We start from the raw sequence: 49,322 nt of genomic DNA on the forward strand, positions 1-49,322 counted from the left end.
GTGTGGCACCCCCCTCCCTGCCCCTCCCCACAAGGGGGGAGGGAACGGAGAGAGCAAACGCTGTCCGCTGAACTGGACTTGAATCCATCGTGCTCTAGTTGCCCGAACGACACATCGGGCCGGCTGCCTGCACAGGCAGACCCGCCCCGCCGTTGACATCCGCCGACCTATCGCGCGATGTTACATTATAACGTCGCGACGTCAGGGAATTGATGTGCCGCGACGTAGGGGTAGCTTTTTTCCAGATGAAGTGGTTCCGGTCGAATATCAGGCACGGTACCCGGCTCGCGTTGTTCGCGATGCTGGTGCAGTTCGCGCTGACGTTCGGGCATAGCCACTGGTTCGCGCAGGCTGCGCCGCTTGCCCAGGCTTCGCTCCAGCAGACCGATAGCGCCAACGGCATTGCTGCGAGCGACCGCGCCGCGGTCCAGAAGCAATCGCCCGCCGCTCCCGACCGCGAGCATCCCGGCGAGGACAATTGCGCGATCTGCGCCGTCGTCGCGATGGCGGGCACTGTCATTTCGGCAACGCCGCCCGTGCTGCTGCTGCCGCAGGCGATCGAGCTGCTCCACCGCACCACTGATGCCGAATTTCTCCATCTGAAATCGGCCGGCACGGCGTTCCAGCCGCGCGCCCCTCCCGCGTCCTGACTCTCAACATCGCTTGATCACGCCCGGGCTCGCCGCGCATCGGCAATGCCCGGGAGACGTTGAAGTCGAATTCCGTCGCGCCGCGACGGCAGGCCGCCTCCGATCAGCACACAATCACGCGGACGGCGCCTGACTGGAATCAGGACCATGTCATTCAAATTGCGACGCGCGCAGCGTCTTGGCGGAGCAAGCCTGCTCCTGCTCGGCGCCGCCGCCACGCCCGCTTTCGCCCAAACGCCTGCGCAAGACAAATCGTCGACCGAGATCCCCGCCGTCACCGTGACGGCGCCGAGCCCCATCGTGCGCAGAGCGGTGGTGCCGACGCGCAATCCGGGCCGCGGCACGCGGACCGCGCGGGTGCGCAGCCGCCAACAAGCTGCGGAAGCAGAGCCGGCAGCCTCCGTGCCCGCCGCGCCTCAGCAGGGCGTGCTGCCTGTTGTGACCAACCAGTTCGCGACGGTCACGGTGGTGCCGAACGAGGAGATCCGCCGCGAGGGCGGCGGCCAGCTCGGCGATCTCCTGTTCTCCAAGCCGGGCATCACCGGCTCGAGCTTCGCACCCGGCGCATCCAGCCGGCCGATCATCCGGGGTCTCGACGTCAACCGCGTCGGCATCGTCGAGAATGGCACCAATTCGAACGGCGCGTCAGATCTCGGCGAGGATCATTTCGTCCCGATCGATCCGCTCGCGACCAACCAGATCGAAGTGGTGCGCGGGCCCGCCGCCCTGCGCTACGGCTCGACCTCGATCGGCGGCGTCGTCAGTGCCACCAACAACCGGATTCCGGATGCGGTGCCGTCCTGCGCGCCGTCATTCCAGGCTTACGGCCTGCCGACCAAGGCGCCGCTAGCGACCGCCGCGACCTCGCCTTGCGTCACCGCTGAGACCCGCACCGCGTTCTCTTCGGTCGACCGCGGCGTCGAAAGCGGCGTACTGCTCGACACCGGCGGCGGCAATTTTGCGTTCCACGCCGACGCCTATGGCCGCACGACCTCGGACTATTCCATCCCGAGCTATCCCTATCTCAACGATCAGTCGCGTCCCGTGAACGGCCGCCAGCCGAACTCGGCGACGCGCTCGGACGGCGCCTCGATCGGCGGCTCCTACTTCTTCCAGGGCGGCTATATCGGCGCGTCGATCACGCAGAACGACTCGCTCTACCATATCCCCGGCATCGACGGCGCCGACCACCGCACGCGGATCGACGGCCACCAGACCAAGATCAACGTCAAGGGCGAGTATCATCCCGACGCCGCCGCGATCGACGCCGTCCGCTTCTGGGCCGGCGCGACCGATTACCGCCACAACGAGATCGGCCTTGCCGATCCCGCCGACCTCAACAGCGACGGCATCAGGCAGACCTTCACCAACAAGGAGCAGGAAATCCGCACCGAGGTGCAGCTGATGCCGTTCAACGCGCGCTTCGCCGAAGTGACGACGGCGCTGGGCTTCCAGGTCGGACATCAGGAATTGAGCGCGCCGAGCCCAGACAATCCCGGCACGCTGTTCAACGGCCTGTGGGATCCGAACAACAGCACGCGCGTTGCCGGTTACGCCTTCAACGAGTTCAAGTTCACGGAGGCGACGCGGGCGCAGATCGCCGGCCGCATCGAGCATGTCGAACTCCACGGCACGACGCCGGACTTCCCGGCCGATTATCTGCCCGACGGCACGCCGCAGGCGGCGATCGCGCGCAATCCGTCCTTCACGCCCAAGAGCGGCAGCATCGGCCTGCTGCAGGATCTGCCGGGCGGCATGGTCGGCAGCATCACCGCGCAATATGTCGAGCGCGCGCCAAAGGCGGCCGAGCTGTTCTCGCGCGGCGGCCATGACGCGACTGCGACCTTCGACATCGGCAATCCCAACCTCACCATCGAGACCGCAAAATCGGTCGAGCTCGGCGTGCGCAAGGCGACGGGGCCGTTCCGCTTCGAAGCGACGGTCTACTACACGCATTTCGACAATTTCATCTATCGCCGCCTCACCGGGGTGTCCTGCGATGACGACTTTGCCTCGTGCGGTACGCCGGGCGCCGAGCTGAACCAGGCGGTGTATTCGCAGCGCAATGCCAATTTCCGCGGCGGTGAATTCCAGTCGCAGCTCGACGTCGGCGCGTTCCAGGGCGGCATCTGGGGCATCGAGAACCAGCTCGATTTCGTCCGCGCCACCTTCAGTGACGGCACCAACGTGCCGAGGATTCCCCCCATGCGAATGGGTGGCGGCCTGTTCTGGCGCGACGACAACTGGCTGATGCGCGTCAACCTCTTGCACGCCTTCGCGCAGAACAACGTTGCCGTGATCGCGGAGACGCCGACGGCGGGCTACAATCTGTTGAAGGCCGAGGTCAGCTACAAGACCAAGCTCGACCGCAACTGGTTCGGCGCGCGCGAGATGATGGCCGGCATCGTCGGCAACAATCTCCTCAACGAGAACATCCGCAACTCGGTGTCCTACACCAAGGACGAGGTGTTGATGCCCGGCATCGGCGTGCGCGCGTTCGCGAACTTCAAGTTCTGACGGTGATTAAGCCGGGGCCCGCGAGCCCCGGCTTGACGGTCATTAAGGCGCGGCCGCGCGCGTCATTGACAGCATCGTAGCCCGGATGAAGCGCAGCGAAATCCGGGCTACGGAATCTGCGCGAGCCGCTTCTCGAAGCGCCACTGATCCACGGGGAAAGGCCCCTTCGAAGTTTCCGACATCATCACGAAGGCGCCGGCGTTGCGCCAGCCGCTCTTCTCGTAGAACCGGGCGGCGCGCATGTTGCCGACCGCGCAGGCGAGCCACGCCAGCCCCACACCACGCGCGGCGAGTCGTGCTTCCGCATCGGCGATCAGCGCCGCAGCCACGCCCGTCCCGTGGGCGGCTGGCGACACGAAGAGCTGGTACAGTTCGTCGCCCTTGAGGGCGCACAAGCCGAGCGGCGCACCGGAGGGGCCGACGACGCAGATGTCGGTAAGCATGACCGCGAGACGATCGCGAAAGCTCGCCAGTGTACGGAGGCGGACCAGCTCGGGCGGCGCAAGATGCGCATGCGACCCGTGCCAGGCATCGTGCCACAGAAGCGCGAGGTGATCGATCTCATTGGGATCGGCGGGACGCACCTGCATTGTCGACTCCCGTAGCCCGGATGGAGCGCAGCGCAATCCGGGACAGTGCACCTGCGGCAACAGGTTTCCCGGATTGCGCTGCGCTCCATCCGGGCTACGAACCAGCCTACCCTGCCCGCGCCTTGCTCCAATCCGGGCCGACCGGGCCCGACACGCCTTCGAAGGCGCCGTCGACGAGCTCGAACACCAGGATGCGGGCGGCGTCGACCGGCCCGGGCATGGTGACGCGGCCTTTCGGGACCGGCTTGAAGCCGACGCGGCTGTAATAGGGCTCGTCGCCGACGAGCAGCACGAGGCGGTGACCTTTCGCCTTCGCGTCCTTTAGCGCGCGCTCCATCAGCAGACGGCCGACACCGCGGCCGCGGAACGGCGGCTCGACCGTCAGCGGCCCGAGCAGCAGCGCCGGCGTCTCGCCGACCAGCACCGGCAATTGCCTGACCGAGCCGACCAGCAGCGTGCCGATGCGCGCGGTGAAGGACAATTCGAGCACATGGTCGACGTGCTCGCGGATCCGGTAGGCGCTGAGGACGAAGCGGCCGGGACCGAAGGTACGTTCGTGCAGCCGCTCGATCGACTGGGCATCGCCAGCGGCCTCGGGGAGAATGGTCAGTGAAAGATCGGTCATGTCAATTCGCGGGATAGCACCTGAACGCAGCGCGGTCCATCGGGCAACAAGGCGCTCAGCTCCTTTTCAAGGTCGATGGGAGACGTGTTCTGAAACCCTCGGCTTGCATTCGTTCAACTCCCAAATCCTGACGCACCAGCACAGGCCGCCCTCAGCGCCACGTCGCAATCGGGGGCTTGCCGTCCAGCACTTCGGCGATCCGCAGCCGCGTCCCTCGCGTGGTGCCCTCGGGCAGCGCCGTGAGCGCGAAGAACCCGCACTCGACGATCTCGCGGTTGGGCTCGGGCTGGCGGTCCTGCCTGAACTGCCTGACGACGTAGACCGCGACGTGGTCGCGGCGGGAGACGTGGCTGTTGAGGAAGATGCCGTGCAGTACGGCCTCGCCGGTGAGGTCGATGTCGCCCTCCTCCTTGAGCTCGCGCCGCATCGCCTGCTCCATGCTCTCGCCGTGGTCGACGCCGCCGCCGGGCAGGTACCAGCCGCTGACGTAGCTGTGCCTGACCAGAAACACCCGATTCTCGGCATCCAGCACCACGGCGCGGACACCGAGCGTCATGCCGCGGACGATGAGGAAATAGGCGTGGAAGACTCGCCGAAGCAGCGGCTCGAATTTTCGTCGAATACGGTCCAGACGATCTCCCATCAGGCTTCCTTGAGGCCGCTGTCCCGGCCCCGCTTGCACAGTCCTCGCGACCTTGCCATTACAACGTAGCAATAGCGAGGCAATCGCACGCCATGACTCCCAACACGCTGGCCCCCTTCACGCTCGCCCATCTGTCCGATCCGCATTTAGCGCCCTTGCCGAAACCGCGGCTGATCGAGCTCGCCGGCAAGCGCGTGCTCGGCTACGTCAACTGGACGCGCAACCGCCACAAGTACCAGCGCCGCGAGGTGCTCGATGCGCTGGTCGCCGACATGAAGGCGCAGGCGCCCGACCACATCGCGGTGACGGGCGATCTCGTCAACCTCGCGCTGGAAGCCGAGTTCGCCCCTGCCCGCGCCTGGCTCGAGGGCGTCGGCCCGCCCGACCGCGTCACCACGATTCCCGGCAATCACGACGCCTATGTCCGCGCCACCTCGCATCGCTTCGGCGAAACGTTTGCGCCCTATCTTGCCGGCGACGACGGCGGCATCGGCTTTCCGAGCGTGCGCCGGCGTGGGCCGCTCGCGCTGATCAGCCTGTCCACGGCGGTGCCGACCCTGCCGCTGATGGCGACGGGCACGCTCGGGCGCGATCAGCTCGACTCTCTTGCAGCAATGCTCGAACGGCTCGCGGCCGAGGACGTCTTCCGCGTGCTGCTGGTGCACCATCCCCTGAAGTCCGATGCACGGCAGAAGCGGATGACAGATTCGGCCGCGCTGCTGGCGCTGCTCAAGCGCCACGGCGTCGAACTGATCCTGCACGGGCACGACCACATTCATTCGACGATGTGGTTCGAGGGTCCCAACGGCAACATTCCCGCGCTCGGCGTGCCCTCGGCCTCCGCGCTCGCGCACGGGCGCTATCCGGCCGCGGCCTACAACCTTTTCACGATCGAGAAGGACAATGCCGGCTGGCGCTGCGAGCAGACGGTGCGGAGCCTTGGGGCTGGGTTTCAGATTGGGCAGATCAAGCATGTAAGGTTGATTTAGACCCGATGTCATTCCGGGGCATGCGAAGCATGAACCCGGAATCTATCGGTCCGCACTACGTGACGATGAATGGATTCCGGTTCGCGCTTCGCGCGCCCCGGAATGACGACGGAGAGAAATTCACCAGCTCCGCAAGGCCGCCAGCACGGCGAGGCCGAACAAGGCGGCGGCGCCGAGCACGAAGCCGAACACGAACGGCCACAGGCGCGAGCGGCGCGGCGGCAGCGCGACCGCGGGCTTCGGTTCGGGCGGGACCACCATCGCATGCTCGCGCTCGACCATGCGGCGCGCGACATAGTCGGTGACGGCCTCGACGATCACAGCGGTGTCGTGCGATTCGGCGAGCACGATACGGCCGAAGCGGGTGTCCTGGACGAAGCGGTACATCCGCTTGTCGCGCCCCATCACGATGTGGGCGACGACGTCGATCCAGAGTCTGGGCGTATCGCCCTGGCTGATGCCGCGGTCGAACAGATCGATCCTGTCAGGCACCTGCGCGAACAGGGGATCGAGCGCGTCGTTGAGGATCTCAAGCCGCGCCACCTCGGCGTCCCTGAGATCGACGACGACGCCGGTCCGGTCGGCGGCCTCGATGCGCGCGCGCAGCAGCGCATCGCGCAGCCGCACCGGGCGTGGCTGGCCGGGATGGGTCCCGCTGGTCTCGGGCTCTGACATTGTCGGCCTCGTCCTCGACTTTCCTCCATTAACCTATCAGCAACCACGAGGCCCGCAAAGGGCCCATAATTCCAGAGACTTACGGCACCCACAGGCGATTGACCTGTGCCAAAAACAGACGATCCCACCCAGGCAGAGCCTGGATGAGACCATCCGTCCTTGGACGTCTTCTTAATTCAGGTCGGCAGCCAGGCCCTTTAGGCCGAGACGCGCGACGGTTCTTCCACGATGGAGAAGCGGACGCCGGCCTTGTGGCGGTTCTCTTCCGAGACCGTGCGCCAGGCGTCCTCGGCCTCCTTGCGGGTCTTGAACGGACCCTGCACCTGGGCAGAGCCTTCCACGAGCTTGTGGAAGTTCATCGAACCGAACTCGCCGCCGATCACCCAGAAATTGCTGCCTTTGGTCATTGTCAGTCTCCTGTCCAATAGCGTGCTGCGTTAGCCGAACTGGTTCATCGTGTTGTGGGCGCCGCCCGCCTTCAGGGCTGCCTCGCCGGCGAAGTATTCCTTGTGGTCGTCGCCGATGTCGGAGCCGGCCATGTTCTGGTGCTTGGCGCAGGCGATGCCCTGACGGATCTCGGCGCGCTGGACGTTCTTGACGTAGCCGAGCATGCCCTGGTCGCCGAAATACTCCTTCGCCAGATTGTCGGTCGAGAGCGCCGCCGTGTGGTAGGTCGGCAACGTGATCAGGTGATGGAAGATGCCGGCACGCTTGGCCGAATCCGCCTGGAAGGTGCGGATGCGCTCGTCGGCTTCCTGCGCCAGCGGCGTATCGTCGTATTCCGGCTTCATCAGCTCGGCACGGTTGTACTTGCTGACGTCCTTGCCGGCTTCCTTCATCGCGTCGTAGACCTGCCAACGGAAGTTCAGCGTCCAGTTGAAGGACGGCGAGTTGTTGTAGGCCAGCTTCGCATTCGGAATGACCTTGCGGATGCGATCGACCATCTTGGCGATCTGCTCGATATGCGGCTTCTCGGTCTCGATCCAGAGCAGGTCGGCGCCGTTCTGCAGCGAGGTGATGCTGTCCAGCACGCAGCGGTCTTCGCCGGTGCCGGGGCGGAACTGATACAGATTGGAGGGCAGCCGCTTCGGACGCATCATCTTGCCGTTGCGGTTGATGATGACGTCGCCGTTGCGGGCGTTCTCCGCGGTGATTTCCTCGCAATCGAGGAAGCTGTTGTACTGGTCGCCGATGTCACCGGGCTTGTGGCTGACGGCGATCTGCTGCGTCAGGCCGGCGCCGAGCGAGTCGGTGCGGGTCACGATGACGCCGTCCTCGACGCCGAGCTCGAGGAAGGCGTGGCGGCAGGCGCGGATCTTCGCGATGAACACTTCGTGCGGCACGGTGACCTTGCCGTCCTGGTGGCCGCACTGCTTCTCGTCGGAGACCTGGTTCTCGATCTGCAGCGCGCAGGCGCCCGCTTCGATCATCTTCTTGGCGAGCAGGTAGGTCGCCTCGGCGTTGCCGAAGCCGGCGTCGATGTCGGCGATGACGGGGACGACATGGGTCTGGAAGTTGTCGATCTTCTCGATCAGCTCCTTCTCCTTCGCCTTGTCGCCTTCCTTGCGGGCGGCATCCAGGCTGCGGAAGATGTCATTGAGCTCGCGCGAGTCGGCCTGGCGCAGGAAGGTGTAGAGCTCTTCGATCAGCGCCGGCACCGAAGTCTTCTCATGCATCGACTGGTCGGGCAGCGGGCCGAACTCGGAGCGCAGCGCCGCGATCATCCAACCCGAGAGATACAGATAGGTGCGATCGGTCTTGCCGCCGAAGTGCTTCTTGACCGAGATCAGCTTCTGCTGGGCGATGAAACCGTGCCAGCAGCCCAGCGACTGGGTGTACTTGGTGGGGTCGTTGTCATAGGCGGCCATGTCGGCCCGCATCAAGGCCGCGGTGTAGCGGGCGACGTCGAGGCCGGTCCTGAAGCGATTCTGCAGGCGCATGCGTGCGACGGCCTCGGCCGTCACCCCGTTCCAGGTCGGCTGGGTCTTGAGGAGCGCTTGGGCCGCCTCGACCTCGTTCTGATACGAACCCGGGCCCTGAAGGGTGCTGATGCCGCGCGGCTGGTAGTTCATGTGCCTGATCCTTTCGCTGACGAAGGCGATAGCTGCCATCGACATTCTTGACAGTGCATTGCGAGATGCGTGTCAGGAGCTAAACGCGAAAACAGAAACTTCGTATAGATGGCTTGTTTTTTATTGGTGATGTCATGTAACATCAGAACATGTAATAGATGTTATTTTGTAAATCTTGTAAAAATTATAGGTCAGCTAGACTGTCCTTAATGTGCATGGAGTCCTGAGAAATGCCCGCCAATTCCGGCAAGAAACTCTTCGTCGGCCCGCGGTTCCGCAGGATCCGGCAGCAACTGGGGCTGTCGCAGACCCAAATCGCCGAGGGGCTCGGGATCTCGCCGAGCTATGTCAACCTGATCGAGCGCAACCAGCGCCCGGTGACGGCGCAGATCCTGCTGCGGCTGGCCGAGACCTATGACCTCGATTTGCGCGACCTCGCCACCGCCGACGAGGATCGCTTCTTCGCCGAGCTCAACGAGATCTTCTCCGATCCGCTGTTCCGCCAGATCGACGTGCCCAAGCAGGAGCTGCGCGACCTCGCCGAGCTCTGCCCCGGCGTTACCCATGCGCTGCAGCGGCTCTACGCCGCCTATACCGAGGCGCGTCAGGGCGAAACGCTGGCGGCGGCGCAGATGGCCGACCGCGACGTCGGCACGCGCTATGAGGCCAATCCGGTCGAGCGCGTGCGCGAGCTGATCGAGGCCAACCGCAACTATTTTCCGGAGCTCGAGCAGGCCGCGGAGGCCCTTCGCGATGAGCTGAACGTGCCGGCCGAGGGGCTCTATGCAGCGCTCGCGGCGCGGCTGCGTGAAAAGCATTCGATCCAGACCCGCGTCATGCCGGTCGACGTGATGCGCGAGACGCTGCGGCGTTTCGATCGCCATCGCCGCCAGTTGCTGATCTCCGAGCTGGTCGATCCGCCCGGCCGCGCCTTCCAGCTCGCCTTCCAGCTCGGCCTCGGTGAATGCGCGCAGCATCTCGAGAGCATCATCGGCCGCGCCGGACCGCTCGACGACGCGCCGCGCCGACTGTTCCGCATCACGCTCGCCAACTATTTTGCAGCGGCCGTGATGATGCCCTACCCCGCGTTCCTCGCCGCGGCCGAGGCCCTGAATTACGACATCCACGTGCTGGCGCAACGCTTCAATTCCGGCTTCGAGCAGGTCTGCCACCGTCTCACCACTTTGCAGCGGCCGAATGCGCGCGGAATTCCGTTCTTCCTGCTCCGCGTCGACAATGCCGGCAACGTCTCGAAGCGCTTCTCCTCCGGCACCTTCCCGTTCTCGAAGTTCGGCGGCACCTGTCCGCTGTGGAACGTGCACTCGACCTTCGACACGCCGGATCGCCTGCTCAAGCAGGTGATCGAGCTGTCCGACGGCACGCGCTATTTCTCGATCGCGCAGATGGTACGCCGCCCCGTCGCGCCGCACCCGCTGCCGCAACCCCGCTTCGCCATCGGGCTCGGCTGCGAGATCCGTCACGCCGCGCGCCTGACCTACGCCGCCGGCGTCGACCTGGAGAAGACCGAAGGCACGCCGATCGGCGTCAACTGCCGCCTCTGCGAGCGCGAAAACTGCGCCCAGCGCGCCGAGCCGCCGATCACGCGCACGCTGATTTTGGACGAGACGACGCGGCGGGTGTCGAGCTTCGCGTTCTCGAATGCGCGGGAGTTGTAAGGGGCACTCTCTCCTCCGTCATGGCCGGGCTTGACCCGGCCATCCACGCGCTTCAGCGTGCGAGGAAAGACGTGGATGCCCGGGACAAGCCCGGGCATGACGACCGAATATGCGGCCGCTGCTCGCCACTATCGCAAACAAGGCCCTACGCCAGCGTATGCACGATCACCGGCCCCGCAGCCGCGCTCGCATGCCCCGCAAGCAACGGCCCGAGATCCTTCTCGATCCAGGCGATCGCGCGCCGGTTCGCCTCCTCCGCCTGCTCGAACTTGTCGAAGATCGAGATCGCGGTCACCGTGTCGTCGCCGGCATAGACGACGTAATAGGCGCGGAAACCGTCGACGTCGCTGATGATCGGAACGGCGCCGTCCTTGATGCGGCGCGCCAGCTCTTCCGCGCTCCCGCTTTTCGCCTTGGCCTGACGGATGGCGGCATACATGGCATCCTCCTACCGGCTGTCTCGATTTACGGGCCTGGTGCCCGGACTGGATGTTACGCCGAAGTGCGGCACCAATCCACGCTTGGTTAACCCCACCCTAATCCCCCGCAGCGATCTGCAACCAACGGTTAAGCACGCCTCAACATCGGTGCCTTAGTCTTGCCCCACTCACTTTTCGCAAACAACGGTGGCCTATTCTGCCGGGCGAAGTGACATCAGGGGGTTCATCATGCGCATTGCGTTGCTGTTGACCGCAACCATTGTCGGCGCGCTCTTCGCCAATCCATCCCAAGCCGGATCGCTCGACGCCAATGCAGCGCAGTCGCTGCCGCCGGGCTTCCAGAGCTACCGCGGCTACATGTTCGACCTGTCGGAGAACTCCGACCGCAAGGATGTCGACAAGCTCACCGACAATCTGAAGAGCCAGATCGACGCGGTCGAGGCGGCCGGCCTGTCGCCGCGCGTGCTGCGCTTCTTCCGCACCGTGCCGATCATCGCCAGCGAGCTCGCCTGCCTTGACGAAGGCGCCGCCACCGCCTGCTACGGCCGCGTCGCTCCCAACGTCGAACGCCGCGTGCCGCGGACGCTGACGGTCTGGGACCACGACAAGCAGCGCTGGACCAATCCGAACGCCGTCGACCTCGCGGTCGATTCGGGCCTCGGCGTGATCATGCTGCGGCCGGACATGATGCGCTACGAAAAGGAGGCGGTGCTGCTGCACGAGTTCCTGCACGCCTATCACGCGCGGCTGTTGCCGGACGGCTACGCCAACAAGGGCGTGATCGCCTACTTCGCCCTTGCCAAGTCCAAGGACTTGCTCCCCAAGGAATCCTATGCGTTGAAGAACCCCATGGAGTTCTTTGCCGTGACCGCCAGCATCTTCCTGGCCGGAAAGAGCGAATTCCACGATCCGAAGTCGCGCGAGACGCTCAAGGAGAAGATGCCGGACTATTACAAATACCTGGTCGGCGTGTTCGGCTTCGACCCGGAGCCGGCGGCGGCAAACGGCCCGGTCGCCTCGCTGAAGTGAGGCGAACGTAGAGCTGCATTAGCCACATCAGCCAAAGAGCCGCGCGAAATGCGCGGCTTTTTTGTTTTGCAGGCCGGAAGCTGCGGATGACGCCCAGGCGGGAATTGCCAAGGCGGGGCCCGATCTGCATAGTCCCGCCCGCATCGAGACCCATTTTTCGAAGAGGATAGAACAACATGGCGGACGCCGACCTGGATGTCGTGATCCGGCAACTGGCCAGACAGCTGCATACGGGCCTGATGACCCGCGCCAAGGAGCGGCGGGATCGCTTCAACGGCCTGGCGGCCAAGGCCAAGGGCAAGGAGACCGGCGACCGCTTCAAGATGATGGCCAAGGCCACCATGGAGCAGGCCACTGCCGCCGCCAAGCGCCTGCAGATGTCCGCTGACAACGTCGCCGACAGCTACGCGCGCTCAATGCGGCTTGCCGCCAGCACCCCGGTTGCGGCGAAGGTCGAGAAGAAGGCGAAGGAAGAGAAGCCGGCAAAGAAGGCCGCGAAGGCAAAGAAGGCCAAAGCCAAGAAGGCGAAGTAGGCGGATGAGGAGTATCCCTCCGCACAATCAGCGCCGTAGGTTGGGCAAAGCGAAGCGTGCCCACGCGTCTGTTGCCGTATTGTAGAGATCGTGGGCACGGCCCAAGGGCGCCTTTGCCCACCCTGCGATTCCAGGATTCGGTGGATAGAGCCCCCTCACCGCCTCGGCACTGACACCTGCGTCGGCTCGGCGCTGGCGAGCTCAGCGAGCCTGGCGCGCGCGGCTTCGCGGGTGCGGCCGTCCTTGCCGGCCGGCAGCGCCAGCGCCGCCTCGAAATCGGCGCGCGCATCATCGGCCTGGCCACGGGCGAGGAACGCCAGGCCACGGTCGAGGCGGGCCTGGGCGTCCGAGGGGTCGAGGCGAACCGCCGTGTTGTAGCTCAGAATCGCGCGGTCGAGATCGCCCGTGGCGGCGAGCGCGAGACCGCGCTGGTGATAGGGCGCAGCGCGCTTGGGATCATGCGCGATCGCCTCGTCATAGTCGGCGATGGCGAGTTCGAGATCGCCGCTCTGACGGCGCGCGAGCGCGCGGTCGCGATAGAGCGAGGCGCGATTGGGATTGAGGTGAATGGCCTCGTTGAAATCGGCGACCGCCCGCCTGAAGTCGCCATGGCGCAGCGCGATCCGTCCGCGCCCCTCATAGGCAAAGGCGATCAGCGAGCCGCGCAGCGGCGAGAAGCCGATCACGGCCGAGCAGATGTCGGGATCGTCCTCGTCGCCGCAATTGACGACCATGTGCGTGGACAGGCCGACGAGCACGCACAGGACGATCAGCAATGGTACGGCAGCTCTGGTCATCTTCGACGGTGGCCGGCAGCGAGCCGGTCACGCATCCCCTTTCGAAGGAAGTGTCTCGTCGGGGTCTTAACACCGGCTCCGACGATCCTGTGTGCGCCAGGTCACAAAGCCGACCGCAAATTGCCGCAGGTACCATATCAGCCCCAGGGACCACGCGAGGACGAGCGCCCCCATGGGCCGCGCGGCGGATAGTTCTCATTGGCGCCAACCGACGGCGCCGGCCGCGTGCCGAGCTCGGCCGCGAGCTGCTGAAGCGCCGCGATGCGGTTCTGCGTCGAGGGATGGGTGGCGAACAGATTGTCCACGCCATGGCCCGACAGCGGATTGATGATGAACATGTGCGCGGTCGCGGGGTTTCGCTCGGCCTCATAGTTCGGCACCTGATGCGCGGCGCCCTCGATCTTCACCAGCGCGGAAGCCAGCCACATCGGCTGCCCCGCGATGCGCGCACCGAGATTGTCCGCGGCATATTCGCGGGTGCGGCTGATCGCCATCTGCACCAGCATGGCGCCGAGCGGGGCGAGGATCATCATCAGGATCGAGCCGACGATGCCGAGACCATTGTTGTTCTCGCGGTTGCCGCCGAAGAACATGCCGAACTGCGCCAGCATGGAGATCGCGCCGGCGATGGTCGCAGTGATCGTCATCAGCAGCGTGTCGTGATTCTTGATATGGGCGAGCTCGTGCGCGATCACGCCGGCGAGCTCCTCGCGGCTGAGCTGGCGCATCAGGCCGGTGGTGACGGCGACGGCGGCGTTTTGCGGATTGCGGCCGGTCGCGAACGCGTTGGGCTGCGCCTCATCCATCAGGAACACGCGCGGCATCGGCAAGCCTGCCCGGCCCGCAAGTTCCGCGACCAGCCCGACCAGCTCCGGTGCGGTCGAACGATCGACCTCATGGGCGCCGTACATCGAGAGCACCATGCGGTCGGAGTTCCAGTAGGTGAAAAGATTCGTTGCCGCGGCAATGACGAGCGCGATCATGGCGCCGGAGGCGCCGCCGATCAGATAGCCGACGCCCATGAACAGGGCGGTGAGGCCTGCGAGCAGCATTGCGGTACGAAAATAGTTCATGGCCGTCTCCCAAGGCGGCCGCGGGCGAACCTCTGGCCGGCACCCCGGAGGTATGAATGCTGCCCGCTACCGCAAGGTTCGTGCGTCGCCCGGCCGCACATTCCATCGTGGCGTCAGCCTTTCCCGCGCCGCTAAAGCTTGAGCGGGATTTGCGGAAAAACACCCGCAGACGTTTAGCAACCTGGAAAGCGCAATCGCGGCTTAATTCGTGGTAACCGGGCACGCCGCACGGTCGCGGCGCATTGACCGGTTCCGTTGGCACCCCGTCAGCAAGGTGACCGTCATGATGGACCGCTCGAGCGCCGCTTCCGTCGATCCCGCATCTGCTCCCTCCCCTCACGACGCCAAGATTGACGCCAAGATCGACGCGAGGACTGACGCGAAGGGTTTGCAGGAGGCGCTGTACGAGCAGATGTTCGCCAATGACGAGCCCGGCCCCGCACCCGATGCGCAGACACAGCCGGAATCGCAGCGGCGCTGGCCACATCTGAGGCGCGGCGCGAAGATCGCGATCGGACTTGCCCTCATCGCCATTTTCGGCTGGCTGCCGCTGCGCGCGGTCTGGGAGTATTCGAGCGTCGAGGCCGTGTTGAATTCCCGCCTCGTCACCCTGCGCACGCCGATCGGCGGCCGTGTGGCAGCCGCGCAGCGCTTGACCGATCAGGCCAGGCTCGACGCCGGGACCGTGGTCCTGCGCGTGGTCAACCCGCGCGGCGATCGCACCCGGCTCGACGATCTCCGGCGGCAGAAATCGCGCCTGGAGAACGAGCGGCCGAGCCTTGCCGCCAAGCTTGCCTCGGCCCAGGTAGCGCAAAAGGACCTGGCGCGGCAGGCGACGCAATTCCGCGACGGGCGCGTGCTCCAGCTCGAGGCCCGGATCGCCGAGATCCAGACCTCGATCGAGGCCGCCGCAGCGCGGCGGGAGGAAGCCAGTGCCGCGGTCGACCGCGCATCCTCGCTGGCAAAATCCGGCAATGTCTCGACCGTCGAGCTGGCACGGCTGACGCGCGAGCTCTCCGTGTCGCAGCAGATCGAGCTCGGTGCGCGCAAGCGGCTGGACGCGGCCAAGGTCGAGCTTACCGCGGCACGGAACGGCTCCTTCCTCGGCGACAGCTACAACGACCGGCCGAGCTCGGTGCAGCGCGAGGAAGAGATGCGCCAGCGTGCCGGCGACCTCGAGGCCGACCTCGCACGCACCGACACCGAGATCGCCTGGCTCGCCAGCGAGATCATCACCGAAGAGGTTCGCTTCGCCGATCTGTCCGAAGCCAACATCACGACACCCGTCACAGGGCGCGTCTGGGAGATGATGACCTCGCCGGGCGAGGACGTGCAAGCCGGCCAACCGCTGCTCAAGGTGCTCGATTGCAGCGGCGCCGTCATCACCGCGAACGTCACCGAGAACGTCTACAACCGTTTGCAGCTCGGCGACCACGCGACCTTCGAGCCGAACGACGGCGGCGCAGCGATTTCCGGCACCGTGGTCAACCTGACCGGCGCCGCCGGCGCGCCCGCCAATCTCGCCATCAATCCCGACGCGCTGAGCAAGGAGCCCTATCGCGTGACGGTTGCGCTCGGTGATGGCGCTGCCCACGCCTGCACGGTGGGACGCACCGGCCGCGTGGTGTTTGCAAGGCAAGAGACCGCGCCGTGACGACGGCGCTGACGCCCGGCCTGATTGCGCTCGGCGCCTTCATGGCGATCGTGCCGCTGCTCAGGCGCGACAGCACGATGGCACGCTCGTTCCTGGCCATCGTGTCACTCGTTTTCCTGCTCCGCTATCTCCATTGGCGCGTCACAGCGACTCTCCCGCCGCCTCATCTGACCGCGGATGCCGTGATCGGCTATCCCTTCATGCTGCTGGAAGCGGCCTCGCTCGTCGCGGTCAGTTTGTCTCTGCTGTTCCTGAGCCGAACAATCGATCGTTCCAGATCAGCCAGGATCGATAGCCGCGCCTTCGATCCGGGCGCGCCGCTGATCGACGTGTTCATCTGCACCTACAACGAGGAACGATCGATCCTCGAGCGCACGATCATCGGCGCGACCGGCATGACGTACGGCAACTACCGCGTCTGGGTGCTCGACGACGGCCGACGGCCCTGGCTGCGGCGACTCACGGGTGAACTCGGCTGCCATTATCTCACGCGGCCCGACAACCATCACGCCAAGGCCGGCAATATCAATCATGCGCTCCGACATGTCGGTGCGATGCCGAAGCCGCCGCAATTCGTGGCCATCCTCGATGCGGACTTCGTGCCGCGGCCCGACTTCCTGGCGCGGACCATCTCGCTCATGGACGATGCTTCGGTCGGGGTGGTGCAGACGCCGCAGCACTTCATCAATCCCGACCCGATCCAGAGCAACCTTGCTGCAACCGACGTTTGGCCGGACGAGCAACGCTTCTTCTTCGACATCCTGCTGCCGGCGAAGGACGCCTGGGGCGTCGCATTCTGCTGCGGCACCTCATCGCTCATTCGCTACGACGGACTGATGCTGATCGGCGGATTTCCGACCGATTCCGTCACTGAAGACTATCTCGTCACCCTTCGCCTGAAGGAACGCGGCCTCAACACGATCTATCTCAACGAGCGGCTGACGATCGGGCTCGCGCCGGAAGGGTTGAAGGAATACATCACCCAGCGCGCCCGCTGGTGCCTCGGCTTGATGCAAATCGTGCGCGGCCGCAGCGGACCGCTGTCGAGGGAGTCGAAGCTCTCCTTCATCGACCGACTCTCGCTGGTCGATGCTTTCATGAGCTGGTCCGCGGTCTACACGTCGAAGGTGGCGGGCCTCGTGGTGCCCTGGCTGTTCCTGCTCTTCGGCATCAAGGCGGTCCGGGCCGACCTGAACGAGCTGCTCCAGTTCTTTCTGCCGTTCTATGTCTGGCACAGCCTGAGCATGGCCTGGCTGTCGCACGGCCGCTCGCTGGCCATGATGACGGACGTGTCGCAACTCATCGCCGCGCCCGCAGTGCTGAAGGCGGTGGCAACCGGTCTGCTGAAGCCGAAAGGACACAAGTTCAAGGTCACGGCGAAAGGCGGGAACCGGGACAGGAGATTTGTCGAATGGCCGCTGCTGCGGCTCTATGGCTGCGCGCTTCTCATCACGCTCGCCGCCATCGCCTACGCCTTCATCCTGCACCTGCGCGGCGAGAACATCGCCTACGGCGGGCTGGCCCTGACCTGGAGCCTCTACAACGCGTTCATCCTCACCGTGGTCTGCTTCGTCTGCATCGAGCAACCGCGCAAGCGCAAGGCGGAGCGTTTTGATCGCAATGAGACGGTGCTGCTGCGCCAGCACGGCAAGTCGCATCTCGCGCGGCTCGCCGACATCTCGATCACCGGCGCCCGCCTGATCGATCCCGATCCGCCGCACCCCGGCAGCGCGATCGAATGCCGGATCTATGGCCGCCCGATCGCCGCGGTCGTGGTGCGGCGGACCGCGGATGGATTCGCGGTGCGTTTCGAGGAAGGCATGGATACACGCGTGCATGCGATCAGGGCGTTCTATGCCGGCGAGTATGTTCGCGCCTATCAGGGCGTCAGGGCGCTCCCGGTCGGGAAAGCGCTGCTGATGCGGCTGTTCGGCTAGGCCGGCATCCACTCGCATTCCATATGCTGGCATGGCACGGAAAGGATGGCCTGAGGCCATCAGTTCACCTAAACTTCGGGCGAATCCACGCCTGCCCCTTCCCCACCGGAACCCCTATGGTCCAGACCCGATTTCTGATCGCGGCCGTCGCGCTCCTCGCATGCTCCGCCACCGCCTCCGCCCAGTTCGTACCGCCGCCCGCCAAACCCGTGGCGCCCAGGACCACCGCAGCCTCGCCGCGTGCGGCGTCGTGCCACAACGGTGCGAGCTTCGATCGCTTTCTCGCCGACGTGAAGCAACAGGCTGTGGCCGGCGGCGTATCGCAGCGGACGATCGCGGAGGCCTCGCCCTACCTCGTCTACGACCAGGGCATCGTCAACCGCGACCGCGGTCAGCGCGTGTTCGGCCAGCTCTTCACCGAATTCGCCGGACGCATGGCGGCGCCCTATCGCATGCAGAACGGGCAGCAGCACATCAAGCAATACGCTGCCGCGTTTGCACGAGCCGAAAAGGAATATGGCGTGCCGCCGGCGGTGATCGCCGCGTTCTGGGGGCTGGAGAGCGACTTCGGCGCCAACATGGGAAATCTGCCGACGCTGAAATCGCTGGTGTCGCTCGCCTATGACTGCCGGCGCTCGGAGATGTTCGTGGGCGAGACCATCGCCGCGTTGAAGATCATCGACCGCGGCGATCTGCATCCCGACGAGATGATCGGCTCCTGGGCCGGCGAGCTCGGGCAGACCCAGTTCCTGCCCGTGCATTACGGCAGCTACGCTGTCGACTATGACGGCGACGGACGGCGCGACCTGTTGCGGTCGCCAGCCGACGTGATCGGCTCGACCGCGAACTACATCGCCAACGGCCTGAAGTGGCGGCGCGGCGAGCCGTGGCTGGAAGAGATCAAGGTGCCGCAAAACCTGCCGTGGGATAAGACCGATCTCACGGTACGAGAGCCGCGCTCGACATGGGCGCAGCTTGGCGTCACCTATCCCGATGGCCGGCCGCTGCCGAATGATAATCTCGCAGCCTCCGTGCTGCTGCCGATGGGACGCAATGGTCCGGCCTTCATGGCGTACCCGAATTTCGCGGCCTACACCGAGTGGAATAACTCGCTGATCTATTCGACCACCGCAGGCTATCTCGCCTCGCGCATTGCAGGTGCCGCGCCGATGCGCAAGCCGACGGCGCCGGTGGCGCAGCTGCCGTTCAACGAGCTCAAGGAATTGCAGCAACTGCTGGTGCGTGCAGGCTTCAATGTCGGCAAGGTCGACGGCGTGCTGGGCCAGCAGAGCCGCGCGGCCGTCAAGGCGATGCAGATCAAGCACGGCCTCCCGGCCGATTCCTGGCCGACCGCCGACCTGCTGGCGCGCATGCGCGGCGCCACGGCGCAGGCGCAGCCGGCGGGGATGGTGAGGTAGAATTTTCGCACTGCACAAGCCGCTTCCGCGATTGTATTTTTCCGTGAGCCTCCCATGTGAGTAGCTCAGGTTTTCTCCTGAGATTTCCCATTCACAAGCGAGCATCACATGTCCCTCTACGACGCGGCCGTCCCCGCCTATTTGCAAATGCTGAACAGCCTCACCGGCCTGCTCACCAAAGCCGAGGCGCATTGCGCGGCCAAGGAAGATCGACCCCAGTGTCCTGCTCGGCTCGCGCCTCTTCCCGGACATGCTGCCGCTGTCGAAGCAGGTCCAGCTCGTCAGCGATTTCGCCGCCAAGGGCTGCGCCCGGCTGACCCATAGCGAGGTGCCCTCGACGCCCGACACCGAAACCAGCTTTACGGAATTGAAGCAGCGGCTGGCCAAGACCATCGACTATGTGAAGTCGTTCAAGCCCGAGCAATTCGAAGGTGCCGAGACCAAGGACGTCACCTTCCCCGCCGGCCCCGACAAATCCATCACCATGAAGGGCCAGCAATTCCTGAGCGCGTTCTCGCTGCCGAACTTCTATTTCCACGCCACGACCGCCCACGGCATTTTGCGCCACAACGGCGTCGAGATCGGCAAGCGGGATTTTATGGGCGCGAACTGATTTGCGAAATTGCACGGCCGTGGCAGTCGTAATCCACTGTCACGGCCAAAATCGCACATGAATTATGCTACGCGGGCCCCGTCGCGTAGCTCGCCTGCACTTTCCGTATGGCTTCTCCCTTGCGCCTGATGTCGCGATGCACAAGTGTTCGGGACCTCACACCCCTGGAAGCATTCCCCATGAGCCGTTCGACCAAATTGTTTGAGACCTACAAGCTCGGCCCGATCACGCTGGCCAATCGTCTCGTCATGGCCCCGCTGACGCGCAACCGCGCGGTGCCCGGTACTTTCGTGCCCGGCGTACTCGCCGCCGACTATTACGGCCAGCGCGCCTCGGCCGGCCTCCTGATCACCGAAGCAAGCCAGGTCTCGCAGCAGGGTCAAGGCTACCAGGACACTCCCGGCATCTATTCGAAGGAGCAGGTGGCCGGCTGGCGCAAGGTCACCGACAAGGTCCATGCGCGCGGCGGCAAGATTTTCATCCAGCTCTGGCATGTCGGCCGCATCTCGCATGTCGACCTGCAGGCGGGTGGCGCAGCCCCGGTGGCACCGAGCGCGATCCGCGCCAAGGGCAAGACCTTCGTGAACGGCGGCTTCGCCGACGTCTCCGAGCCGCGCGCGCTCGAGTTCTCCGAAATCCCCGGGATTATCGACGATTTCAAGCGCGCCACGAAGAACGCGCTGGAGGCCGGCTTCGACGGCGTCGAGATTCACGGCGCCAACGGTTATTTGCTTGAGCAGTTCGCCAAGGACGGCGCCAACAAGCGCACCGATGCCTATGGTGGCTCGATCGAGAACCGCGCGCGGCTGATGCTGGAGGTGTCCAAGGCCGTTGTGGCCGAGGCCGGTGCCGACCGTACCGGCATCCGCATCTCGCCAGTGACGCCGGCCAACGATATCTCGGATTCCAACCCGCAAGCCCTGTACGACCATATCGTCGACGGCCTCAGCGCGCTGAAGCTGGTCTATCTCCATGTCGTCGAGGGCGCCACCGGCGGCCCGCGCGACATCGCGCCGTTCGATTATGCATCCTTGCGCAAGCGCTTTGCCGGCGCCTATGTCGCCAATAACGGCTACGATTTCGATCTCGCCACCAAGGTGCTGGACACCAATGCGGCCGACCTCATCGCCTTCGGCAAACCCTTCATCTCCAACCCCGACCTTGTCGAGCGGCTGAAGCAGGGCGCAGCGCTGAACGACTGGGACAAGAACACGTTCTACGGCGGCAGTGCGAAGGGTTACACGGATTACCCGACGCTGGCGGCCGAGCCGGCGGAGTAAGGGAGCATCCATCCACACAAGCCGCTGTTATGCCCCGCCTAGTGCGCAATTGCGCACGGGGGCGGGGCATCCAGTACGCCGTGACCTCTCGGTTCGATCACAACCGTCTCTGGAATACTGGATTGCCCGCCTTCGCGGGCAATGACATCGAATGTGTGGACGCGCTTGTGCCAGAAGCGCAAAGAAAAAGGCCGGGATCGCTCCCGGCCTTTCGATTTGGTGACGCTACGCGCCGCTTACTTCGCTTCCGCGCGCTTGGGCGGGGTGGCCGGCCACGACTTGATCAGGGTGTCGTAGTCGACGGTCTCGCCCTTCGGCTTCTCGTTGGCGAGCTTGCGCTGCGGAGCAATGGTGCCGTCCTTCTGGGCCTTGGCGAACCAGTATTCGGCCGTCTCCTTCTTGTGCAGCTTCGGACCGCAGGCGCCCTGCACGCCGGACTTCTCCAGGCGCTCCATGACGGAGTCCTGAGCGGCGGCCAGCGCGTCCATCGCCTGCTGCGGGGTCTTCGCACCGGACGACGCATCGCCGATGTTCTGCCACCACAGCTGCGCGAGCTTCGGGTAGTCGGGCACGTTGTTGCCGGTCGGGGTCCACTGCACGCGCGCGGGCGAGCGGTAGAACTCGATCAAGCCGCCGAGCTTCGGCGCACGCTCGGTGAACGACTTGTCCCAGATGTCGGATTCACGGATGAAGGTGAGACCGACATGGCTCTTCTTCAAGCTCACCGACTTCGAGATGATGAACTGGAGATAGAGCCAGGCCGCCTTGCGGCGATCCGCCGGGGTCGACTTCAGCAGCGTCACGGAGCCGGCGTCCTGGTAGCCGAGCTTCATGCCTTCCTTCCAGTACGAACCGTGCGGCGAGGGAGCCATACGCCATTTCGGCGTACCGTCCGCGTTCATCACGGCGATGCCCGGCTTCACCATGTCGGCGGTGAAAGCGGTATACCAGAACATCTGCTGGGCGATGTTACCCTGCGCCGGCACCGGGCCTGCTTCGGAGAACGTCATGCCCTGCGCCTGCGGCGGCGCGTACTTCTTCAGCCACTCGAGGTACTTGGTGATCGAGTAGACCGCGGCCGGACCGTTGGTGTCGCCACCACGCTCCACCGAGGAGCCGACGGGACGGCAGCCTTCCATGCGGATGCCCCATTCGTCGACCGGCAGGCCGTTCGGAATGCCCTTGTCACCGTTGCCGGCCATCGACAGCCAGGCGTCGGTGAAACGCCATCCGAGCGAGGGGTCCTTCTTGCCATAGTCCATATGGCCGTAGACCTTGACGCCGTTGATCTCCTTGATGTCGTTGGTGAAGAACTCGGCGATGTCCTCATAGGCGGACCAGTTCACGGGCACGCCGAGCTCGTAGCCATACTTGGCCTTGAACTTGGCCTTGTAGTCGGCGTTGGTGAACCAGTCGTAGCGGAACCAATAGAGGTTGGCGAACTGCTGGTCGGGCAGCTGATAGAGCTTGCCGTCCGGCCCCGTGGTGAACGACTTGCCGATGAAGTCGTTGACGTCGAGCATGGGATCGGTGACGTCCTTGCCCTCGCCGGTCATGTAGTCCGACAGCACGACGGTCTGGCCGTAGCGGAAATGCGTGCCGATCAGGTCGGAATCGTTGATCCAGCCGTCATAGACGTTCTTGCCGGACTGCATCTGGGTCTGCAGCTTCTCGACGACGTCACCTTCCTGGATGAGGTCGTGCTTGAGCTTGATGCCGGTGAGCTCGGAGAACGCCTTGGCCAGCGTCTGCGACTCATATTCGTGAGTCGTGATGGTCTCGGAGACGACGTTGATCTCCATGCCCTTGAAGGGCTCGGCGGCCTTGGCGAACCACTCCAGCTCTTTCTTCTGGTCTTCCTTCGACAGCGTCGAGGGCGTGAATTCCGCGATCCACTTCTGGATCACGGCGTCGTCGGCGGCGCGGACCGGCGCCGAGACGGCGAACGACACCGCAATGATGGCGGCGGCGCTGGACATGGTCAGAAAGCTATTCTTGGTCAATGGGCCTTTCCTTCTCCTAAACTGTCGCATGTTGTTCCTCCGTTGCAGCGACAAACTTTTATACAGACCCGGATTGCCCCCGGATCTGGCCGTCCCTTCGCGAGCTTCAGACCGTGCAAAAAATGAGCACGGCCGTGACCAGCGAAATTCCACTTGCGAGCCACAGGCGCGAGATTTCAACGCCCTCCTCGCCGATCGGCAGTGTTGCGATCGCATCGGTGCCGAAGAAGCCGATCCAGAGAAGGTGGATGACCGCCGCCGATATCAGCGAGATGAACAGGCGGTCGCCGCGCGTGGTCGGAATTCGGAGCACGCCGACGCGCTCGGCTTCGGGATAGACCGCCGCAAGCCACGTCATCACGGCGAGCGTGCAGGCCAGCGCGGCGAAGAAGATCGCCGTCGGCAGCGTCCAGGCCATCCATGCGATCGATTCCATTGATGCCTCCTTAGACGCGACCGAGCGCAAAACCGCTCGCGATGTAATTGCGGACGAACCAGATCACGAGCGCGCCCGGGATGATGGTGAGCACGCCGGCGGCTGCCAAGAGGCCCCAGTCCATGCCCGATGCCGACACCGTGCGCGTCATGATCGCAGCGATCGGCTTGGCCGACACTGAGGTCAGCGTGCGCGCAAGCAAAAGCTCGACCCAGGAGAACATGAAGCAGAAGAAGGCGGCGACGCCGATGCCGCTCGCGATCAACGGCACCAGGATCTTGATGAAGAAGCGCGGGAAGGAATAGCCGTCGAGGAAGGCAGTCTCATCAATCTCGCGCGGCACGCCGGAAACGAAACCTTCGAGGATCCACACCGCCAGCGGCACGTTGAAGATGCAGTGCGCGAGCGCGACGGCCCAGGGCGTATCGAACAGGCCGATCGCCGAATAGAGATTGAAGAACGGCAGCGCGTAGACCGCGGCCGGCGCCATGCGGTTCGACAGCAGCCAGAAGAACAGATGCTTGTCGCCGAGGAAGCGGTAGCGCGAGAAGGCGTAGGCCGCGGGCAGCGCCACCGAGATCGAGATGATGGTGTTGAGAACGACATATTCCAGCGAGTTGATGTAGCCGGAATACCAGCTCTCGTCGGTGAAGATGCGCTTGTAGTGCTGCAGCGTCGGGGTATGCGGCCACAGCGTCATCGTCGAGACGATCTCGCTGTTGGTCTTGAAGCTCATGTTGACGAGCCAGTAGATCGGCAGCAGCAGGAAGATCAGGAACAGCCCCATGATGAGGCGGCGGCCGGGAATCGAATGCATCAGGCCACTCCTTCCTTTGGCTTGAGCGCGGGCACGGGCTTGAGCGCGGCCGCAGGCTTCGGCTCCGCCGCCGGCTCACTTTCCGCCTGAACCTTCCGTTCGGCGCCGGCATTGGTCATGACGGTGTAGAAGATCCAGCAGACGATCAGGATGATCAGATTGTAGACCAGCGACAGCGCCGCGGCCTTGCCGAGGTCGAACTGGCCGAGCGCGATCTTGACGAGCTCGATCGACACGAAGGTCGTGGAGTTGCCGGGCCCGCCGCCGGTGACGACGAACGGCTCGGTGTAGATCATGAAACTGTCCATGAAGCGCAGCAGCACCGCGATCAGCAAGACGCGATTCATCTTCGGCAGCTGGATCGCCTTGAACACGGCCCAGCGCGAGGCACCGTCGATCTGGGCGGCCTGGTAATAGGCTTCGGGAATCGATTTCAGGCCGGCATAGCAGAGCAGCGCGACGAGGCTGGTCCAGTGCCAGACGTCCATCACGATGACGGTGACCCAGGCGTCGATGTCGTTGGAGACGTAATTGTAGTCGATGCCCGCGGCGTTGAGGACGTAGCCGAGCAGCCCGATGTCGGGACGCCCGAAGATCTGCCAGATCGTGCCGACCACGTTCCACGGAATCAGCAGCGGCAATGCGAGGATCACGAGGCAGGCCGCCACCGTCCAGCCCTCGCGCGGCATCGACAACGCGACGACGATGCCGAGCGGCACCTCGATCGCGAGGATCACCAGCGAGAAGAACAGGTTGCGTCCGAGGGAAGCGAGGAAGCGGCCCCCGAGATCGGTCGAAGGATCGAGCAATTCCTTGAACCAGCCGACGCCGTTCCAGAAGAACTGGTTGTTGCCGAAGGTGTCCTGCATCGAATAGTTCACCACCGTCATCAGCGGCAGCACCGCCGAGAAGGCGACGACCAGGAACACCGGCAGCACCAGGAACCAGGCTTTTTGGTTGACGGTCTTGTCCATCAGGCGGCCCCCTCCACCAGAAGGCTGTCGGCATAGACGTGGACGTGGGACGGATCGAATTTCAGTCCGGCCATGCCATCCGAGCTGGTGAATCCCGCGGGCGCGCGCGCCGCGAGCTTGGCATCGCCGAAGCGGGCGCGCGCAAAACGGATGCGGCCGAGGTCGTCGAGGCGCTCGATCTTCGCGGTGAGCAGGCCGGGCGCGGGGGCCACGACCTCCACGAATTCGGGACGGACGCCGATCTCGATCTTCGCGCCGACAGGCAGATTGTCGTAAGCACGGTTCAGCGCGATGACGTGACCGTCAATGCGCGCCTCGCGCCCCCTCACCTCGGCCGACAGGATGTTCATGCCGGGCGAGCCGATGAAATAGCCGACGAAGGTATGCGCCGGCTTGTCGAACAGCTCAGCAGGTGTACCGCTCTGCACCACGCGGCCGTCATGCATGACGACGACGGTGTCGGCGAAGGTCAGCGCCTCGGTCTGGTCGTGTGTCACGTAGATCATCGTGAGGTCGAGCTCGCGATGCAACGCCTTCAGCTTGGAGCGGAGCTGCCATTTCAGCTCGGGATCGATCACCGTCAGCGGCTCGTCGAACAGCACGGCGGCGACGTCGGAACGGACGAGGCCACGGCCGAGCGAGATCTTCTGCTTGGCGTCGGCAGTGAGCCGCGTCGCCTTGCGGTTCAGATAGGGTTCGAGATCGAGCAGACGGCCGATCTCGGCGACGCGCTTGTCGATTTCGGCCTTCGGCACGCCGCGGTTCTTCAGCGGAAACGCCAAATTCTGTCCGACTGTCATGGTGTCGTAGATCACCGGAAACTGGAACACCTGCGCGATATTGCGCTTCTGGGTTGACAGAGGTGTGATGTCCTTGCCGTCGAACAGGATTTGGCCCCGCGACGGCGTGATGATGCCGGAGATGACGTTGAGCAGCGTGGTCTTGCCGCAACCGGACGGACCAAGCAGCGCATATGCGCCGCCCTGCCGCCAGGTCATGGTCACCGGCTTCAGCGCAAAACTGTCCTGCGGCGCATCGTTGCCGCCGTAGGAATGGGCGAGATCGACGAGATCAATGCGGGCCATGGCGCATCTCCCTCCTACGATCCAGGTGCTGCGACCAGCCGGTCGGCAGCATCAAAGACAAAAACGTCGTTGGGATCGAGCACGGCGTCGAGCGTCTGGCCGGGCTCGAACTCGTGCACGCCGTGCAGCACCGCCACCCAGTTCGATCCTTCGCGGGTGAGATGCACGAAACTCTCCGAACCGGTGATCTCGGTCACCGTGACAGTGGCATGGAAGGCATGGCGATCAGCCTCGCCATTGGCGAGCGCGAGCTGATGCGCGCGAAAACCGACGCGATAGGCGCCGTCGGCCAGCGACGAATAGAGCCCTGAGGCCGGCGAGGCGGTGCCGCCCGCATAAGCGACCTGCCCGTTCTTCTTCTCGATGCCGACGAGGTTAAGTGGCGGATCGGAAAAAACCTGGGCGACGCGCAGCGTCTGCGGCCGGCGGTAGACATTGGCGGTCTCGCCGATCTGGAGCGCCTGGCCTTCCCACATGCACACCGTGTTGCCGCCGAGCAGCAACGCCTCGGTCGGCTCGGTGGTGGCATAGACGAAGATCGCGCCCGAGGCCTCGAAGATGCGCGGCAGCTCGGCGCGCAGCTCCTCGCGGAGCTTGTAATCGAGGTTGGCGAGCGGCTCGTCGAGCAGCACGAGATCGGCGCCCTTGACCAGCGCGCGCGCGATCGCGGTGCGCTGCTGCTGGCCGCCGGAGAGCTGGAGCGGCGTACGCTTCAGGAAGGGCTCGAGCCGCAGCAGTTTTGCGGCCTCCGCCACCCGCGTCTCGATCTCGTCGCGCGCCTTGCCCTGCACGCGCAGGGGCGAGGCGATGTTCTCGTAGACCGTGAGCGAGGGGTAGTTGATGAACTGCTGATAGACCATCGCGACCGAACGCTGGCGCACGTCGGCGCCGGTAACGTCCTTGCCGTTGACCAGCACCTTGCCCGAGGTGGGCTTGTCGAGGCCGGCGAGCAGCCGCATGATCGAGGTCTTGCCCGACAGCGTCGGCCCGAGCAGCACGTTCAGCGTGCCGCTCTCGAGCGTCAGCGAGACGTCGCGGATATGCTGGACCCCCTCGACGGTTCGGGTCACGTGATCGAGCGTCACGGTCATGAGCGTCCTCCCGCTTCCAGCAGAGGACTTTGCGGCACGGCGTGGGTCCTGATCCAGTCGTCAAGCGCAGCAATCTCATCGGCAGATAGTCGCAGGCCGAGCTTGGAACGGCGCCAGACGACGTCCTCGGCGGTCACGGCCCATTCGTTGGCCATGAGGTAGCGGACCTCGCGCTCGGTCAGCGTCGCGCCAAAGCTCTGGCCGAGATCGGCCGATGATTTGGCGTCGCCAAGCAGCTTGATGGCCTTGGTGCCATAGGCGCGCGCGAGCCGCCTGGCGTGCTCGTGGCTGAGGAAGGGATAACCGCGCTGCAGCTCGGCGATCAGGCCGTCGATGTCGGACACATTCATGTCGCCGCCGGGCAGCGGCCATTTGCCGGTCCACCCCTCCCGCGCTTTTGCGCTGCGAAGATAGGGCGCGAGCCGCTCCAGCGCCTCCTCGGCGAGGCGGCGATAGGTGGTGATCTTGCCGCCATAGATCGACAGCAGCGGCACGCCGCCGGGCGTGTCGAGCTCGAACACATAGTCCCGCGTCGCGGCCTTGGCTTCGCTGGCGCCGTCGTCATAGAGCGGTCGCACGCCGGAATAGGTCCAGACCACGTCGTCCGGGGTCACGGGCTTCGCCAGATATTCGCTCGCAGCGGTGCAGAGATACTGGATCTCCTCCGCCGTCGCCTTCACCTTGGCGGGATCGCCGTCATAATCGCGATCCGTGGTGCCGATCAGCGTGAAATCGTCCTGGTACGGGATCACGAAGATGATGCGACCGTCGGCATTCTGGAACATGTAGGCGCGGTCGTGGTCGTAGAGCTTCCTGACCACGATGTGCGAGCCCTGCACCAGGCGCACCTTGGCTTTCGCGTTGACGCCAGCCCCGCGGCCGAGCACGTCCTCGACCCAGGGGCCGCCGGCGTTGACCAGAGCCTTTGCCTGGACCTGCGAGCGCTCACCGGTCAGCGTGTTGACCATGCTCACGGTCCAGAGGCCGTCGGACTGCTTGATATCCGTTGCGCGGGTGCGGGTGCGGATCTCGGCACCCTTGTCGGCGGCATCGCGTGCATTGAGCACGACGAGGCGGGCGTCATCGACGAAACAGTCGGAATATTCAAAGGCGCGACTGTAGCGATTCGGGATCAGCGGCTTGCCGACCTCGTCACGCCGCAGATCGACCGAGCGGGTCGCCGGCAACAGATGACGGCCGCCGATGTGATCATAAAGGAAGAGGCCGAGCCGCAGCAGCCAGGCAGGGCGCAGGCCGGCGTGATGGGGCAAAACGAAACGCAGCGGACGGATGATGTGGGGCCCGATGCCCCAGAGGATCTCGCGCTCGATCAGCGCCTCGCGAACGAGGCGAAACTCGTAATATTCGAGATAACGCAGGCCGCCATGCACCAGCTTGGTCGACCAGGACGAAGTCCCGCTCGCCAAATCGTTCATTTCACACAGGAAAACCGTGTTGCCACGACCCACCGCGTCGCGCGCGATGCCGCAGCCATTAACACCGCCTCCAATGATGGCGAGGTCGAAAATACGCTCCAACAGACGCATCCCCCGGCGACCGCTCGTTCCGTCGAGCGGCTACTTTCGTTTTTTGATTAGATCACACCGAAAAACGAAAGCAAGACGAAAGAGAGGAGGAAAGAAATGAAAGCAAAACTTTTTCAGCGCCAATACGGCGGAGAAATCAGCAAGAGAACGGACAAGTTTTGAGGCGGACGGCTCGACTGATCGGCACAGGGGGCGCACCGCACCGCTTCAGCTGATCGAAAACTTGAATGTAGCAACATGCCTACATATAATTTACCTCATCGCAGGCGAGGAGGCGCGAACGATGGTCACCACCCTGACCAGCCGAGAGTTCAATCAGGATACGAGCGGCGCCAAGAAAGCAGCATCAAAGGGGCCCGTCTTCATCACCGACCGCGGCCGTCCAGCCCATGTCCTGCTGAGCATCGAAGATTATCTGCGCCTGAGCGGTGGGCACATGAGCCTTGCCGAAGCTTTGGCACAGGCGAACGCGGACTTCGATTTCGATCCGCCTCGCATCAGCGGCGGAATCTCCAGGCCAGCCGATCTCGACTGATGTTTCTGCTGGACACCAACGTCATTTCCGAACTGAGGCGGCCGGATAAGGCTGATCGCAACGTGCTTGCTTGGGCCAATACAGCGCCCGCGGCGAATTTCTTCATGTCCGCCATCTCGATTCTCGAAATTGAACTTGGCGCGCGCCTGATCGAGCGCAAAGACGCGGTGCAAGGTGCTGTCCTGCGCGCCTGGATCAACGATCACATTCTGGCCCGCTTCGAAGGGCGGATCCTGGCTATCGATACGGCCGTGGCGCAGCGTTGTGCCCAACTGCACGTTCCCAATCCGCGGGCCGAACGCGACGCCCTTATTGCAGCCACCGCGCTTGTCCACGGCCTGACCGTCGTTACGCGCAATGTGGGGGATTTTGAACCTACGGGCGTGCCACTGCTCAATCCGTGGAGCAGTACATAAGCCTCAGCGAAGCCGCACCACCGGCGCGGCTTCCGGTGCCGCTTCCTGGCCATCGGCCGGCACATCGTCGATGTCCGCGCCCTTGGGCATCGCCGCCATCACCTCGATGCCCTTGCTATGGCAGATGGTGGCGAGGCGCTCGGGAAGCTCCTGGTCGGTGACGAAGGTCTGGATCTGGGTCATGTGGGCGATGCGCACCGGCGCGCTGCGGCGGAGCTTTGTGGAATCGGCAACCAGCATCACGCTGCGGGCATTGGCGATGATGGCCTGCGCCACCTGCACCTCGCGATAGTCGAAGTCCAGCAGCGCGCCCTCCTCGTCGATCGCTGACGCGCCGATGATGGCGTAGTCGACCTTGAACTGGCCGATCAGCTGCGTCGCGGTGGAGCCGACCACGGCGCCGTCGGCACGCCGGACCGTGCCGCCGGCGACCACCACCTCGATGCGGGGATGACGGTAGAGCAGCATCGCGACGTTGAGATTGTTGGTGATGACGAGGAGGTCCTCATGCGAGGTCAGCGCGCTCGCAACCTCCTCCGTCGTGGTGCCGATATTGATGAAGAGCGAGCACCCGTTCGGGATCAGCGAGGCGGCCGCGGCTCCGATCGCTTTCTTTTCGTCGGCAGCGACGAAGCGCCTTGCCTCATAAGCGAGGTTTTCGACGCCGGAAGCGATGATGGCGCCGCCATGGATGCGCGTCAGCGATCTCCGCTCGCAGAGGTCGTTGAGATCCTTGCGGATGGTCTGCGCCGAGACTTCGAAGCGGCGCGCGAGCTCCTCGACCATGACGCGGCCCGAGGCCCGCGCGATGTTGAGGATTTCGGCTTGGCGATGGGTCAGTCCGGTCACGGCAAGGGCCTCAAATCAGGAGAATGCATGGTGCGGCGGTTCGCGCCTTCGGTCAATGCGCACGCCGATCACGGTTAACTTATGCGGCCCGTCACCACGCCATGGTGCTCGCGAGACGCGCGAGCAGCTGCGGATCGTCGAAGGCGCTGGCGGACGCGACTGCGCCGGCTGCAACCAGGTCAGCATGGCTGAGGCTGGTCCGGACGCCGATGGTGGGAATGCCGGCCGCCGTGGCCGATTGCACGCCGGTGCGGGAGTCCTCGAATGCGATCGAGGTTTCTGCGCTCGCACCGACGAAACGCAGCCCTTCCTGATAGGGCAGCGGATGCGGCTTGCCATGCGGCAGCTCGGCGCCGATCACGAGCGCCTTGAAACGATGCGATATGCCAAGGCCTGAGAGCAGTAGCTCGGCATTGAGACGCGGCGCATTGGTCACGGCCACCATGGGAACGCCGGCGGCGTCCGCCCGGTCGAGCAGCGCCATCAGGCCCGGCAGCGGCTCGATCTGCCCGGCCACGAGTGCGCGGAAGACCTCCTCCTTCTCATCGAGGATCGAGGCGCGCCGTTCCGGCGCCTCGTCAGGCAGGAACCGCTCACCGATCGCGACATTGGCGAAACCTTGCAGCTCTCTGGAGAACCGCGCGTGATCGAAGACGTGGCCGCGAGGGCCGAGCACCTGGTTGAACGCCTTCAAGTGCAGCGGGTCGGTGTCGGCCAGCGTGCCGTCGATGTCGAACAGCAAAGCCCTGCCCATCGCTTCCGTTTTGGCTTCGATCATTTCCGTACTTTCCCAAATCCACGGCGCATTGATGCGCGAGACGTATCAATATGGCTTCGACCGCGCAATGACGCATGCTGATGACGACGACGTGACACTCGACAAAGCCGCGCGCGGCTGCAACACTCGCCGCAAGATCAAAAAGGAGGAAACGATGACGATCAACCGACGCGATCTGGCTCTCTCGACTCTTGCCGTCTCCGCGCTTGCGCTCACGACATCGGCGCTCGCCGCTTCGGCGGACGAGGACGCCGTGGCGAAGAAGGTCGAGGCCTTCCGCCTCGCCCAGATCGCGGCCGATCCGAAGGCGCTCGGCGCACTGTGCTGGGACGATCTCAGCTACAGCCATTCCAGCGGCAAGGTCGAGGACAAGGCGACCTTCATCGCCAACGCCACCGACGGCAAGTCGAAATTCCTGTCGATCGACTACAAGGACCCCACCATCAAGGTCGTCGGTCCTGCAGCGATCGTGCGCTTCCACTGGCTGGGCGAACAGGAGATGGCAGCCGACGGGAAGAAAGTATCGACCAACCTCCACATCCTGATGAACTGGCAGAAGCAGGGCGACGAGTGGAAGCTCCTGTCGCGGGCAGCAACGAAGTTGTGATCAACGACGTCATTTTGGCTCGCGCCGAAAGGCGCGGGCTACGGTGAGCAATTGCGCATCTGAGAATCCATTCATCGGCGTTCTCTGTGGCAAGATGGATTCCGGGCTCGCGCTTCGCGCGCCCCGGAATGACGCGTACGGCTCTTCGCGCCACCTTCTCCCGCAAGGGGAGAAGGAAGAAAACAGCAGTATCAAGGGCGGCAAAAAATTCCGACCTCGCTCCGCGAGCCCGGAATAGCCAGCAGGCGCTTACGCCGCTTCCTTCACGTCGCCGTTCACCAGCTTGCGCGCGGCGCGTTCGGCTTCGCGGGCGTTGCGGAAGAGCTGGCCTTCGAGACGGTTGAAGCGGTGGGACGAGGCAAAGAAGCAATAGCCTCCCGAAGAACGAACGACGATACCTGCGGTCTGCGAATTGACTTCGATGATGTAGCTGTCCGGCATGGTCCGTGGATTCCTCAGTGCGGGCAAATAACGGCACTCATGCCCAAAGGTTCCCAGGCATTTTGAGGCCGTTTCCACCCCGAATCGACACGCAATTGAGTACGCCGAGACCTCATCCGTTTTATGACTGGTTCTTGGCGAAGCCGCGACGCGATGACTCACGCGCGCCGCGTTTGGCGACGCCGCGCGCCTGGGGCAGAGCGTCGCGCGCGATTACGTCGCGATCGTCGTGTCGGTCGAGCGAACCGCTTGCGGGCGGCCGTGCTCGTCGATCGAGACGTAGGTGAAGTTGCCGTCGGTGACGAGGAAGGGATGCTCCTCCCCGCGGCGCAGCGCCCACGCTTCCAGATGCACGCTGAGCGAGGTGCGGCCCACGCGTACGAGATTGGCGTAGACCGACACGAGATCGCCGACATAGACCGCCTTGCGAAAATTCATTGCCTCGATCGCAACCGTCACGGTACGCGACTTCGCCGCCTTTGACGCAAACACGCCGCCGCCGACATCCATTTGGCTCAGCAGCCAGCCGCCGAAGATGTCACCATTCGCATTGGTGTCGGCGGGCATCGCCAGCGTGCGGATGCAGAGATCGCCGCTCGGCCCGGTGTCGGAGTTGATAGGGGCGTGGACGTGCGTGTCGGTCATTTGGTTGGTCTCCGGCGGCTCTCGACTCTGGATACAAAGCCGCGGCGCCTTGCGCAACATCGACGCGAGACAAGCGTGCGCTATCCAATCGGCCGCGGCGACCCGACGAGGATTCCGGTATCGTTCAGTTTGCGTTGCCACTCCGCATCGTCGGCCCGCGGCGCGCGTCCGGTCGTTGCCGTTATCAACCGTTCCAGCCTGCTCCACAGCCGGAGACGGTCGCACGGATAATTGGCCCATCCATTGATGACACAATAGCGGATGGTGTGGTCACGGTGATGACACCAATGATGCTCGGGTGAGCAGACCAGATGCAGCCGTTGCGCCATGCGCACGAGCAGCGGGCGGACCGGCCGGTGCGCGAGATTGTGAAAGCTCATGCCAAACAGCATGCAGGTCGCGATCACGAACCAGACGATCATCAGCGCATAGGTGAGCGCGGAAACTGGAAACAACGCCGTGACGGTGGCCGCGACTCCGACCACCGCCGCGCTCGGCGCCGCACCGAGAGACGCCTGGTCGAGGAATCCGTAGAGCAAGACGTGGCCGGGGTGGGTGTGATGCTCCCGTGTGATCGCGATGCCGCGGCCGAGCATCCCCTCGTCGAGCCAGGTGTCGACCACCCAATGCACAAGCCCTGAAAAAAGGTCAGCGAGGAAATATCCGGCCAGGAGCGCCACGATCAACCACGGCCAGTACAATCCCGCCGTGGGATAACGCCCAACGAGATAGCCTAGGCAACAAAGGATCACGACGACATCGGCCCCGCAGCATAGCCGCGTGATGATGATCTCGCGCAGGGTCGCGTGCTTGAAGAACGGGATCGTCGGCATCGGCGATATCCCCACGGGCTCCACCACCCATGATAGCATCTTTCTACCGACGGCCCCCTATTGCAAACTGTCCCAGCCCGCATCCGGCGCGAAACGTCCGCCGAATCGCTCGGCGAGCCCGCGCAAGGTGGACACGACATTCTCCACGCCGCGCGTGCGGGCATAGTTCAAAGGACCGCCGCGGAACGGCGCATAACCCGTGCCGAAGATCATGGCGCCGTCGACCGCATCAGGATCGTCGACGATGCCTTCACGCAGCGCCGCAACGCAGACATTGGACATCGGCAGCACCAGGCGGTCGATCATCTGATCGGTGACGCGCGGACCGGTCTCGGGGAGCGGTGCCTTCTCCGCCTTGCCGTCCTTCCAGGTGTAGAAACCCTTGCCGGTCTTGCGGCCGAGCTCGCCCTTGGCGACCTTGTCGCGCAGCCACGCCGGCGTCGGCGGCAGGAGATCGCCGAACTTGGTGCGCAGCATGTCGCCGACGTCGAGGCAGATGTCGAGCCCGACCTGATCCGCGAGCTCGATCGGCCCCATCGGCATGCCGAACTGCTCGGCCGCGGCGTCAATCAGACGCTGGTCGATCTTCTCGTCCAGCATCACCATGGCTTCGAGCATGTAGGGCGTCAGCGCGCGGTTGACGAGGAAGCCGGGCGAGCTCTTCACGGGCAGCGGCAGCCGGTCGATCGCGCCGACGAACGCGAGCGCGTCTTTCAGCACCTGCGGTTCGTTGCCGTCATGGCTGACGACTTCGACCAATTGTAGCCGCGACACCGGATTGAAAAAATGCAGGCCGACCAGCCGCTCCGGTCGCGCCAGCGTGGTGCGCAGATCCTGAAGCGGGATGCTCGACGTGTTGGTGGCAAGGATCGCGCCCGGCTTCATGCGCGGCTCGAGGCTGGCATAGACTTTCTGCTTGAGCTCGAGCTTTTCCGGCACCGCCTCGATGATCAGATCGGCGTTACGAACGCCCTCCCCGTCCATGTCAGGGATGAGACGATCGAGCGCGTCGCGCACCTCGGTCGGCTTGCGGATGATCTTGCCGTAGAGTTCGGCGGCGCGCTTGACCGCGCCGGCGATCGGCTCGGCTTTCATGTCGGCGAGCGAGACGCGCAGTCCCTGCCCTGCACACCAGGCCGCGATATCGCCGCCCATGGCGCCCGCGCCGATGACATGGACGTGCCTGATGATGTTGTCGCTGCCGGCCGCCTTCTTCATCTGCTCGCGCAGGAAGAAGACTCGGATCAGGTTCTGTGCGGTCGGCGTCACCATCAGCTTGGCGAAGGAGGCCTGCTCCGCCTTCAGCATCGCGGCCTTGCTGCCGCCATGGGTCTCCCAGAGATCAATCAGCGCGTAAGGCGCGGGATAGTGCTCGCGGGACGCGGCCTTCGCCGCCTCCGCGCGCATGCGCCTGGCCAGGAGACCGCGCACGAAGCCAAAATTGGCTGCACGCGCGAGCAGGCCGGGCTTGGCCCGCTTCAGCCGGCCGAACAGTGCGTCCTTCACCGCGCCGCGGACATGGCGCTCCTGCGTCACGGTATCGACGAGGCCAAGCGATCTGGCGCGGCGCGCGTCGATGGTGCGGCCGGTCAGCATCAGCGCCATCGACTGGGTGGGATTGACTAGCGCAGTGAACCGCGCGGTGCCGCCGAGGCCGGGATGCAGGCCGAGCATCACCTCCGGGAAGCCGAAGCGCGCACCGTCGATGGCGATGCGCGACTGGCAGGCCAGCGCAACCTCGAGCCCGCCGCCAAGGCAGAAGCCGTGGATGACCGCGACCGTTGGTAGCTTCAAGGCCTCCAGATGATCGACCACCGCGTGCGCGGCGCGGATGCGCGTCTCCACCATCTCGGGATCATCAGCGCCGCGGAATTCATTGACGTCGGCGCCGGCGATGAAGCCGGACGGTTTTGCCGAGCGGATCACAAGGCCGGCCGGGCGTTCGGTCTCGATCGCCGCGAGCACGGCGTCGAACTCCTCCATCACATCCGAGGACAGCGTGTTGGCGCTGGCATCGGCGCGGTCGAACAGCAGCCAGGCGACGCCGTCTTGATCGCGCGTCAGCTTGAAGTGCCTGTACGGACTGTCCGTCGCGGGCTTGGGGCCGAATTCGAGCACGCGGTCACCGAGCACGGTCATGATCCTGGAATCCATGGTCACACCGCCTCGATCAGCATGGCGCCGCCGAGCCCGCCGCCAATGCACTCGGTGGCAATTCCGCGCCGCGTGCCGAGCCGTTTCATCGCGTTGACGAGATGCAGCACGATCCTGTTGCCGGAGGTGCCGACGGGATGGCCGAGCGAGATCGCGCCGCCATCGACATTGAGTTTTTCGCGATCGATCTCGCCGGCGGCGCCGTCGAGCCCGAGAATCTCCCGGCAGAAATTATCGTCGTTCCAGGCGGCGAGGCAGCCGAGCACCTGCGTGGCGAAGGCTTCGTTGAGCTCCCAAGTCTCGACGTCCGTGATGGTGAGGCCGTTGCGCTGTAGTAATGGTGTTGCCGACATCACCGGCCCGAGCCCCATGATGCTGGGATCGAGCGCGGCCCAGTGGCTATCGACGATCGCGGCCTTCGGTGTCAGCCTGTGCTTTGCGACGGCTGCGTCGGAGGCGAGGATCACCCAGGACGCGCCATCGGTGATCTGCGAGGAATTGCCGGCGGTGACTTGTCCCCACGGGCGCTCGAACACCGGCTTCAGCTTTGCCAGCGTCTCCGCCGTCGAGTCCGGACGCACGCCGTCATCATGGTCGAAGAATTTACCGTCGCGGGAAAACGCGGTCTCGACTTCGCCCTTCAGATAGCCCGCGCCTTGCGCATGCGCGAGCCGGCGATGGCTCTCCGCAGCATAGGCGTCCGACTGTGCGCGCGTAATGCCGAAGAGATGGCCGACGACTTCGGCGGTCTGGCCCATGTTCAGATCGGTCACGGGATCGGTCAGCCCACGCTCGAGGCCGATGATCGGCTTGAGATCGCGCGGACGCAGCTTGAACGCCGCAGCGAGCTTAGCGGCCATGCCCCTGGCGGTGGCAAGGCCGGCGAACCAGCGCACGCCGGAGTTCGGCCAAACCAGCGGCGCATGGCTCAGCGCCTCGGTGCCGCCGGCGAGGATCATGTCGGCATGGCCTTCGCGGATGTAGCGGTAGGCGGTGTCGATCGACTGCATGCCGGAGCCGCAATTGATCTGCACGGTGAAGGCGACCATGTCCTCGCCCATGCCGAGCCGCAGCGCGGCAACGCGGGCCGGGTTCATCTCGTCGGCGATCACGTTGACGCAGCCGAGGATGACCTGGTCGAAATCCGTGGGCGCAAACGGCTGGCGCGCCAAGAGCGGCCGTCCGCATTGCACGGCGAGATCGACCGGCGTGAACGGCCCCGGCCCCGAACGCGCCTTCAGGAACGGCGTCCGGCTGCCGTCGACGATGAATACCGGTCGTGCCATCAGCTCGCCGCCCTCTGTTCACCGAGTTCCTGGAAGAACTGATGCACGTCGCCGGATTTCTTGTAAATCGGCGACAGCGCTTCCGGCGCAAAATCGTCGACCTCGATCACTTTTGTGACGGCTTCGTGGGCCGCGGCCAGCTGCTCGCCTTCGACCTGTGTGATCACGCCCTTTGTAACGGCCTCTTTCCAGTCGCGGATATGCGCGGCGCGCATGCGCTTGGCGATGGCATCGGTGCTTGCAACCAGCAGGAACGCGCGCTCCAGCCGGGCAAAGCCGCCGTCGTCGTCGACATGGGCGAGATCCGGCGTGAGGCGCTCGCGCGCCGCCGAGGGCTCCAGCACGATGGCAGCGCATTGGTGCACGACACGGTCGGAGGGGCCGAGCACGCGGGCGCCGAACGGCTGGACCACGAGCTTGAGGAAGCCGGCAACAAAGCGGTTGGGCAGGTTGGCGAGGATTTCGGCCAGCCGGTTCTCGATCGTCTTGAAGCCGGTCGCCATGCACCATTCGAGCGCGGCAAAGTCTTCCTTCTGCCGGCCCTCGTCCTGCCACCGCTTCAGCGCCGCCGAGAGCAGGTACAGCTCGGAGAGAATGTCGCCGAAACGGGCCGACAGCATCTCCTTGCGCTTGAGCGCGCCGCCGAGCGTCAGCAGCGCCATGTCGGCACAGAGTGCAAACGCAGCGGAGTAGCGCGAGAGCTGGCGATAGAATGGCGTAGCGTCGCCCGCATCGGGCGCCATCGCAAAGGCGCCAAAGGTCCAGCTCCGACCGAAGGCACGGAACAAGGTGCTGAGGCTATGGCCGACATGTTTCCAGAACGCCTTGTCGAACGCGGTGAGCCCGCGCTCGCGATCGATATCGGCCAGCGCGTTCATCTCGTCGAGCAGGTAGGGATGCGCGCGGATGGCGCCCTGCCCGAACACGATGAGATTGCGGGTCAGGATGTTGGCGCCCTCGACCGTGATGCCGACCGGAACGGCGCGGTGCAGATTGCCGAGATAGTTTTGCGGACCGTCGATCACGGCCTTGCCGCCATGGATGTCCATGGCGTCGTCGATCGCGGTGCGCATTCGCTCGGTGGCGTGCAGCTTCATGATGCCGGAGATGACGGCGGGATGAACGCCGGCATTCAGTGCTGCGCAGGTCAGCCGCCGCGCCGCATCCAACTGGTAGGCGGTCGCGACGATGCGCGCGAGCGGCTCATCGACGCCCTCGAATTTCGAGATGGAGATGCCGAACTGCTCGCGGATGCGGGCATAGGCACCGGTGGTGCGCGCGGCGTAGGCGGCACCCGCAGCCGAGAGCGACGGCAGCGAGATGCCGCGGCCGGCGGCGAGCGCGGTCATCAGCATCTTCCAGCCTTGCCCCAGCCGCTCCTTGCCGCCGATGACGTAGTCGAGCGGAATGAAGACGTCGCGGCCCCGGTTCGGGCCGTTCTGAAACACCTGCATCGACGGCAGATGGCGATGGCCGATCTCGACGCCGGGCAGATGGGTCGGGATCAGCGCCACGGTGATACCGAGTTCCTCCTGGTCGCCCACGAGGTGGTCGGGATCATAGGCCTTGAAGGCGAGGCCCAGCAGCGTCGCGACAGGGCCGAGCGTGATGTAGCGCTTGTGCCAATTGAGCCTGAGGCCGACGACCTCGCGGTCCTCGAAGGTGCCCTTGCAGATGATGCCGGTGTCGACCATCGAAGCCGCGTCGGAACCGGCTTCCGGGCTGGTGAGGCCGAAGCAGGGAATGTCGCGGCCGTCGGCGAGGCGCGGCAGCCAGCGCTGCTGCTGCTCCTTCGTGCCAAACCGCATCAGGAGCTCGCCTGGCCCGAGCGAGTTCGGCACCATGACCGTCACCGCAGCGGCGATCGAGCGGGTCGAGATCTTGCGCACCACTTCCGAATGGGCATAGGGCGAGAAGCCGAGGCCGCCGAACTCCTTCGGAATGATCATGCCGAAGAATTTTTCGTGCTTGACGAAGTGCCAGACGTCCGGCGGCAGGTCGCGCCATTCCCAGAAGATCTTCCATTCGTCGAGCATGGCGCAGAGCTCGTCGACGGGGCCGTCGAGGAAGGCCCGCTCCTCGTCGGTCAATTTGGCCGGCGCAATTTTCAGCAGCTTCGACCAATCAGGGTTGCCGGTGAACAGATCGGCATCCCACCAGACATCGCCGGCCTCCAGCGCCTCACGCTCGGTGTCGGACATCGCCGGCAGCACGCCGCGGGCCCAGGAGAAGATCGGTTTTGTGATTTTGTCGCGGCGGAAGCTCATGGCGGACCTCATGCATCGGCGCGGTTGTCGGGCATTTTAGCGGAAAGCGGCCGGCGGCGGTGAAGACTTCGCCTGCGACATTGACGCGGCCAAGCGCCCCCGGACCATAACGGCCAGGGTGCGGCGGCAGTTCCGGGAGGGGAATGGGCGCAATATCCCCCAGCGTCATTCCGGGGCACGCGAAGCGTGGGCCCGGAATCCATACTCCCGATGGTGGTTATGGATTCCGGGCTCGACGCTACGCGTCGCCCCGGAATGACGGCGGAGAGAGAGGCCGGCCTAATCCGGCCGGACCATCTCGAACATGTTTTCCGGCTTGATCTCGAAATAGTCGCCCCGGCGGCCGGCGCGGACGATCGGGCGGGCGGCGGCGGTCTGGTAGACGCCATCCTTGATCATGGCCTTGTCGATGTGGACGGCGACGACCTCGCCCAGCGTCAACCAGGCGTCGGCCTCCTTGCCGTCGGCGCCCTTGAGGCGGACGATGTCGGACACCTTGCATTCGAAGGCGACGGGGCTTTCGCCGACGCGTGGCACGTTGACGAGCTTGCCGGGCACGGCGGTGAGGCCCGCGATCTCGAATTCGTCGACCTCAGGGGCAACATGCGCGGCGGTCGCATTCATGTGTTTGGCGAGGTCCATGGTGGCGAGATTCCAGACGAACTCGCCGGTCTGCTGGATGTTCTCGACCGAGTCCTTCCAGTTGGTGGAGGAGAAGCCGATGATCGGCGGCACGTAGCAGAACGCATTGAAGAAGCTGTAGGGCGCGAGATTGACGTGGCCCTTGGTGTCGCGCGAGGAGATCCAGCCGATCGGCCGCGGCGCGATGATGGCGTTGAAGGGATCATGCTTGAGGCCGTGGCCCTTGGAGGGCTCGTAGAAGTACAGGTCTTTGTCGGTCACGCGCTTGCTTCTCCGCTCCGTCATTCCGGGGCGATGCAAAGCATCGAACCCGGAATCTCGAGATTCCGGGTTCGGTCCTGCGGACCGCCCCGGAATGACGGCAATCGTGCTTATAGGAGCAAACGCCCCCGCCCGTCAGTGGCGCGGCGACAGACCCGCGATGACGAAATCGATCATCTGGTCGATGGTCGGGCCCGGCTTGGTGGCGCACTGGGCGATCATCTGGGGGTGGAAGAAGCGTATCATCGCGGTGCAGGCGCACAGCGAGGCCAGCTGGAGGTCCGGCGCCTCGAACTCGCCGGAGGCAACGCCTTGCGCGATCATCTGGCCGATCACCCCGGCAATGCACTCCATATGGGCGACGCAGACGTCCCAGTCCTCCTCCATCGCGATCGCGACCATCTCGTGCAGCTTGTTGTCGCCGACATAGCGCTCGGTGTTCATGCGGTGGATGGTGGTGAGCAGCTCCCGGAAACGCTCCTTGACCGGACCGGGCCTCGCCACGATCCGCTGCGCCTCGAGCTCGACCTCGCCCATCAGGCCCTGCGCCACCGCCTGATGGATCGCCTTCTTCGATTCGAAGAAGCGATAGACGTTGGCGGGGCTCATCCTGAGCTCCTTGGCGATGTCCCCGACCGTGGTCTTCTGGTAGCCGATCTGGCGGAACAGCCGCTCGGCCACCTCGAGAATACGATCCCGGGTGTCGCCTTCGATATGTTCCGCAATCAGTGTCATCTGTCAGGACTCGTCAATCAGCACTTCATCTCACTTATTCAGCCGCTTCAGCAAGCGGAATTGCGTGCGGGTCATTGCTCCCATGCTGCGGCGCGGCAGGCTGCTCGGGGGTACCCGCCTCGTCCAGGCTCTTCCTGAACCACAGCGCGTAGAGGCCCGGCAGGTACAGCAGCGTCAGGAAGGTCGCGACGAACAGACCGCCCATGATCGTGATCGCCATCGGGCCCCAGAAGGCCGAGCGCGACAGCGGGATCATGGCGAGGATGGCGGCGAGCGCCGTCAGCACCACCGGACGGGCGCGGCGGACCGTGGCTTCCACGATCGCCTCGCGCCGGGTCAGGCCATGCGAGACGTCGGTCTCGATCTGGTCGACCAGGATGACCGTGTTGCGCATGATCATGCCGGCGAGCGCGATCAGGCCGAGCAGCGCCACGAAGCCGAACGGGGCATTGGCGACGTTGAGCCCGAAGGAGGCGCCGACGATGCCGAGCGGCGCGGTCAGGAACACCAGGATCAGGCGTGAGAAGCTCTGCAGCTGGATCATCAGCAGCGTCAGCATCACCATGACCATCAGCGGGAAGAGGACGAAGATCGAGGCGTTGCCCTTGGCGGATTCCTCGAACGCGCCGCCCGCCTCGATCCGGTAGGCCGGCTCGAGGTGGTCCTTGATCGCCTTCAGCTTCGGCGTGATCTGGCCGGTGACATCAGGCGCCTGCACGCCGTCGACGACGTCGGAGCGCACGGTGATGGCCATGTCGCGGTTGCGCCGCCACATGATCGGCTCCTCATGGGCATACTCGATCTTGGCGATCTGCTGCAGCGGCACGGCGACGCCATTGCGCGAGGTGATGGTGAGATCACCGACGCCGCCGAGGTCGAGGCGCTCAGACGGGATCGCACGGGCGACCACGCCGACCTTCTCGATGCCGTCGCGCACGGTCGTGACCTGCGAGCCCGAGATCAGCATCGCGAGCGCCTGCGACACGTCCTGCGGGGTCAGGCCCATGGCGCGGGCGCGGTCCTGATCGACAACGAGCTTGAGGTAGGGTGACTGCTCGTTCCAGTCGAGCTGGACATCTTTGACGCTCTTGTTCTGCCGCATGACGTCGCGAACCTGGTAGGCGATCTCGCGCACCTTGTTGGCGTCGGGGCCGATCACGCGGAACTGGACGGGGAAGCCGACCGGCGGGCCGAAGTTGAAGCGGTCGACGCGGACGCGCGCCTCGGACAGCATGCCGTCCGCAACCGCGTTCTCGATCTTGGCCTTGACGCGCTCGCGCCCCTCGACGCCCTTGGCGACGATGACGATCTCGGCAAAGGCCTCGTTCGGCAGCTGCGGATTGAGGCCAAGCCAGAAGCGCGGCGAGCCCTGGCCGACATAGGACGTATAGGTCTCGATGTCCTTGTCGTCCTTCAGCAGCGTCTCGGCCTTCTTCACCGCCTTTTCGGTGACGTTGAAGGCGGTGCCCTCGGGCAGGCGCAGCTGGAAGAACAGCTCGGGCCGCTCCGACAGCGGGAAGAACTGCTGCTGGACATGGCCGAAGCCGACGACCGAGGCGATGAAGACGCCGACGGTCGCGACCACCACGGTAATGCGGTGATTGACACACCATTGCACGATGGCGCGCAGGCCCCGGTACATGCGGGTCTCGTAGACCGCGTGCGGATCGTGGTTGTGATGCGCCTTCATCTCCGGCAGCAGCTTGACGCCGATATAGGGCGTGAAGATCACCGCCACGAACCAGGAGGCGACCAGCGCTATCGCCACGATCCAGAAGATGCTGCCGGCATATTCGCCGACGGCGGAATTGGCAAAGCCGATGGGGAGGAAGCCAGCGGCCGTGACCAGCGTTCCCGTGAGCATCGGAAACGCGGTAGATTCCCAGGCAAAAGACGCCGCGCGCATGCGGTCCCAGCCCTGCTCCATCTTCACCACCATCATCTCGACCGCGATGATGGCGTCGTCGACGAGCAGGCCGAGCGCGATGATCAGCGCGCCGAGCGTGATGCGGTGCAGGTCGAGCGACATCATGTTCATGACGACGAAGACGATGCCCAGCACCAACGGCACCGACAGCGCGACCACGATGCCGGTGCGCCAGCCGAGCGCCAGGAACGACACGAACAGCACGATGACGAGGGCTTCCATGAAGGAGTGCACGAACTCGCCGACGGCGTGCTCGACCACCTTGGGCTGGTCGGCAATCAGCTTGACGTCGACCCCCTGCGGCACCGCCTTCATGAACTCGGCCGTCGCCTTCTCGACCTCCTTGCCGAGCTCGAGGATGTTGGCACCCTTGGCGGTGACGACACCGATGCCGATCGCAGCCTTGCCTTCCTGACGGACGACGAAGCTGGGCGGATCGACATAGCCATGAGTGACGGTGGCGATGTCACCGAGGCGGAACACGCGGCCGTTGCTCTCGACCGGCGTCTCGGCGACGGCCTTGGCACCGTCGAGCGCGCCGGTGACGCGCAGCGGCACGCGTTGCGAGGAGGTTTCGACCGTGCCGGCCGGCGTCACGTTATTCTGCTTGGCGAGCGAATCGAACAGCGCCTGCGGGGTGATGCCGAGGGTGGCGAGCTTGGCGTGGGAGAACTCGACGAAGATGCGCTCATCCTGGTTGCCGTAGACGTCGACCTTGGTCACGCCGGGCACCTTCAGGAGGCGCTGGCGGAAGCCTTCGGAGACCTTCTTGAGCTGGGCATAGTCAGCGCCGTCGCCAGTCATCATGTAGAGGATGGAATCGACGTCGGAGAACTCGTCATTGACGACGGGCCCGAGGATGCCGGAGGGCAGCTGGCCCTGCACGTCGACCAGCTTCTTGCGCAGAAGATAGAACAGGTAAGGCACGTCCTTCGGCGGCGTGGAGTCGCGGAAGGTGACCTGGAGCGCCGTGAAACCGGGCTTGGAGTAGGTCTGCACCTTCTCGAAATAGGGCAGCTCCTGGATCTTCTTCTCGATGGGATCGGCGACCTGGGCCTGCATCTCCTGCGCGGTCGCGCCGGGCCAGAGCACGGAGACGTTGACCACCTTCACCGTGAAGAACGGATCCTCGGCGCGGCCGAGCTTCTCATAGGAGAAGAAGCCGGCGACACCGAGCACGAGCATCAGGAAGAGAACCAGCGTCGGATGGCTGACGGCCCAGGCCGAAAGGTTGAAGCGCTTCATCGCTCTCTCCGAAAAGACGATCCAATTGCCAAAAAACGACAGCCACTCTGTTCAGGCCGTCATCGCGAGGCAGCGAAGCAATCCAGGGGGCTGGGCAGATTCTGGATCGCTTCGCCGCTTCAGCCTCTGCTTAGGGACAAAGGCCGAAACTCACCTCACACGACGTAACTCGCTCTCTTGTCATTCCGGGATGGTCCGAAGGACCAGACCCGGAATCTCGAGATTCTGAGGTGCGCAATTGCGCACCGTAGGTCACGCTGCGCGTGCCCCGGAATGACGATCATTAGAAACTCAACGATGAGACGACCCGCACCCGCTGGGCCGGATCGAGCTTCTGCACACCGAGGGCGACGATCTTGGCGCCCTCTTCCACACCGCCGGTGATGACGACGTCGTTGCTCTCGTAAGACTTCACCGCCACCGGCTTCAGCGTGAGCGCACCGTTGTCGTCGACGACGTAGAAGGAGGGCTTGCCGCCTTCGTTGAACAAGGCCGACAGCGGCAGCCGCGCGACGCGCTCGGTCGCGGCGTCCGACAGCGTCAGCGTCGCGGTCATGCCGAGCGCGACCTTGTCGTCGGCCTCCGGCAGCGAGAACTTTGCAAGATAAGTGCGCGTGGCCGGATCGGCCGTCGGCGCGATCTCGCGCAGCTTGGCCGTATACTTCTTGTCCGGCTCCGACCAAAGAGTGACGCTGGCGACGCCCGACTTGGCGCGTCCGACCAGCGTCTCAGGGATCGCGACGACCGCTTCCTTTTCGGCAAAGCGGGCGACACGGATCGAAGCCTGGCCCGCGGAGACCACCTGGCCGGGCTCGATCAGCGTTGCGGTGACGACGCCTCGGGCGTCGGCAACGAGCGTCGCGTAGGAAAGGGAATTCTTGGTCAGCTCGACCGAGCGGACAGCACGATCGAGGCGCGCGCGGGCCTCATCGGCGGATGCCCGGCTCGAATCCAGCTGCGCGTCGGTGGTCCAGCCCTTGGCCTTCAGATCCTTGGCGCGCTGCTCGGCAGCGGCGGCCTGGGCCAGCACGCCGGTCGCGGCGGTCTGCTCGGCGACGGATTGCTCGGCCTGGAGCTTCAGGTCGATCTCGTCGAGCGTTGCGAGCGGCTGGCCGATTTCGACGGTCTGGCCGACTTCCACGAGGCGCTTGGCGACCTTGCCGGCAACGCGGAAGCCGAGATCGCTCTCGATCCGAGGCCGGATGGTGCCGACGAAGCTGCGCTCCGGTGTCTCGGCATCATAATGGGCTGTCGCGACCAGAACCGGCCGCGGCGGCTCGGCCTTCTCGGCGACGGTGTCATTGCACCCGGCAAGGCCAGCCGCCATCAGGGCCAACGACACACCTGCCAACAGCCTGGAATAGCTCGACAAAACCGACCGGACGAACATCGAAGGACACTCCTGCATCTCGAATGAGAGGAATGTCGACTAATCACTGATAAAAGTCAATAATCGTCAGTCATCAGGAATGCGTGATCGTTAAGGGGTGGTGAGGATGGGGAGGACCATTGCCAGGGAGGTGTGATCGGAGGGCGGGCTGAGGCTCGGAGCCCGGTCCGGCGCCTCAGGCGAAATATCGTAGGGTGGGCAAAGGCGCGTAGCGCCGTGTCCACGATCTCTCAGTTGAGGATCACAATGACGGTTTGGTGGGCACGCTACGCTTTGCTCACCTACGGGAGCGTTTGCTCGCCTCTACCGCCCGTGCTCGGCAAACTCGTGCTTGCTGTCATGGCCCCCGACGAACACCAGGATGCCAGCGATCAGGGGCAGCACGGCGAGCACCAGCAAGCCGGTCGAGGTCTGGCCGGTGGCTTCCTTGACCCAGCCGATCAGGTATGGCCCGCCGAAGCCGGCGAGGTTGCCGATCGAGTTGATCAGGGCGATGGCGCCTGCGGCCGCGGTGCCGGAGAGCCAGGCGGTCGGCAGGGTCCAGAACACACCGAAGCAGCAGAACACGCCGATCGCGGCGACCGTCAGCACCACCATCGTCATGGTGGGATCGGTGAGGTAGCTGGAGACGGCGAGCGCGACAGCAGTGAGCAGCAGCGGCGCGCCGACATGCTTCACGCGCTCGCGCGTGGCATCGGAGTGCCGCGCCCACAGGATCATGGCGATGGTGCCGAACAGATACGGGATCGCGGTGACGAAGCCGGTCTGCGCGTTGGTCAGCCCGAACGCCTTGACGATCTGCGGCAGCCAGAACTGCATGCCATAGAGCGCGCCGACGAAGCCGAAATAGATCACGCTGAGCGCGATCACCTTGGGCGAGGACAGCGCTTCGCCGAGCGAGAAATGCTTCACCGCCTGCTTGGCGGCGATTTCCGAATCGAGCTTCGCCTTCAGCCACGCCTTCTGCTCGGCCGAAAGCCAATCGGCCTTCTCCGGCTTGTCGGTGAGATAGAACCAGGTGACGATGCCGAGTAGCACGGAAGGGATGCCCTCGATGATGAAGAGCCACTGCCAGCCCTTCAGGCCCATCGCACCGTCGAGCCCGAGCAACAGGCCGGAGATCGGCGCACCGATCACGGTCGAGACCGGCACGGCGATGGCGAAGGCCGCCAGGAAGCGGGCGCGATATTCGGCCGGATACCAATAGGTGAGATAGAGGATGATGCCGGGGAAGAAGCCGGCCTCGGCGACGCCGAGCAGGAAGCGCAGGACATAGAAGCTCGTGACGCCGCTGACCGTCGCCATCAGGGCCGAGATGATGCCCCAGGTCACCATGATGCGGGCGATCCAGCGGCTGGCGCCGAACTTCTCCAGCGCCAGGTTGCTCGGGACCTCGAAGATGAAATAGCCGAAGAAGAAGATGCCGGCGCCCCAGGAGAAGATCAGCGGCGTGAACTTCAGCTCCGCATTCATGGTCAGCGCGGCGAAGCCGAGATTGACGCGGTCGAGATAGGAGAAGAAGTAGGCCAGCACCAGGAACGGAATCAGGCGCCAGGAGATGGCGCGGATCGTCGAGGTCTCGATTTCCGACTTGTTAAAGCTCTTGGCCGCGCCGGCGGAACCGGCATAGGTCGTGGTCTGGCTCATGGCTTCCCCCAGGGTTGTTGCTTTTATGGGCTGGTTGCGGTTTTCAGCATCGCGGCCAAAGAGTCAATGGAGCGAGCAATGCACGGGACGCAGCCGGATAAACCTGTTGCGCTGTTACGGACATCGCTGATCCGCGCCGCCCTCGCGCTCGCGGTGATCGTCTGCGGGCTGTCGCTGCGCTGGTACGGCTTTCCGCTCGGCCTGCCCGCCTTCGTCGTGAAATACGGCGGCTCGCTGTTGTGGGCGACGATGGTGTTTCTGCTGGTCGGGGTTCTGCTGCCGCGGCTGTCGCGGAGCGGGCTCGCGGCCATCGCCTTGGTCATCGCGGTGGTGGTCGAATTTTCCCGACTGGTGAATACGCCCTTGCTCGATGCGTTCCGGCTGACGACGGCCGGCGCACTGCTGCTCGGGCGCATCTTCTCACTGTGGAATCTGGTGGCGTATGCGGTCGGGATTGCGTTCGGCGCTTGGATCGATCGAGTTGCCAAGATGCGCAGTCTCGTAGGGTGGGCAAAGGCGCCCTAGCGCCGTGCCCACGTCTTCTCATCAATAGGCAAGACGTGGGCACGCTTCGCTTTGCCCACCCTACGAGAGCGACAACATGGCGGCCAGATTCACTCCGCCAATTGAAACCGCTCGAAGCGATCGAGCTCCTCTTCGATCTTTTGCTTGAGCTCCTTGCGCCCCGCCGTCTTCTTGCCCTGCCCGACCCAGGTCCATTTCTGCATCAGCAGCTTCTTCGCCTGCCGGTCGGTCTTCAGATCGAGCGCGGCGACGATCTCGTCGCCAACCAGCACCGGCAGCGCAAAATAGCCGAGCTTGCGTTTGGCCTTCGGCACATAGGCCTCGAACAGGTGGTTGTAGCCGAAGATGAGACTGGTGCGCTTGCGCTGGATGATCAGAGGATCGAACGGCGAGAGGATGTGGACGAGATCAGGCGAGACCGGCTCGCCGTTCACCTCGAGCGCGGCCGGCGCTGCCCAATGCTCCTGCTTGCCGGCGCCGTTGATCACAACAGGCACGAGCTCGCCGCGGCGGACGCGGGAGGCGATCAGGCCGGCCACCGCCTTCTTGCGCGGCGCGTCGAGGTGGCAGATCGAATCCAGACTCACCACGCCCTGCGACCGCAGCGCGCGGTCGAGCAGATAGGTCGTAATCTCCATGGCCGACGCCGGCCTCGGCAGCGTGTCCCAGCCGAAATGCCGCGTCATCAGCTCATAGGTCTTGAGCATGCCCTGCCGCTCGCTGATGGTCACGGCGCCGGTATAGAAGGCGAGCTGTAGGGCCCGCTTCGAGGGCTTGCGGCTCTGCCACAGATGCTCCTTCTCGGTGAGCACGTCGTCCTCGATGTCGCGGATCGTCAGCGGCGCGGCGCGCACCAGCCGCATCACCTTGCGCGTGTCGGCAGGCTTCACCGAGGCGAACCATTTGTGCCCTTCGCGGCGGTGCTCGCGCATCGCCGGCAGGAAGAAGCGGAAGTCGCCGGCGGGTACGTAGGAA

43 protein-coding genes and 2 pseudogenes are annotated in these 49,322 nt (G+C 64.7%); 15 read left to right on the forward strand and 30 right to left on the reverse strand.

Annotated features, from left to right (window positions below; translation table 11 throughout):
* Positions 1 to 245: 245 nt before the first annotated feature.
* Together CV770_RS27135 and CV770_RS27140 are read left to right on the forward strand one after the other, a co-directional pair.
* Positions 246 to 650 carry a DUF2946 family protein gene (locus tag CV770_RS27135; protein WP_201760060.1) on the forward strand — a complete coding sequence of 135 codons (405 nt, stop codon included), beginning with the start codon at positions 246 to 248 and terminating at the stop codon, positions 648 to 650.
* A gap of 147 nt (positions 651 to 797) precedes the next feature.
* Positions 798 to 3,167 carry a TonB-dependent receptor gene (locus tag CV770_RS27140; protein WP_104464557.1) on the forward strand — a complete coding sequence of 790 codons (2,370 nt, stop codon included), beginning with the start codon at positions 798 to 800 and terminating at the stop codon, positions 3,165 to 3,167.
* Positions 3,168 to 3,274: 107 nt separating this feature from the next.
* Here CV770_RS27140 and CV770_RS27145 read toward each other — a convergent pair whose 3' ends face one another.
* The 3 genes from CV770_RS27145 to CV770_RS27155 form a co-directional block, all read right to left on the reverse strand.
* Entirely contained in the window at positions 3,275 to 3,757 is a 483-nt protein-coding gene (locus tag CV770_RS27145; RefSeq protein ID WP_104464558.1) for a GNAT family N-acetyltransferase, read from the reverse strand.
* A gap of 106 nt (positions 3,758 to 3,863) precedes the next feature.
* The gene (locus CV770_RS27150; RefSeq protein WP_104464559.1) at positions 3,864 to 4,382 is read right to left on the reverse strand and encodes a GNAT family N-acetyltransferase; all 519 of its coding nucleotides are present in this window, start codon (positions 4,380 to 4,382) and stop codon (positions 3,864 to 3,866) included.
* 151 nt (positions 4,383 to 4,533) lie between these two features.
* Positions 4,534 to 5,025 (reverse strand): NUDIX domain-containing protein, encoded by a 492-nt coding sequence (locus tag CV770_RS27155; protein ID WP_091956103.1) that lies wholly within the window; start codon positions 5,023 to 5,025, stop codon positions 4,534 to 4,536.
* Between the two features lie 107 nt (positions 5,026 to 5,132).
* On the opposite strand from CV770_RS27155, the gene CV770_RS27160 reads away from it, so the two are divergent.
* Entirely contained in the window at positions 5,133 to 6,014 is an 882-nt protein-coding gene (locus CV770_RS27160) for a metallophosphoesterase family protein (RefSeq protein WP_104464578.1), read from the forward strand.
* Positions 6,015 to 6,134: 120 nt separating this feature from the next.
* On the opposite strand, the gene CV770_RS27165 is transcribed toward CV770_RS27160, so the two are convergent.
* From CV770_RS27165 to CV770_RS27175, 3 genes are all read right to left on the reverse strand, one after another.
* On the reverse strand, positions 6,135 to 6,689 hold the full coding sequence (locus CV770_RS27165; protein WP_104464560.1) for a hypothetical protein: 555 nt from the start codon (positions 6,687 to 6,689) through the stop codon (positions 6,135 to 6,137).
* A 197-nt stretch (positions 6,690 to 6,886) separates the two neighbouring features.
* Positions 6,887 to 7,096 carry a DUF4170 domain-containing protein gene (locus tag CV770_RS27170; RefSeq protein WP_018323282.1) on the reverse strand — a complete coding sequence of 70 codons (210 nt, stop codon included), beginning with the start codon at positions 7,094 to 7,096 and terminating at the stop codon, positions 6,887 to 6,889.
* A 30-nt stretch (positions 7,097 to 7,126) separates the two neighbouring features.
* Positions 7,127 to 8,761 (reverse strand): isocitrate lyase, encoded by a 1,635-nt coding sequence (locus CV770_RS27175; protein WP_091956350.1) that lies wholly within the window; start codon positions 8,759 to 8,761, stop codon positions 7,127 to 7,129.
* Positions 8,762 to 8,991: 230 nt separating this feature from the next.
* On the opposite strand from CV770_RS27175, the gene CV770_RS27180 reads away from it, so the two are divergent.
* Positions 8,992 to 10,437: a helix-turn-helix domain-containing protein gene (locus CV770_RS27180; RefSeq protein ID WP_091956105.1), complete on the forward strand. Its 1,446-nt coding sequence runs from the start codon at positions 8,992 to 8,994 to the stop codon at positions 10,435 to 10,437.
* 145 nt (positions 10,438 to 10,582) lie between these two features.
* Here the strand turns inward: CV770_RS27180 and CV770_RS42765 are convergent, their stop codons facing one another.
* Positions 10,583 to 10,876, reverse strand: coding sequence for an antibiotic biosynthesis monooxygenase (locus CV770_RS42765; RefSeq protein ID WP_014497428.1), 294 nt, complete (start codon positions 10,874 to 10,876; stop codon positions 10,583 to 10,585).
* Positions 10,877 to 11,105: 229 nt separating this feature from the next.
* Between CV770_RS42765 and CV770_RS27195 the strand changes: the two genes are divergently transcribed.
* Positions 11,106 to 11,906 (forward strand): hypothetical protein, encoded by an 801-nt coding sequence (locus CV770_RS27195; protein ID WP_201760061.1) that lies wholly within the window; start codon positions 11,106 to 11,108, stop codon positions 11,904 to 11,906.
* Between the two features lie 176 nt (positions 11,907 to 12,082).
* Positions 12,083 to 12,439, forward strand: coding sequence for a hypothetical protein (locus CV770_RS27200; protein WP_018323278.1), 357 nt, complete (start codon positions 12,083 to 12,085; stop codon positions 12,437 to 12,439).
* Between the two features lie 155 nt (positions 12,440 to 12,594).
* On the opposite strand, the gene CV770_RS27205 is transcribed toward CV770_RS27200, so the two are convergent.
* Entirely contained in the window at positions 12,595 to 13,236 is a 642-nt protein-coding gene (locus CV770_RS27205) for a tetratricopeptide repeat protein (RefSeq protein ID WP_104464562.1), read from the reverse strand.
* 137 nt (positions 13,237 to 13,373) lie between these two features.
* Positions 13,374 to 14,309, reverse strand: coding sequence for a zinc metalloprotease HtpX (gene htpX / locus CV770_RS27210; protein ID WP_091956108.1), 936 nt, complete (start codon positions 14,307 to 14,309; stop codon positions 13,374 to 13,376).
* 283 nt (positions 14,310 to 14,592) lie between these two features.
* Between htpX and CV770_RS27215 the strand changes: the two genes are divergently transcribed.
* The 5 genes and pseudogenes from CV770_RS27215 to CV770_RS27235 all read left to right on the forward strand — a co-directional run bounded on the left by CV770_RS27215 (position 14,593) and on the right by CV770_RS27235 (position 21,211).
* Entirely contained in the window at positions 14,593 to 15,963 is a 1,371-nt protein-coding gene (locus CV770_RS27215; protein ID WP_104464579.1) for an HlyD family secretion protein, read from the forward strand.
* Positions 15,960 to 17,900 carry a glycosyltransferase gene (locus CV770_RS27220; RefSeq protein WP_104464563.1) on the forward strand — a complete coding sequence of 647 codons (1,941 nt, stop codon included), beginning with the start codon at positions 15,960 to 15,962 and terminating at the stop codon, positions 17,898 to 17,900. The genes CV770_RS27215 and CV770_RS27220 overlap by 4 nt, the downstream gene beginning before the upstream one ends.
* A 116-nt stretch (positions 17,901 to 18,016) precedes the next feature.
* Positions 18,017 to 19,318 (forward strand): lytic murein transglycosylase, encoded by a 1,302-nt coding sequence (locus CV770_RS27225; protein ID WP_104464564.1) that lies wholly within the window; start codon positions 18,017 to 18,019, stop codon positions 19,316 to 19,318.
* Between the two features lie 108 nt (positions 19,319 to 19,426).
* Positions 19,427 to 19,931 (forward strand): annotated as a pseudogene (locus CV770_RS27230) (DUF1993 domain-containing protein).
* A 179-nt stretch (positions 19,932 to 20,110) separates the two neighbouring features.
* Complete coding sequence (locus tag CV770_RS27235) at positions 20,111 to 21,211, forward strand: alkene reductase (RefSeq protein WP_091956112.1); 1,101 nt, start codon at positions 20,111 to 20,113, stop codon at positions 21,209 to 21,211.
* Positions 21,212 to 21,447: 236 nt separating this feature from the next.
* Here CV770_RS27235 and CV770_RS27240 read toward each other — a convergent pair whose 3' ends face one another.
* The 7 genes from CV770_RS27240 to glpD form a co-directional block, all read right to left on the reverse strand.
* Positions 21,448 to 23,190 (reverse strand): ABC transporter substrate-binding protein, encoded by a 1,743-nt coding sequence (locus CV770_RS27240; RefSeq protein ID WP_026202903.1) that lies wholly within the window; start codon positions 23,188 to 23,190, stop codon positions 21,448 to 21,450.
* Between the two features lie 130 nt (positions 23,191 to 23,320).
* Positions 23,321 to 23,650, reverse strand: a complete 330-nt coding sequence (locus tag CV770_RS27245) for a DUF2160 domain-containing protein (RefSeq protein WP_104464565.1) — start codon at positions 23,648 to 23,650, stop codon at positions 23,321 to 23,323.
* 10 nt (positions 23,651 to 23,660) lie between these two features.
* Entirely contained in the window at positions 23,661 to 24,467 is an 807-nt protein-coding gene (locus tag CV770_RS27250) for a carbohydrate ABC transporter permease (RefSeq protein ID WP_018323268.1), read from the reverse strand.
* Complete coding sequence (locus CV770_RS27255) at positions 24,467 to 25,441, reverse strand: carbohydrate ABC transporter permease (RefSeq protein ID WP_091956114.1); 975 nt, start codon at positions 25,439 to 25,441, stop codon at positions 24,467 to 24,469. The genes CV770_RS27250 and CV770_RS27255 overlap by 1 nt, the downstream gene beginning before the upstream one ends.
* Positions 25,441 to 26,526, reverse strand: coding sequence for an ABC transporter ATP-binding protein (locus tag CV770_RS27260; RefSeq protein WP_091956115.1), 1,086 nt, complete (start codon positions 26,524 to 26,526; stop codon positions 25,441 to 25,443). Before CV770_RS27260 ends, CV770_RS27255 begins: the two co-directional genes overlap by 1 nt.
* Before the next feature lie 14 nt (positions 26,527 to 26,540).
* A complete protein-coding gene (locus tag CV770_RS27265) occupies positions 26,541 to 27,617 on the reverse strand; it encodes an ABC transporter ATP-binding protein (protein WP_091956116.1) in 1,077 nt (358 codons plus the stop codon).
* Positions 27,614 to 29,164 carry a glycerol-3-phosphate dehydrogenase gene (gene glpD / locus CV770_RS27270; RefSeq protein WP_028141740.1) on the reverse strand — a complete coding sequence of 517 codons (1,551 nt, stop codon included), beginning with the start codon at positions 29,162 to 29,164 and terminating at the stop codon, positions 27,614 to 27,616. Before glpD ends, CV770_RS27265 begins: the two co-directional genes overlap by 4 nt.
* 283 nt (positions 29,165 to 29,447) lie before the next feature.
* Here glpD and CV770_RS27275 point away from each other — a divergent pair, with 283 nt between their 5' ends.
* Both CV770_RS27275 and CV770_RS27280 read left to right on the forward strand, forming a co-directional pair.
* Positions 29,448 to 29,699 (forward strand): type II toxin-antitoxin system Phd/YefM family antitoxin, encoded by a 252-nt coding sequence (locus CV770_RS27275; RefSeq protein ID WP_104464566.1) that lies wholly within the window; start codon positions 29,448 to 29,450, stop codon positions 29,697 to 29,699.
* Positions 29,699 to 30,115, forward strand: a complete 417-nt coding sequence (locus CV770_RS27280) for a type II toxin-antitoxin system VapC family toxin (protein ID WP_091956118.1) — start codon at positions 29,699 to 29,701, stop codon at positions 30,113 to 30,115. The genes CV770_RS27275 and CV770_RS27280 overlap by 1 nt, the downstream gene beginning before the upstream one ends.
* A gap of 3 nt (positions 30,116 to 30,118) precedes the next feature.
* On the opposite strand, the gene CV770_RS27285 is transcribed toward CV770_RS27280, so the two are convergent.
* Both CV770_RS27285 and CV770_RS27290 read right to left on the reverse strand, forming a co-directional pair.
* Positions 30,119 to 30,964 carry a DeoR/GlpR family DNA-binding transcription regulator gene (locus CV770_RS27285; RefSeq protein WP_104464567.1) on the reverse strand — a complete coding sequence of 282 codons (846 nt, stop codon included), beginning with the start codon at positions 30,962 to 30,964 and terminating at the stop codon, positions 30,119 to 30,121.
* 91 nt (positions 30,965 to 31,055) lie between these two features.
* The gene (locus CV770_RS27290) at positions 31,056 to 31,742 is read right to left on the reverse strand and encodes an HAD family hydrolase (RefSeq protein WP_104464568.1); all 687 of its coding nucleotides are present in this window, start codon (positions 31,740 to 31,742) and stop codon (positions 31,056 to 31,058) included.
* A gap of 154 nt (positions 31,743 to 31,896) precedes the next feature.
* Between CV770_RS27290 and CV770_RS27295 the strand changes: the two genes are divergently transcribed.
* Positions 31,897 to 32,349 carry a nuclear transport factor 2 family protein gene (locus tag CV770_RS27295; protein WP_091956352.1) on the forward strand — a complete coding sequence of 151 codons (453 nt, stop codon included), beginning with the start codon at positions 31,897 to 31,899 and terminating at the stop codon, positions 32,347 to 32,349.
* Between the two features lie 249 nt (positions 32,350 to 32,598).
* Here CV770_RS27295 and CV770_RS27300 read toward each other — a convergent pair whose 3' ends face one another.
* From CV770_RS27300 to CV770_RS27355, 11 genes and pseudogenes are all read right to left on the reverse strand, one after another.
* Positions 32,599 to 32,790 (reverse strand): hypothetical protein, encoded by a 192-nt coding sequence (locus tag CV770_RS27300; protein WP_018323258.1) that lies wholly within the window; start codon positions 32,788 to 32,790, stop codon positions 32,599 to 32,601.
* Between the two features lie 213 nt (positions 32,791 to 33,003).
* On the reverse strand, positions 33,004 to 33,435 hold the full coding sequence (locus CV770_RS27305) for an acyl-CoA thioesterase (RefSeq protein WP_104464569.1): 432 nt from the start codon (positions 33,433 to 33,435) through the stop codon (positions 33,004 to 33,006).
* Between the two features lie 209 nt (positions 33,436 to 33,644).
* Positions 33,645 to 34,307: pseudogene (locus CV770_RS27310) on the reverse strand (fatty acid desaturase CarF family protein); the annotation flags it as partial.
* An 18-nt stretch (positions 34,308 to 34,325) separates the two neighbouring features.
* Positions 34,326 to 36,422 carry a 3-hydroxyacyl-CoA dehydrogenase NAD-binding domain-containing protein gene (locus CV770_RS27315; RefSeq protein ID WP_201760062.1) on the reverse strand — a complete coding sequence of 699 codons (2,097 nt, stop codon included), beginning with the start codon at positions 36,420 to 36,422 and terminating at the stop codon, positions 34,326 to 34,328.
* Positions 36,423 to 36,424: 2 nt separating this feature from the next.
* Entirely contained in the window at positions 36,425 to 37,708 is a 1,284-nt protein-coding gene (locus tag CV770_RS27320; protein ID WP_104464572.1) for an acetyl-CoA C-acetyltransferase, read from the reverse strand.
* Positions 37,708 to 39,975 (reverse strand): acyl-CoA dehydrogenase, encoded by a 2,268-nt coding sequence (locus tag CV770_RS27325; protein WP_201760063.1) that lies wholly within the window; start codon positions 39,973 to 39,975, stop codon positions 37,708 to 37,710. Before CV770_RS27325 ends, CV770_RS27320 begins: the two co-directional genes overlap by 1 nt.
* A gap of 279 nt (positions 39,976 to 40,254) precedes the next feature.
* A complete protein-coding gene (locus CV770_RS27330; RefSeq protein WP_095424579.1) occupies positions 40,255 to 40,878 on the reverse strand; it encodes a flavin reductase family protein in 624 nt (207 codons plus the stop codon).
* A 135-nt stretch (positions 40,879 to 41,013) separates the two neighbouring features.
* Positions 41,014 to 41,613, reverse strand: coding sequence for a TetR/AcrR family transcriptional regulator (locus tag CV770_RS27340; RefSeq protein WP_091956126.1), 600 nt, complete (start codon positions 41,611 to 41,613; stop codon positions 41,014 to 41,016).
* Between the two features lie 34 nt (positions 41,614 to 41,647).
* Positions 41,648 to 44,785: an efflux RND transporter permease subunit gene (locus CV770_RS27345; protein ID WP_091956127.1), complete on the reverse strand. Its 3,138-nt coding sequence runs from the start codon at positions 44,783 to 44,785 to the stop codon at positions 41,648 to 41,650.
* A gap of 283 nt (positions 44,786 to 45,068) precedes the next feature.
* On the reverse strand, positions 45,069 to 46,175 hold the full coding sequence (locus tag CV770_RS27350; protein ID WP_104464574.1) for an efflux RND transporter periplasmic adaptor subunit: 1,107 nt from the start codon (positions 46,173 to 46,175) through the stop codon (positions 45,069 to 45,071).
* A 303-nt stretch (positions 46,176 to 46,478) separates the two neighbouring features.
* Positions 46,479 to 47,822, reverse strand: a complete 1,344-nt coding sequence (locus CV770_RS27355) for an MFS transporter (protein ID WP_104464575.1) — start codon at positions 47,820 to 47,822, stop codon at positions 46,479 to 46,481.
* Between the two features lie 78 nt (positions 47,823 to 47,900).
* On the opposite strand from CV770_RS27355, the gene CV770_RS27360 reads away from it, so the two are divergent.
* On the forward strand, positions 47,901 to 48,347 hold the full coding sequence (locus CV770_RS27360) for a ribosomal maturation YjgA family protein (protein ID WP_201760064.1): 447 nt from the start codon (positions 47,901 to 47,903) through the stop codon (positions 48,345 to 48,347).
* An 89-nt stretch (positions 48,348 to 48,436) separates the two neighbouring features.
* On the opposite strand, the gene CV770_RS27365 is transcribed toward CV770_RS27360, so the two are convergent.
* Positions 48,437 to 49,322 (reverse strand): DNA glycosylase AlkZ-like family protein (locus tag CV770_RS27365; RefSeq protein WP_104464577.1); only part of this gene is annotated, 886 nt, incomplete at its 5' end.

Source organism: Bradyrhizobium sp. AC87j1, from assembly GCF_002936975.1.
Lineage (GTDB): Bacteria > Pseudomonadota > Alphaproteobacteria > Rhizobiales > Xanthobacteraceae > Bradyrhizobium > Bradyrhizobium shewense.

Excerpts from the sequence above, each read along its gene's own strand:
- CV770_RS27345 (WP_091956127.1), bottom strand. The coding sequence starts at position 44,785 with ATGAAGCGCTTCAACCTTTCGGCCTGGGCCGTCAGCCATCCGACGCTG.
- CV770_RS27225 (WP_104464564.1), top strand. The coding sequence starts at position 18,017 with ATGGTCCAGACCCGATTTCTGATCGCGGCCGTCGCGCTCCTCGCATGC.
- CV770_RS27175 (WP_091956350.1), bottom strand. The coding sequence starts at position 8,761 with ATGAACTACCAGCCGCGCGGCATCAGCACCCTTCAGGGCCCGGGTTCG.
- CV770_RS27165 (WP_104464560.1), bottom strand. The coding sequence starts at position 6,689 with ATGTCAGAGCCCGAGACCAGCGGGACCCATCCCGGCCAGCCACGCCCG.
- CV770_RS27195 (WP_201760061.1), top strand. The coding sequence starts at position 11,106 with ATGCGCATTGCGTTGCTGTTGACCGCAACCATTGTCGGCGCGCTCTTC.
- CV770_RS27250 (WP_018323268.1), bottom strand. The coding sequence starts at position 24,467 with ATGCATTCGATTCCCGGCCGCCGCCTCATCATGGGGCTGTTCCTGATC.
- CV770_RS27240 (WP_026202903.1), bottom strand. The coding sequence starts at position 23,190 with ATGTCCAGCGCCGCCGCCATCATTGCGGTGTCGTTCGCCGTCTCGGCG.
- CV770_RS27295 (WP_091956352.1), top strand. The coding sequence starts at position 31,897 with ATGACGATCAACCGACGCGATCTGGCTCTCTCGACTCTTGCCGTCTCC.
- CV770_RS27355 (WP_104464575.1), bottom strand. The coding sequence starts at position 47,822 with ATGAGCCAGACCACGACCTATGCCGGTTCCGCCGGCGCGGCCAAGAGC.
- CV770_RS27150 (WP_104464559.1), bottom strand. The coding sequence starts at position 4,382 with ATGACCGATCTTTCACTGACCATTCTCCCCGAGGCCGCTGGCGATGCC.
- CV770_RS27320 (WP_104464572.1), bottom strand. The coding sequence starts at position 37,708 with ATGGCACGACCGGTATTCATCGTCGACGGCAGCCGGACGCCGTTCCTG.
- CV770_RS27325 (WP_201760063.1), bottom strand. The coding sequence starts at position 39,975 with ATGAGCTTCCGCCGCGACAAAATCACAAAACCGATCTTCTCCTGGGCC.
- CV770_RS27350 (WP_104464574.1), bottom strand. The coding sequence starts at position 46,175 with ATGTTCGTCCGGTCGGTTTTGTCGAGCTATTCCAGGCTGTTGGCAGGT.
- CV770_RS27260 (WP_091956115.1), bottom strand. The coding sequence starts at position 26,526 with ATGGCCCGCATTGATCTCGTCGATCTCGCCCATTCCTACGGCGGCAAC.
- CV770_RS27155 (WP_091956103.1), bottom strand. The coding sequence starts at position 5,025 with ATGGGAGATCGTCTGGACCGTATTCGACGAAAATTCGAGCCGCTGCTT.
- CV770_RS27290 (WP_104464568.1), bottom strand. The coding sequence starts at position 31,742 with ATGATCGAAGCCAAAACGGAAGCGATGGGCAGGGCTTTGCTGTTCGAC.
- CV770_RS27180 (WP_091956105.1), top strand. The coding sequence starts at position 8,992 with ATGCCCGCCAATTCCGGCAAGAAACTCTTCGTCGGCCCGCGGTTCCGC.
- CV770_RS27360 (WP_201760064.1), top strand. The coding sequence starts at position 47,901 with ATGCACGGGACGCAGCCGGATAAACCTGTTGCGCTGTTACGGACATCG.
- CV770_RS27135 (WP_201760060.1), top strand. The coding sequence starts at position 246 with ATGAAGTGGTTCCGGTCGAATATCAGGCACGGTACCCGGCTCGCGTTG.
- CV770_RS27300 (WP_018323258.1), bottom strand. The coding sequence starts at position 32,790 with ATGCCGGACAGCTACATCATCGAAGTCAATTCGCAGACCGCAGGTATC.
- htpX (WP_091956108.1), bottom strand. The coding sequence starts at position 14,309 with ATGAACTATTTTCGTACCGCAATGCTGCTCGCAGGCCTCACCGCCCTG.
- CV770_RS27145 (WP_104464558.1), bottom strand. The coding sequence starts at position 3,757 with ATGCAGGTGCGTCCCGCCGATCCCAATGAGATCGATCACCTCGCGCTT.
- CV770_RS27245 (WP_104464565.1), bottom strand. The coding sequence starts at position 23,650 with ATGGAATCGATCGCATGGATGGCCTGGACGCTGCCGACGGCGATCTTC.
- CV770_RS27275 (WP_104464566.1), top strand. The coding sequence starts at position 29,448 with ATGGTCACCACCCTGACCAGCCGAGAGTTCAATCAGGATACGAGCGGC.
- CV770_RS27200 (WP_018323278.1), top strand. The coding sequence starts at position 12,083 with ATGGCGGACGCCGACCTGGATGTCGTGATCCGGCAACTGGCCAGACAG.
- CV770_RS27140 (WP_104464557.1), top strand. The coding sequence starts at position 798 with ATGTCATTCAAATTGCGACGCGCGCAGCGTCTTGGCGGAGCAAGCCTG.
- CV770_RS27215 (WP_104464579.1), top strand. The coding sequence starts at position 14,593 with ATGATGGACCGCTCGAGCGCCGCTTCCGTCGATCCCGCATCTGCTCCC.
- glpD (WP_028141740.1), bottom strand. The coding sequence starts at position 29,164 with ATGCGTCTGTTGGAGCGTATTTTCGACCTCGCCATCATTGGAGGCGGT.
- CV770_RS27205 (WP_104464562.1), bottom strand. The coding sequence starts at position 13,236 with ATGACCAGAGCTGCCGTACCATTGCTGATCGTCCTGTGCGTGCTCGTC.
- CV770_RS27255 (WP_091956114.1), bottom strand. The coding sequence starts at position 25,441 with ATGGACAAGACCGTCAACCAAAAAGCCTGGTTCCTGGTGCTGCCGGTG.
- CV770_RS42765 (WP_014497428.1), bottom strand. The coding sequence starts at position 10,876 with ATGTATGCCGCCATCCGTCAGGCCAAGGCGAAAAGCGGGAGCGCGGAA.
- CV770_RS27315 (WP_201760062.1), bottom strand. The coding sequence starts at position 36,422 with ATGGATTCCAGGATCATGACCGTGCTCGGTGACCGCGTGCTCGAATTC.
- CV770_RS27170 (WP_018323282.1), bottom strand. The coding sequence starts at position 7,096 with ATGACCAAAGGCAGCAATTTCTGGGTGATCGGCGGCGAGTTCGGTTCG.
- CV770_RS27235 (WP_091956112.1), top strand. The coding sequence starts at position 20,111 with ATGAGCCGTTCGACCAAATTGTTTGAGACCTACAAGCTCGGCCCGATC.
- CV770_RS27280 (WP_091956118.1), top strand. The coding sequence starts at position 29,699 with ATGTTTCTGCTGGACACCAACGTCATTTCCGAACTGAGGCGGCCGGAT.
- CV770_RS27305 (WP_104464569.1), bottom strand. The coding sequence starts at position 33,435 with ATGACCGACACGCACGTCCACGCCCCTATCAACTCCGACACCGGGCCG.
- CV770_RS27340 (WP_091956126.1), bottom strand. The coding sequence starts at position 41,613 with ATGACACTGATTGCGGAACATATCGAAGGCGACACCCGGGATCGTATT.
- CV770_RS27265 (WP_091956116.1), bottom strand. The coding sequence starts at position 27,617 with ATGACCGTGACGCTCGATCACGTGACCCGAACCGTCGAGGGGGTCCAG.